At 44.5% G+C, this 45,885-nt stretch carries 37 protein-coding genes and 2 tRNA genes; 21 read left to right on the forward strand and 18 right to left on the reverse strand.

Going from position 1 to position 45,885, the window contains the following annotated elements; all coding sequences use genetic code 11:
- Positions 1–451: 451 nt before the first annotated feature.
- A complete protein-coding gene (locus tag PG901_RS07985; protein WP_271134135.1) occupies positions 452–1,321 on the forward strand; it encodes a methyltransferase in 870 nt (289 codons plus the stop codon).
- A 46-nt stretch (positions 1,322–1,367) separates the two neighbouring features.
- On the opposite strand, the gene PG901_RS07990 is transcribed toward PG901_RS07985, so the two are convergent.
- From PG901_RS07990 to PG901_RS08020, 7 genes are all read right to left on the reverse strand, one after another.
- Positions 1,368–2,837 (reverse strand): ABC transporter ATP-binding protein, encoded by a 1,470-nt coding sequence (locus tag PG901_RS07990; RefSeq protein WP_271134136.1) that lies wholly within the window; start codon positions 2,835–2,837, stop codon positions 1,368–1,370.
- A 111-nt stretch (positions 2,838–2,948) separates the two neighbouring features.
- On the reverse strand, positions 2,949–4,631 hold the full coding sequence (locus PG901_RS07995; RefSeq protein WP_271134137.1) for an ABC transporter permease: 1,683 nt from the start codon (positions 4,629–4,631) through the stop codon (positions 2,949–2,951).
- 97 nt (positions 4,632–4,728) lie between these two features.
- A complete protein-coding gene (locus PG901_RS08000; RefSeq protein WP_271134138.1) occupies positions 4,729–5,862 on the reverse strand; it encodes an extracellular solute-binding protein in 1,134 nt (377 codons plus the stop codon).
- Positions 5,863–6,122: 260 nt separating this feature from the next.
- On the reverse strand, positions 6,123–6,896 hold the full coding sequence (locus tag PG901_RS08005; protein WP_271134139.1) for a 16S rRNA (uracil(1498)-N(3))-methyltransferase: 774 nt from the start codon (positions 6,894–6,896) through the stop codon (positions 6,123–6,125).
- An 8-nt stretch (positions 6,897–6,904) separates the two neighbouring features.
- Positions 6,905–8,491: a 3-deoxy-D-manno-octulosonic acid transferase gene (locus PG901_RS08010; protein ID WP_271134140.1), complete on the reverse strand. Its 1,587-nt coding sequence runs from the start codon at positions 8,489–8,491 to the stop codon at positions 6,905–6,907.
- Between the two features lie 174 nt (positions 8,492–8,665).
- Complete coding sequence (locus PG901_RS08015) at positions 8,666–10,168, reverse strand: tetratricopeptide repeat protein (RefSeq protein WP_271134141.1); 1,503 nt, start codon at positions 10,166–10,168, stop codon at positions 8,666–8,668.
- Positions 10,169–10,263: 95 nt separating this feature from the next.
- Positions 10,264–11,916, reverse strand: coding sequence for a cardiolipin synthase (locus PG901_RS08020; RefSeq protein WP_271134142.1), 1,653 nt, complete (start codon positions 11,914–11,916; stop codon positions 10,264–10,266).
- Positions 11,917–12,365: 449 nt separating this feature from the next.
- On the opposite strand from PG901_RS08020, the gene PG901_RS08025 reads away from it, so the two are divergent.
- Both PG901_RS08025 and PG901_RS08030 read left to right on the forward strand, forming a co-directional pair.
- Positions 12,366–12,441 (forward strand) — tRNA-Val (locus PG901_RS08025).
- Between the two features lie 64 nt (positions 12,442–12,505).
- Positions 12,506–12,582, forward strand: a tRNA-Asp gene (locus PG901_RS08030).
- A 134-nt stretch (positions 12,583–12,716) separates the two neighbouring features.
- On the opposite strand, the gene PG901_RS08035 is transcribed toward PG901_RS08030, so the two are convergent.
- Positions 12,717–13,154, reverse strand: coding sequence for a CopD family protein (locus tag PG901_RS08035; protein ID WP_271134143.1), 438 nt, complete (start codon positions 13,152–13,154; stop codon positions 12,717–12,719).
- Between the two features lie 59 nt (positions 13,155–13,213).
- On the opposite strand from PG901_RS08035, the gene PG901_RS08040 reads away from it, so the two are divergent.
- Entirely contained in the window at positions 13,214–13,693 is a 480-nt protein-coding gene (locus tag PG901_RS08040; protein WP_271134144.1) for a hemerythrin domain-containing protein, read from the forward strand.
- Positions 13,694–13,878: 185 nt separating this feature from the next.
- Here the strand turns inward: PG901_RS08040 and orn are convergent, their stop codons facing one another.
- Positions 13,879–14,466 carry an oligoribonuclease gene (gene orn / locus PG901_RS08045; protein ID WP_183620749.1) on the reverse strand — a complete coding sequence of 196 codons (588 nt, stop codon included), beginning with the start codon at positions 14,464–14,466 and terminating at the stop codon, positions 13,879–13,881.
- 229 nt (positions 14,467–14,695) lie between these two features.
- Here orn and rsgA point away from each other — a divergent pair, with 229 nt between their 5' ends.
- The 4 genes from rsgA to secB all read left to right on the forward strand — a co-directional run bounded on the left by rsgA (position 14,696) and on the right by secB (position 17,688).
- Complete coding sequence (gene rsgA, locus PG901_RS08050; RefSeq protein WP_271134145.1) at positions 14,696–15,799, forward strand: ribosome small subunit-dependent GTPase A; 1,104 nt, start codon at positions 14,696–14,698, stop codon at positions 15,797–15,799.
- Between the two features lie 190 nt (positions 15,800–15,989).
- A complete protein-coding gene (locus PG901_RS08055; RefSeq protein WP_201565188.1) occupies positions 15,990–16,445 on the forward strand; it encodes a rhodanese-like domain-containing protein in 456 nt (151 codons plus the stop codon).
- 330 nt (positions 16,446–16,775) lie between these two features.
- Entirely contained in the window at positions 16,776–17,039 is a 264-nt protein-coding gene (gene grxC / locus PG901_RS08060) for a glutaredoxin 3 (RefSeq protein ID WP_271134146.1), read from the forward strand.
- 196 nt (positions 17,040–17,235) lie between these two features.
- Positions 17,236–17,688, forward strand: a complete 453-nt coding sequence (gene secB / locus PG901_RS08065) for a protein-export chaperone SecB (protein ID WP_149488954.1) — start codon at positions 17,236–17,238, stop codon at positions 17,686–17,688.
- A gap of 208 nt (positions 17,689–17,896) precedes the next feature.
- Here secB and adk read toward each other — a convergent pair whose 3' ends face one another.
- The 6 genes from adk to PG901_RS08095 all read right to left on the reverse strand — a co-directional run bounded on the left by adk (position 17,897) and on the right by PG901_RS08095 (position 24,942).
- Positions 17,897–18,553 (reverse strand): adenylate kinase, encoded by a 657-nt coding sequence (adk, locus tag PG901_RS08070; RefSeq protein WP_201565190.1) that lies wholly within the window; start codon positions 18,551–18,553, stop codon positions 17,897–17,899.
- A 219-nt stretch (positions 18,554–18,772) separates the two neighbouring features.
- A complete protein-coding gene (gene ccmI, locus PG901_RS08075) occupies positions 18,773–20,053 on the reverse strand; it encodes a c-type cytochrome biogenesis protein CcmI (RefSeq protein ID WP_201625096.1) in 1,281 nt (426 codons plus the stop codon).
- Positions 20,050–20,619, reverse strand: coding sequence for a cytochrome c-type biogenesis protein (locus tag PG901_RS08080; protein ID WP_442966870.1), 570 nt, complete (start codon positions 20,617–20,619; stop codon positions 20,050–20,052). The genes ccmI and PG901_RS08080 overlap by 4 nt, the downstream gene beginning before the upstream one ends.
- Positions 20,620–20,669: 50 nt before the next feature.
- A complete protein-coding gene (locus PG901_RS08085; RefSeq protein WP_271134147.1) occupies positions 20,670–21,356 on the reverse strand; it encodes a DsbE family thiol:disulfide interchange protein in 687 nt (228 codons plus the stop codon).
- A 1-nt stretch (position 21,357) separates the two neighbouring features.
- Positions 21,358–23,367, reverse strand: coding sequence for a heme lyase CcmF/NrfE family subunit (locus PG901_RS08090; protein WP_201565193.1), 2,010 nt, complete (start codon positions 23,365–23,367; stop codon positions 21,358–21,360).
- A gap of 240 nt (positions 23,368–23,607) precedes the next feature.
- Positions 23,608–24,942, reverse strand: coding sequence for a hypothetical protein (locus PG901_RS08095; RefSeq protein WP_271134148.1), 1,335 nt, complete (start codon positions 24,940–24,942; stop codon positions 23,608–23,610).
- A 669-nt stretch (positions 24,943–25,611) separates the two neighbouring features.
- On the opposite strand from PG901_RS08095, the gene mrdA reads away from it, so the two are divergent.
- The 8 genes from mrdA to scpB all read left to right on the forward strand — a co-directional run bounded on the left by mrdA (position 25,612) and on the right by scpB (position 33,674).
- Positions 25,612–27,603 (forward strand): penicillin-binding protein 2, encoded by a 1,992-nt coding sequence (mrdA, locus tag PG901_RS08100; RefSeq protein WP_271134149.1) that lies wholly within the window; start codon positions 25,612–25,614, stop codon positions 27,601–27,603.
- 64 nt (positions 27,604–27,667) lie between these two features.
- The gene (gene rsmD, locus PG901_RS08105; protein ID WP_271134150.1) at positions 27,668–28,360 is read left to right on the forward strand and encodes a 16S rRNA (guanine(966)-N(2))-methyltransferase RsmD; all 693 of its coding nucleotides are present in this window, start codon (positions 27,668–27,670) and stop codon (positions 28,358–28,360) included.
- Between the two features lie 211 nt (positions 28,361–28,571).
- Positions 28,572–29,000, forward strand: coding sequence for a 50S ribosomal protein L13 (gene rplM, locus PG901_RS08110; protein WP_183620736.1), 429 nt, complete (start codon positions 28,572–28,574; stop codon positions 28,998–29,000).
- Between the two features lie 10 nt (positions 29,001–29,010).
- Complete coding sequence (rpsI, locus tag PG901_RS08115) at positions 29,011–29,397, forward strand: 30S ribosomal protein S9 (RefSeq protein WP_183620735.1); 387 nt, start codon at positions 29,011–29,013, stop codon at positions 29,395–29,397.
- Positions 29,398–29,688: 291 nt separating this feature from the next.
- Entirely contained in the window at positions 29,689–30,798 is a 1,110-nt protein-coding gene (locus tag PG901_RS08120; RefSeq protein WP_271134151.1) for an LpxL/LpxP family acyltransferase, read from the forward strand.
- A gap of 232 nt (positions 30,799–31,030) precedes the next feature.
- Entirely contained in the window at positions 31,031–32,110 is a 1,080-nt protein-coding gene (locus PG901_RS08125) for a tryptophan--tRNA ligase (RefSeq protein WP_271134152.1), read from the forward strand.
- A gap of 180 nt (positions 32,111–32,290) precedes the next feature.
- Positions 32,291–33,100, forward strand: coding sequence for a segregation and condensation protein A (locus tag PG901_RS08130; protein ID WP_271134156.1), 810 nt, complete (start codon positions 32,291–32,293; stop codon positions 33,098–33,100).
- 28 nt (positions 33,101–33,128) lie between these two features.
- Complete coding sequence (scpB, locus tag PG901_RS08135) at positions 33,129–33,674, forward strand: SMC-Scp complex subunit ScpB (RefSeq protein ID WP_271134153.1); 546 nt, start codon at positions 33,129–33,131, stop codon at positions 33,672–33,674.
- 221 nt (positions 33,675–33,895) lie between these two features.
- Here scpB and lolA read toward each other — a convergent pair whose 3' ends face one another.
- From lolA to rplU, 3 genes are all read right to left on the reverse strand, one after another.
- Complete coding sequence (gene lolA / locus PG901_RS08140; RefSeq protein ID WP_201565200.1) at positions 33,896–34,582, reverse strand: outer membrane lipoprotein chaperone LolA; 687 nt, start codon at positions 34,580–34,582, stop codon at positions 33,896–33,898.
- Between the two features lie 446 nt (positions 34,583–35,028).
- Positions 35,029–35,286 carry a 50S ribosomal protein L27 gene (gene rpmA, locus PG901_RS08145; protein ID WP_055123782.1) on the reverse strand — a complete coding sequence of 86 codons (258 nt, stop codon included), beginning with the start codon at positions 35,284–35,286 and terminating at the stop codon, positions 35,029–35,031.
- A gap of 91 nt (positions 35,287–35,377) precedes the next feature.
- Positions 35,378–35,689, reverse strand: a complete 312-nt coding sequence (gene rplU / locus PG901_RS08150) for a 50S ribosomal protein L21 (RefSeq protein WP_144297745.1) — start codon at positions 35,687–35,689, stop codon at positions 35,378–35,380.
- Positions 35,690–36,482: 793 nt separating this feature from the next.
- Here rplU and PG901_RS08155 point away from each other — a divergent pair.
- The 5 genes from PG901_RS08155 to hemB all read left to right on the forward strand — a co-directional run bounded on the left by PG901_RS08155 (position 36,483) and on the right by hemB (position 45,867).
- A complete protein-coding gene (locus tag PG901_RS08155; protein ID WP_271134157.1) occupies positions 36,483–37,412 on the forward strand; it encodes a polyprenyl synthetase family protein in 930 nt (309 codons plus the stop codon).
- A 671-nt stretch (positions 37,413–38,083) separates the two neighbouring features.
- Positions 38,084–39,481, forward strand: a complete 1,398-nt coding sequence (locus tag PG901_RS08160; protein WP_201565201.1) for an efflux RND transporter periplasmic adaptor subunit — start codon at positions 38,084–38,086, stop codon at positions 39,479–39,481.
- A gap of 34 nt (positions 39,482–39,515) precedes the next feature.
- Positions 39,516–42,764 (forward strand): efflux RND transporter permease subunit, encoded by a 3,249-nt coding sequence (locus PG901_RS08165; RefSeq protein WP_271134154.1) that lies wholly within the window; start codon positions 39,516–39,518, stop codon positions 42,762–42,764.
- Positions 42,761–44,572, forward strand: coding sequence for an efflux transporter outer membrane subunit (locus tag PG901_RS08170; RefSeq protein WP_271134155.1), 1,812 nt, complete (start codon positions 42,761–42,763; stop codon positions 44,570–44,572). The genes PG901_RS08165 and PG901_RS08170 overlap by 4 nt, the downstream gene beginning before the upstream one ends.
- Before the next feature lie 287 nt (positions 44,573–44,859).
- Complete coding sequence (gene hemB / locus PG901_RS08175; protein ID WP_201625085.1) at positions 44,860–45,867, forward strand: porphobilinogen synthase; 1,008 nt, start codon at positions 44,860–44,862, stop codon at positions 45,865–45,867.
- Positions 45,868–45,885: the final 18 nt, after the last annotated feature.

Consider the following 45,885-nt stretch of genomic DNA (forward strand, 5'->3'; position numbering starts at 1 on the left):
GCTGGCAGAAGACGAAGGCGATTCAACGAAACGCTCATTATCATCGCCACAACCAACAAGTAATAAGCTACTGGCAATCGCTAGCGATAATAGACCGCGCGTCATGATGGGTTTGTTTATAATTGAACGGGGTAAGACCATGATTGCTATCCTTAGCAGTAGTAAAACAAAAAAATGCCTAAAATCCTTGGCAATAGATAAATAAAACCTAGCTGATATTTTTAATAAATACTTTTTAGAACTCGCTTTTTTAAATCAAACTTCTAAGTCAGATGGCTTAGACGACTGAGTGATAATCAATGTGAAAATCAATGAAAATCAATGAAAACCAATGAAAACCAATGAAAACCAATGCTTAGGCTTTACTATTTATACGCTAAAACCCTATTAAAATCCAATAAAAAAGTGATGCAAAAGCATTTCAAATACTTTAGATAAAACAGAGCCCGTTATGAATCACGAAAGCAGCCAATCAACTGACCAGCCCAGCAAGCAAGCCATCACACCGTCCATTGACCAACCCGATACGCGTACGGATCGCAGCTTTGATGCAATTGCCGACCACTTTGAAAAAAAGGTTTACGGCGGCTTAAAAGGCGACATTCGTCTGGCAGTATTGCGCCGTGATATTTTTGCCTATTGCACGCAGATGAGCCAGACACTTGGGCGACCGTTACTTATTTTGGATGTGGGCGCTGGGCTAGCGCAAATTGCGATTGAGCTTGCCACTCAAGGGCATACGCTGGTTATCAATGATATCTCAGCCAATATGTTGGAGAAAGCACAAGCAAACGCTGAAATAGTTAAAAAGGATTTGGATATTAGGTGGTACGTTTGCCCGTATCAAGAATTAGAAGAAAAGTTAGCAGGTAATACAGAGAAGTTTGATTTGATAATGTGTCATGCACTGCTCGAATGGTTGGCAGAGCCAGCCGCTGTGATGGATTTTTTTGATAAGCATTTAACTGAAAATGGCGCGCTATCGCTGTGCTTTTATAATCCAGCGAGTTTTGATTATCGCAATCTTATTATGGGTAATTTTAACTTATTGGATAACACTGAATATGAAGCGGACAATAAGAAAAGCCTCACACCCAATCATCCGGTCGCTAAAGAGGAAGTTGAATCTTGGTTAGAAGCTCATCATTATCAAACGATACTTGCCAGTGGCTTGCGGGTATTTCATGATTATTCGCCGCTAAAACGTGGCGGTCATAACGACCCTGAAGCGGTGATACGCATGGAGCTGCGCTACTCACAACTCGAGCCGTATAAATGGCTGGGACGTTATTTGCATATACTGGCAACGCGCCAAGCTTAAAGTTCTTGCTAAGCTTCAAGAGCAGCGCCAAGCTTAAAACTCATAACTACCTGACGTCTTCCACGCGCTCTGACCTATCATACTCTGACCATGTGGTGGCATTGATGTCTTTTTCATCAAACACCACTACGTGCTCTAGGATAGGCAAGATGCCAATTTGTGAACCAATCTCATGGTTATGATGACTGGCAACTAACGACAGTACGGTTTGACCGTCGGCTAGCTGTAAGCGATAAAGATAGTTTGCCCCGCGAAATACACGTCCGACTACTAAAGCCGTTTGCGTGCTTTCATCGTCATGCACGATATCATCAGGACGTACTAACACCTTAATCGGCGTACCATTCGGATAGTCGTACTCGCAATACTGCGGCTGCCCTGTTTCATCATAAACTTCCATACGGCGATAAATATCACCAAGCGCGGTTTCAACATGACCTTCTTTGATAATACCGTCTATCATTGCGCCTTCGCCGACAAACTCAGCGACAAATGGGCTGACTGGCTCATGATATAGCTCACTTGGCGTCGCCCATTGCACCAATTTACCTTTATCCATCACCCCGACTTTATCGGCTAACGCAAAGGCTTCGTTTTGATCGTGAGTGACCAATATCGCCGTAGTATTGGTACGTTTAAGGATATCACGGACGTTCATCGCCAGTGACTCACGTAGCACCACATCCAAGTTAGAAAACGGTTCATCAAGTAGCAAAAGCTTGGGCTTTGGTGCCAATGCGCGGGCTAATGCCACCCGTTGCTGCTGGCCACCAGATAACTCACTAGGACGTTTATCCGCATGTTCCGACAATTCCACAAGCGCTAACATCTCTTTAACGCGGGCTTTTTTGTCAGCAGCCGACCATTTATTTAGGCCAAAGGCGATGTTTTTTGCCACGCTTAAATGTCCAAATAACGCATAATCCTGAAATACCATGCCCATGCCGCGCTTGGCTGGCGCGACCGCAAAGGTAGTACGTGCGGTTTGTTCCGTTAAACGCTGATTGCTTAAGCGAATCTTGCCGCCACGGCTTTGCTCTAAGCCTGCAATCGCCCTTAGGGCGGTGGTTTTACCGCAGCCGCTATAACCCAAAAAGCAGCCGATTTCACCTTGTTGCAAATCTAGCGATAAGCCATTAACGATAATCGTATCGTCATAACCAACGATTAAATCTTGAACGCTAAAATAAGCATCATCAACGCTAGTGTTCTTTTTAGAGGAATTAAAAACAGGGTTATCTTGCAAGTGAATTTGTCCTGCTGTTTCTTTATTTAAGGCAGTCTGATCTGATACGCTTTGATTTGATATGCTTTGATTTAAAGCATCTTGTGTCGATGAGCTGTGAGGCAAGCTTTTATCCGCTTGCAGCTGTGCTACCTGAGCTTTGGTTAATAGGGTGGCGGGTGGTTTTTTCACATGCTCCGGTCTTGGCTTACCGCCTATCTTTAAGGATTCAGGCTTTAAAGATTTAGACGCTGCTGGATTGGTTGAATCGTTCATCAAGTCAGTATACATAGACGGTACCAGTAAGCTATTAGTGAATAAAACCCATCATTGACGCGGTTTTTAATGTTGCTCTTTTTAATATAGTTATTTCTTAATGTTGTTCTTTAGTGATAAACGCGCTTAACCTTGTTTATCACTTTGGCGCAGCAATACCCAAACAGGAATCAGACCAACCAGCACAATCAACAAACTGGGCAATGCGGCGCGTCCCCACATGCCTTCGCTGGTCATCTCAAACACCCTTACTGCCAGCGTATCCCAACCTTGTCGCCGTGTCATTAAGGTAATCGGCATCTCTTTCATGACTTCGACAAAGCCCATCAACAAACCCGTTAATACCCCCGGACTCAATACGGGCAACATCACTTGCCGCCAGCGCTGATACGGGCTATCGCTAAGTAATTTAGCTGCCGCTTCTTGATTGACCGTCAAGCGCTGTAGCTGACGGTCTACCGGCTGAAAGCTCACCGTCATAAAGCGCGTCGATAAGGCTAGCAGCATGACGATGACACTACCGGAAAAAAACTGCGTTGAAGTAATACCAAAAGCTATCAGCTGATTATCAAGCCACGCAATCGGAATAAATATCCCAACGGCCAACACCGTACCCGGTACCACATAACCCAAATTGGCTAAGGTGGTCATCAGCTTGGTGGATTTATCTGGATATTGACGCTTGACCCAAGCAATGATAATCGCCAAAAATGCGATAAATATCGTGGTCATACTCGCAATCATAAGGCTATTGGTGACAAAATCAATATAGCGCGCATCAAAATCTTGCTGGAAATTTTCTGCGGTCCAATAAAGCAGCTGTAAAAACGGAATCAAAAACGCCACTAAAAATACCAGCGTACAAAGTAGCGCCATGCCCCACTTCGCAGGTTTACTGGCCTCAAAGCGCTTACTGCTACCCTGAGTGATGGTATTGCCACGCTTTGCTTGCCAATACTGCTCAAACAAGACGACGATAAAAACCACGCCGATTAATAACGCTGCCAGCTGCGCAGCAGTGGTTAAACTAAAAAAGCCAAACCAAGCTTTATAAATCGCCGTCGTAAAAGTATCGACATTAAAGACTGATACTGCGCCAAAATCTGCGAGCGTCTCCATACTGGCAAGTAGCAAACCACCAATGACCCACGGTAGTGCTTGTGGTAACGCCAGCCGAAAAAACACCTTGCTACGACTTAACCCAAGCATCTGCCCCGCTTCAATCGCTCGCCTACCTTGCGATAAAAACGCCTGGCGCGCCAGCAAATAAACATAAGGATAAAATGCCAACGACAATACTAAACCTGCACCCCAAACATTACGCACCGATGGGATAGCGGTGGTAAAGCCTGACTCTCTTAAAGCCGTTTGCAGCGGTCCGCTAAAGTCAACGATACCGACAGTGACAAATGCTAAGACATAAGCGGGCATCGCTAATGGCAACATCAGCGCCCACGCAAAAAACCGCTGTCCAGGGAAGCGGTACATACTGGTCACCCACGCAAGTGCGGTCCCGATAACGCCAGAAATCACCGTCACCATCAGCAATAGAATGACGGTATTTTTTAACACTTGCGGCAACACATATTCGCGCATATGGGTCCAAATATCAGCGACCGGCTGCGTCCACGATAATAGTACGATTAAAATCGGTACTAGCATAAACAACGAAATCAGTCCTAAGACTGATTTTGAGAGGATACGTTTGCGGACGACATGGTCGTGACTAATAGATGGACTATTATTGTCATTACTGGCTTCATTGACAGTATTGTCTTGCTTAGCAGACGCTTCTGGCATTGTTATCATAGATTGTTACCGTGTCATACGCATAATGACGCTATTAGATGCTGAATTAATAAGCACCTAATAGCTAAAAACCAACCACTTAGCTACTGCCAGTCTATTATTTATAACCCGCTTTATCCATCATTTGAATGGCTTTGGTTTGTAGCTCACCGAATTTCTGGACACTGATATCGTCTTGTTTAAATGGACCCCATGATTTGAGCATCTCTGACTCATCGATACCCGCTTTGACTGGGAATTCTTTATCAGCGCTGGCATATAAACCTTGCGCCTCATCAGAAGACAACCATTCCATCAATTTAAGCGCGCCATCTGGATTGTCTGAACCGGTTACTACGCCAGCTCCAGAGATATTAACATGGGCACCAGTCGTACCTTGGTTCGCCCAGAATATTTTTACAGGGAAGTTTGGTTTTTCATCAAGCAGGCGACCATAGTAGTAGCTATTGGCAATACCCACTTCACACTGACCTGCGGCAATCGCCTCTAATAAGTTGGTATCATCGCTGAATACGTCGGTCGCTAAGTTATCTACCCAACCACGAATAACTTGCTCGGTTTTCTCTTCGCCCAAGTGCTCCATCATGCTGGCAACCAATGATTGGTTGTAAACTTTCTTAGAGGTACGTAGACACAATTTGCCTTTCCATTTTGGATCAGCCAAATCGGCATAAGTAGATAATTGGTCGGCGCTGACTTTACTTGGGTCATAAAAAATCGTACGGGCGCGTAATGACAGACCTGTCCACTGACCTTTTGGATCACGATATTTAGCAGGGACGTTGGCTTCTAAGATAGTAGAAGACACAGGTTGCAATAAGCCCTGCTCCGCTGCTTGCCATAAGTTACCCGCATCGACGGTTAATAGCATATCAGCAGGAGTATTTTTACCTTCCGCTTGCAGGCGCGCCATCAATGGCCCCGTTTTATCAGTGACCAGCTCAATTTTAACGCCTGTCTGCTCAGTATAACGGTCTAATAGTGGTTTGATTAACTGCTCATTACGTGATGAGTAGATGGTGACCGTTTGCCCACCAGCTGCCGTCGCATCATCATTTGTAGCCACTTCTTGCTCAGTGCTAGATTGTTCAGTACCAGCTTCAGCATCTACGCCTTCTGCTGGCGTCGATGAATTATTACAGCCAGTAAGCCCTAACATCAGACCAAATACAGCAACGGGTAAAATAAGCTTAGTAGAAGATAGATTTGCACTGATAGCAGTTAATGACATGGCTTTCCCCATAATGGTGCTACGGATAAGTGAGATAAAAGGACATTAAAATCATTAGAAAATGATTGAATAGCGAGACTAATAAGACATTAATGTCTGAGTGACAATATACTAATCGAAATGAGATTAATTATCAATACATTTATTTCGTGCAACCATGCAGCAAAATTATCACTTAATATTTACCTTTGGATAGCCATATTTAAGCAGAGTTTTAATGGCTTTTTATCGATTTACTTTGATGATAGAGCAGCCCTATCCTAACGCAGCCGCATCTTAGCATCTGAAAGAAGCCACTGTCCTAAAATGACATTAACCGCCGCTTCGGTGCGCAATATGCGCGGGCCTATATTGACCGCCGTGCAACCTTGCTTGGCAAGTAAGTCAATCTCATAATCAATCCAGCCGCCTTCTGCGCCGATAAAAACCATACTTGGCAGTGCTGAGTTATGAAGGGGTCCAGGATTTTTTAGTTGTTGCTGCATATATTGCGCAAATGACAGCGCGCTATAAGGATGAGCAACGATGGCACGATTGGTGATTAAGCTTGCAAGCTCATCTTCAACAAAGGGTTTAAAGCGTTTTTGCAGACTGATGCGCGGCGTAACCGTATCAACGCCTTGTTGCAGCCCTTCTAACACAAACTCGTCAAGGCGAGCCAACATCGGGCTTTGCCAATAACTCTTTTGCGTACGATAGCTGTTGATAAGGATAATATCGTTGACACCAAGCGCGGTCATATCCATGATTAGGCGGCGTAACACCTTTGGCCTTGGTAATGCCAGTACCACCGTAAGATTGAGCTTCGCTGGCGGATTGATGGTTAGCTGTATATCACCCAGTTCAATACTATCGGACGCAATATCTTTAATGATAGCGCTGCCAAGCTTGCCACCCAATTGGCCAATTTTTAACGTATCGCCCACTTTGGCAGTTAGTACTTTATTCACATGGGTAATTTGCATTAAATCATTGATATAGGCAGACGCATTATCATGTTGAAAGTTGGTTGCTGGCAATAATATACAGTTCATAGCGTCACTTATATCCGCTCTTGATTCAGTTCTGGATTCAGTTCTGGATTGAAAGATGCTTTTGCGTATTGCTGAATCACATCTTCAATCATCGATAACTGCCGATGCAAGACCGCTTGCTGCTGCTCAGTCATTTCTGCACCCGCTTGCCCTGCCTGCTTTGCCAATTCCAAATGGCTAAGCCAAAACTGTAGCTGCTGATAAAGCAAACTGTCGTCATCGCTAGATGGCGGATTGGTCGCAATTTTCTGCTGCTGAGATAGCTGCTCATCAGTACCAAGAGCGCTATAGAACTCGTTGTTTGGTTGATATAACGCCCCAACACTAGCGAGCTTATCAACCACGCTTTGGCAAGATTGGGTATAACTGCCCATCAATACCGGCGTCGCCACACTTGCCGGCTCAACGGGATTATGCCCGCCAATATCGACCAATGAGCCACCCACCAATGCCACATCTGCAAGCGCATACCATTTCATCAACTCACCCATACTATCAGCCAAATAAACTTGGGTATTTGTACTGATTGCATCCTCATCACTACGACGCGTCATCGTTAATCCTGACTTTTCAATCAGTTCTGCCACCTCATCGAAGCGCTCAGGATGCCTTGGAACGATAATTAACAACGTATCCGCTAATAGAGGATTAGAGATGATTTGCTGCTGCCATGATAATACTGTCTTTTCTTCACCGCTATGTGTACTTGCTGCCACCCAAATCGGGCGACCTGCTACGCCTAAATCTAAATCCAAGTCTGCGCCATCATTTGCTATTTCAGCTTCTTTGGCACCATTATCATTCAGCTTCGGGGTATTAATCACCCATTTCAGCGAGCCTGCCACGCGGATTTGCGCACTATGAGCGCCCAATTGCCGAAAGCGTTTTGCCGATTCATTATCCTGCGCAATAATCAAACTCAGGTTTTTCATCATACTGGCACTGACCGCGCCAATTTTTTGATAACTTTTAAAAGAAGCAGCCGACAGCCGACCATTGACCAAAATACTTGGGATATGATGCTCGGACAACTTGGTCAAGATATTCGCCCAAAGCTCCGTTTCTACAAACATTGCCGCAACGGGTTGTACATGCGCTAAAAATGTCTCAATCACCGCAGGGCTGTCGACTGGAACGTAGCTATGGCTTAAGCGACCTTGGGCAATATCATCGGCAAAGCGACTGGCACCGCGCGCAAACCCTGTCTGCGTGGTATTGGTCAACCATATCTGATAGCCTTTTGCTAATAGCGCATCAAGCAAGGGCGCGACGGTATTGGTCTCACCTAAAGATACCGCATGGCACCAAATGACTTTTTTGCCATTGCTATCTTTATAATTAGCATTTTCGTTGGCATTCACATTAGATTTAATATTTGTATCAGGCACGGGCGGCGCAGGATAGCGCTTACCAAAACGCTGCTCGACTTCTTGCTGATAATTATCACGCTTATGCGAGCGACGCCATACTTGCATACGATATAACGGTTTTAGCAAACCAATCGTCACCTGATAATAAACAGGTGGCTTATAAACGGCTCGGCTTGGCTGAGTCGACTTATCAAAAGAGGGTAAGGAATTATCAGAAGATGGCATGAAGAAGCCCAGATTAGTAATGGATCGGACGATAGGAGGTGACGTTATAAAATGACAATAAAAAATGCCAATAAAAAACGCGCCAATTCTACCTGAATTTAATGCTAAACAATAGTTTTAAAGCACTCGCTATTAGAAACGAAAATTTAAGAACCGGAATTTGGACATGAACGGTTAGACAATAATGAATATTAATATAGCGATAACAATGATTACCGCAAACAATAGCTGATAACGTTTGAGACTATGCTGCTCTTGCTTTTGTGTACTGATTAACGTTTGCGCTTGCTGCCATTGGCTCATCAAACTGGCCGCTTCTGCATGACCATTTTTGGCCGCTTGCTCAAGCCAGTATTTTCCATTAGTCATATCTTGCGGCACGCCAAATCCTTGATAATACAGCTTACTTAATAAACGCTGGGCACGGCTGTCATCTTTGCTCGCCGCTTGCTTCACCCATTCAACCCCTGCTTCCATACCAGCCACTTTATCCGTATTTACCCCTTCACCAAGTAGCTCATACATGGCTAAACGTAGCATCGCAGCGCTATTACCCGCATGAGCAGCATCTTGCAATTTTAACAGAGCTTGCTGCTTGGCTGCCAAATGCTGCTGTGAAAAGGTAACTTGCGCGCGCGGTTTCTCTTGCTTAGCAATATGCTGCTCAAATTGATCCAAGATTTTACAGGCTTGCTCGTATTCTGTCTTGCCAGCGATTTGTGGTACTTCTATTTCATCAAGCTCTATGAGCAATTGGCTAAAAAGCTCTGGGGTTGGCGCTTCTTTTATCAGTGGTTTTACTGCTGGTTTTATTATTGGTTTTATCGCTATTGTGTCTGACTCTGTTTGTGAAGATTTTACTGAAGCCGTTTGTGCTGAGGGTGCTTCTAATGGAGCTGTTAATGAAGCAGTTGATGAAGCAGTTTTTGCTAATAGAGTATCTGCTTGGACAACTTCAGGTGTTGTTTGAAGCTCATTATAAGAAGTATGATTAACAGCATCAGTATTTGTCTGAATACTTTGGCGGCTATGTCGAGGTACTATTGTTTCAGTTACTTCTTTAGTGGCACGCTCGGTAGCTATAGGTAATGCATGATGGCTATCAATGGCGTTTGGCAGTCTTGCACTCACTGCTTGGTATAGGCCGCTTGCCACTTGACCACCTTGCACCGCTTGAAACGGCCTATCAATATGACCAAACAGCCGCAGTCCTATCGGCTCTAAGGCAAAAAATAGTGAGTCAGTCGCATTAGGCTTATCAGTATCCTCAACATCATTATGATAAACCACTGCCATATGTTGATAAAAATCATCGGTCAGCAGCGGCAGAGCAGGATAACGCTTACGTAGCTCAAACTCACCGAACCAATGCGGCGTATACTGCCATTGCTGTGCCAATACGCGCCCTGCATAAAATGCCAAAAATACCATGAAATTACGATAGCGCTCATCTGCCAACAGCGTCGCCTCATCCCACGTGCCAGACTTTATCATGTCACGGCGTATCTGCGACAGCAAGGTATCTATACGCTGTAAACTTGCCAGCGATTCATCGAGTGTGCAGTGATGCAATTCAGCTTCATAAGCCATGCCGCCAGCGACGGGACGGCCAGCTAAGAAATCTTGCCAATAGCCTGCTGCAATATAATCAAGGGGCGTTAAGGGCGATGCAGACATAAGGCAAGCCTATCCTTTAAAAATTAAGCGTTTTAAAAAAACAAATAAGATGACAATAAAAATAAGTAGTTTACCTTAACTCAAAAGCGAAAGCGCTACAATAAAGGACTAAATAAGCGCACCACATTATCAAACAAGCGCTCTGCCCCGTGGCGCTCTTGCCACTCTTCTAAGCCTAAAAAATGACAGCTTTGTAAGTAGACTTCTTGACAGTCAGCAACCTGCGCGACCATTTCTGGCGTATAAATCGCTAAGCTAACTTCCATATTCAAATAAAAGCTGCGCATATCGATATTTACCGTGCCAAACAGACAATAATCATCGTCAATAACCACGGTTTTTGCATGCAGCAGTCCGCCTTTAAATAAAGCAATGGTCACCCCTGCTTCGAGCAGTTCTTGATAATACGCTTGGGAAGCGTGCTGCACCAAAAACGAATCCACTTTTTCTGGCACAATAATCGTCACCTCGACCCCACGTTTGGCAGCAGTAGTCAGCGCCCCTGATAAAGCTTCATCGGGTACAAAGTACGGCGTGGTAATACGAATACGTTTATTGGCGCGATGAATCACCGTCACCAACGTATTATAAATCACATGTGCCGTTACTTGCGGCGCCGAAGGTATCAGCTGCGCTAGCACATCCTCGACTACGGGCATGCGCGGTATCAAAATCGATGTCGAGCCAATCTCTGGCGGCTCATCAGAATCAACAAGCTCGTCTAAAACTTTGACGCGGCTGTTGATATCATTAATTGTCGGGTGCATGACATAAAGCTTACGGGTATAGGTATTCACGCGGTGATTGAGTGCGTCTAGGTTGTCTTTATTTTCTGCCCCGATATCGGTGACCACTACTTTGGCCATCGCTGTGGCAATATTCATCGGCTCTTGACTGAAACTACGTATCGCTACATCAATCCATTGACCAACATTTTTATTCTGTTTAAAAAACTTCGGGTCAACCAAGTTAAAGCTACCGATATAGCCTATATGTTCGTCAATGACGATAATCTTGCGATGATTACGCAAATCGGAGCGCTTAAACAAAGTTTTAAATAATCCCACCGGTAGCGACTGGTGTACAAAAACCCCAGCCTCTTCTAACATCCGATGCTGTTTGCTATTAAAAAAGCTAAAACTCCCTACACTGTCTGCCAAAATATGACATTCTACACCGCGCTGCGCCGCTGCCATTAGCGCTTCCATGACATCGAGTATCTGACCTTTTGGATAAATAATATAAAACTCCATCAGGATAATGCGCTGGGCGGCATTAATGTCTTCAATCAAGCGCCCAAAGATAGCACTCGGCGTGGTCAATAATTGCATTTGGTGGTCGGGAAATACCCCAAACCCTGTCCAACGCGTGCCTATTTTACTGACACCGCGGTAGTTATCAGGCAGCAGCTCTTGTCCTTCATCAAATACCAGCTGCTCACGCTTAGCCATATCATTCATCAGTAGCCGCGCCTGATTCATACGCGCGCGGTAACGCCGCCCAATCATTGGCTCACCTAGGAGTATATAAGCGATAAAGCCAACCAAAGGCAAAGTATAAAGCACGGCAACCCAAGCAATCGACACCCCGATATTGCGCTGCACCGAGACAATACGCAGCGTCATGACTATCATGAGAATCACGTGCAATATCAGACCCAATCCAGCAAAGTCGCCTACCGACCATGTGGTAAAGTAGTCTTCAATAGAAAGCGCTTCTATATTAAAATTATCTATGCTCGCCTCCATGACCCTATATCACTCAAACTATTTACCTATTTATTAACCAGCTGGCTTACTAAGTAGACGCCTTGTTAACGAGATGCCAAAAGCATTATCAGTATAGTAGCTTTTAGCAAGCACGCAATAGCTAACTGTATCGTCTGACACTCACTTTATTTATGCCTTAATTTGACCGTTAATAAAGGTTAACAACCACAATTTTAAAAATACTTGAAATAATATTTGACAGCCATGTGTAAATGTATATAATACACACCCACAGAGCGAGGCTTTAGTTAGTTCTCTTCTGTTGAAAGTTATTCAAAGGGTGACAACTTTGAATGTTAAAACTTTCAGGAAATCCTCTTTAAAGGATTCCAGTAATACCTAGTTTGGATGCGTAGTTTCCTAGAATTTACGACAATGTAAATTCTCTTGCGCTCGGACGAAGCAGTGCTTCGTTTTATCCTCGCTCAGGGTGATTAGCTCAGTTGGTAGAGCGTCTGCCTTACACGCAGAATGTCGGCGGTTCGAATCCGTCATCACCCACCACTATTTAGTATAGTGTTACTCTTAAGTAGTAAGCTAAGTGGCTAAATAAACTAAAACGACCTCAGCAGCGGTAGTTCAGTTGGTTAGAATACCGGCCTGTCACGCCGGGGGTCGCGGGTTCGAGTCCCGTCCGCTGCGCCATATTTAAAACTTAGTTTTAATACAAAAGTTTCAACCTCAAGTATTCGTTTACTTGAGGTTTTTTTGTGCTTGTTGATTGTTATCAGCTATTAACTACTACTTAGAACTTATCATTTTATCCAGAAAAATTTTCACTAAAACCCCATACGGAACAGCGTACCGACCACAACGAATGCCACTGAAAGTAGCGTCACCAAGATAATATTAACGGCAAATCCATTCAAATTGTTGGCTGATAACCTTGGTATTACCCTAAAACGTGCGTGCATAGCGACGACAGCCGTCAGCAATAATAATATCAGCTTGATACCAATCAATACGCTAATGTCATTATCAAAAGCAAACCATGCACTCACATCGGGTAGCATCCTATATGCCATCCACAATCCAGTAATAATCTGAATAGCCAAAGCTGGCATACCAATTTTTTCAAACTGCCCCTCAAATTGTAACAATGCCTCTAAATTACGTGAAGTTAGTACTTTAGGTAGCACCACTAATGCTAGTATTAAATGACCACCTGTCCATATTGCTGCGCCAAGTAGGTGCAGAATTAATAGATAGTTGAACATACCATATCACTCCAAATAATTAACCAATCATGATTTCTTGAAACATTAAGGTTTTAATTATGAAACGCGCCAATCAATTACAGCCATTATCCCGCCAACATCATCTTGGACTTAACCTGTCGCGCCATGCGAAAGAATGCGCTGATGAACCCGAAGAGATTGCCAAACACTGGCACAATCTCACCTCCTATATTAACGATATGCAATATCATTTCCAAATTGAAGATAACTTAATCGCTCATGCCTTAGAGCCATATCGTACCAATCATCCTGATGTTGCCTCGGTACTCGACACCCTTGACGGACAACATAAGCAATTATATAAAATAATAAATGAAGTTGAAGCGTCACAAAAATCTGGGAATAAAGACATCACAGTCGCGCAGGTTAAGGCGCTTGGCACTTTATTATACGACCATATCCGATTTGAAGAGCGAGCGTTATATCCTGCGGTAGAAAAATATCTGACAGAAGCAGAGTTAAATGCTGTATATAAAGCCAGTCCAGATAGCATTAAGCGCCCTGATGAGGATCGCTAATCCATTTATATGAGAGTTAATCCAAGACCAGTTAAATAAAATATTGATTAAACAAAAAGCCCGCAAAGAAACGAGCCATATTTTGGTATTCGTTTCATTTGCGAGCTTTTTTAGCGGCTTGATAGGTTGTACGGACTTATGGTTAAAGCAGTATTTTTAAGACACTAACCTTTAAGCACTAGACTCTAAGGCATTAATTTAAAAAAGTGCTGACGATAGTGTTTTAGCTCACGAATAGAGTCGCGAATATCGTCTAACGCTAAATGACTGCCGCCTTTTTCAAAATTTCTTAAAATATCAGGACGCCAGCGGAAGCAAAGCTCTTTAATTGATGACACATCAAGGTTGCGATAATGGAAAAAGCGCTCAAGCTCGGGCATTTGGCGCGCCATAAAGCGGCGATCTTGGCAGATTGAGTTGCCGCACATAGGCGATTTACCACTATCAACCCATTTGTTTAAAAACTTAATGGTTTCCGCTTCGGCTTCTGCCAATGTCACCGTACTACGACGCACACGGTCGACCAAGCCTGACTGACCGTGCTGCTTAGTATTCCAGTCATCCATTTTATTTAATACTTGATCTGATACTTTAATGGCAAACACCGGCCCTTCAGCAAGGACGTTTAAATCCTCATCTGTCACCACGGTCGCAATCTCGATGATTTCATCGTTTACGGTATCAAGCCCGGTCATTTCTAGGTCAATCCATACCAGCCCTTTTTTACCTTGGTTTTTGATTTTAATTTTATTGGGATGGTCGTCGGTACTCATAAAATATCCTATGGTCAATAAATTTTGGAACAACTTGCGAGCAATGTTAACCAAATAAATCATCTATAAATGGTCATGCTCAAATAATATATGTTTGCGCTTGCTCAATGATAATGTCTAAAAAAACTAAAACATTACAAAACCACTATCGGCTAGCGGCGCTTTAGGCTGTATGTTAGCAAATTTTCACGCTACACTTAGCAATATTTTTTTAATAGGTTCAAAACCCATGGCATTAATTCGGCAACGCAAACTGACTAAACAGCAGATTCGTCGCATCGACAAACAGCAGCTGGACAGTCAAGATAGCATCGATGACAGTTTGATGGATGGCGTGGTCATGGCGCATTATGGTAAGCAGTTAGAAGTACAGGTGACCAGCTTACCAGCAGTAATTCCCGTGCAGCCGGAGATTGCGCCCGATGATCCTGAGCCGTTTTGGCAGGAGCTGGCGTTAGGCGATATCTGGCGCTGTCATGTACGTACCAACTTACCGATGCTAGCCGCTGGCGACCAAGTGCGCTGGAGTGCTGATCCTAATACTGGCTTTGGACGTATCGAGTCGGTCAAACCACGTACTTCTCTGGTCTCACGTCCTGATCGCTACCATAAGCTCAAGCCAGTCGCCGCCAATGTCGATATTTTGGCGATTGTGTTTGCGCCGTTGCCCGCTGCTGCGCCGACTCTCATTGACCGCTATTTGGTCGTTTGTCATCATGCTGGTGTCAAGCCGCTCTTGGTGCTCAATAAAGCCGACCTGCTGGCGCAAGAAAACGGCGTCGATACCAATGAGCTACTGGCACAGTATGCGGCACTTGGTTATGAAAGCGTCCTTACTTCGGTCGCTTGTCCTGAAAATATTGCTGATAGCGATGAGCAAGAAGGGCTAGATGAGTTAAAGCGCTATATCGATAAAAAGCTGGTTATTTTTGCCGGTCAGTCTGGTGTCGGTAAAAGCAGTTTAATTAATGCCCTACTACCTGAATCGGCACAGAGCGTAAATATTATCTCTGAGAACTCGAAACTCGGTCAGCATACCACCACGACCAGTCGCTTATTGCCATTTAACCCAGACGACTTAACCCAAGGTGGCATTGTCGATACCCCCGGTATTCGCGAGTACGGCATTTGGCATTTAACCCCTGATGATATCATTTCAGGTTTCGTTGAGCTTGCACCGCTGGCAGGTGATTGCCAATTCCGCGATTGTCGCCATACTCATAACAGCAAAGGCTGCGCGTTATGGCAAGCGGTTGCTGATGGCGTGATATTGCAGCGCCGTGTTGAAAACCTTGTCACCTTAAGAGAAGAGGCAGATACTAAACCTTATTAATCAGAGCCTTATTAACGCATGCTTTATTAATCAGTGCTTTATTAGCCCTTATCTTATTAATCACTGCCATAGTAAACGTTGCTCATCACACGTTTACTATGGCTAGTCTAATCGGTATAATAGCGCCTTGTTCATATCTTTAGGCTGTCTTCTCAGCTTAACCGAACACTTATTTTTTTGGAGGTATGGTTTGGATCGTGCGCTGGAATTTGTGGGCAACCACCCGTTTTTATTTGGTATATTAGCCGTACTTGCCGTGCTATTTTTTGCTATTGAAAACAAACGTAGTGGCAGAAAAATATCGCCCAATACATTGGGTATGATGGTTAACTCGCAAAATGCGCAGCTGATCGATATTCGCGCCAAAAAGAAATTTGAAACCGGCTATATCCAAGGCAGCCGCAACATACCATTCACTGAGCTTAAAGACCGCATTGAGGAAATTCGTGCGATTGAGCAACCAGTGATTATCATTTGTGATATGGGCGTGCAAGCAGGCGCGGCGATTCAGATGATTGGTAAAGACAGTGTCTATCGCCTAGAAGGTGGTATCGGCGGCTGGCAAGGCGCTGGCATGCCGTTGGTTGGTGTAAAAGATGCTAAGCCAAAGAATAAAGGCAAAGCCAAGCCAAGTTTGCATAAGTAAGACAGTAGATTCAGCGTTGGTTTATGCAGGGCTAAGTAAGTATAAGCACAATGTAGCTTTGGAAATATACAGCGCTAATCTAAAAGACACCTTTTAAAGAGGTGTCTTTTTTTATGTGGCAGTTATGCTACCGTCAGCGCTTTTCAGCCAATAATGCTTGAATTTAGCAGTGCCATCCCCACTTTATACTGAGCAGCATCGAATAGATTTGCAATTTACATATTGGTAACGGATTATGCTAATTTCTACGCTATGATTTTTTATATCACTATTTATCATATTACTTATAATAAAACTGTTGCCGCATAAATTTATAAACAAGGATTAACCATGACTGTATCTGTGAAAGTTTACACCACCCCTATCTGCCCATACTGCTCAAACGCCAAGCAATTGCTAAAAACCAAAGGCGTTGATTATGAAGAGATTGGCATGCATGATATAAGCCGTGAAGAGCGCCAAGCATTGATGCAAAAAACCAATAACTATCGCACGGTGCCACAGATCTTTATTGGCGATACCTTTGTCGGTGGTTTTGATGAGCTTAACCAAATGAACCAACAAGGCAAACTTGACGAGCTATTGGCGAGTTAATTTGCTATCTTGTTTTGCGGTCTGTTTTTATCGAGGTAAAAATAGACGGTAGCAAGGGTAAAGCAACTTGTTAAAAACCATGTTGCTGAAAAACATCGAGATAAAATCTCAAAACTCTATCTCGATTTATATTACAATGATATTTTATGACAATGACCATTTGCCCATTATTTGATTAACTTTTAGAGGAATTACCATGGCTGAAGAACAAGCACAACCACAATTGGCACTAGAACGCATTTATGTAAAAGACATGTCACTTGAAGTCCCAGGCGCGGGCGTATTCACCAAAGAGTGGAACCCTGAGCTTGATATCAATCTATCTAGCAATGCGGAAAAATTGGATGACGACCATTACCAAGTGGTATTGACGGTCAGTGTAAACGCTAAAAACGCTGAAGAAGCGGCATTTATCGCCGAAGTTCATCAAGCGGGTATCTTTTTATTAAAAGATATTCCAGAAGACCAAATCGGTCAAATCCTAGGCGCTTACTGCCCGAACGTGTTGTTCCCGTACGCTCGTGAAGTCATCAGCGACATCGTCACACGCGGTAGCTTCCCGCAGTTATTGCTTGCGCCAGTGAACTTTGACCAAGCGTACGCGCAAAGCCAACAGCAAGCACAAGTTGATGCGCAAGGTAATGCGTAACACTTAGCATAATAAAGCGTTAGCTAAGCTACATTAAACTAATAGTAGCGAAAAGCCGTTTACCTCTCTAAGTAAGCGGCTTTTTTTATGGACATTTTTTAGCGTTTATTTTAACCATTAAAAAAACCCTGCTGCTTGTGATTACAAGTAGCAGGGTTTTGAATATGACTGTTAATCAACAAGTCCTATCAACAATTCTAAAAAAGCATTAGCCTTTTAGCGCAGATAAAATTTGCTGTTTAACATCATCAATGCCTTGAGTGCCATCAAATTTGTCATATTTAGGAGCGTCGCCGCCTTCTTTGGCTTTATCTTGATAGAAACCAACCAAGGTTGACGTCTGCTCATGATAAGTCGCTAGACGGTCACGAATGGTCGATTCTTTGTCGTCTTCACGCTGAATCAACGGCTCGCCCGTCACATCGTCAATACCATCGACCTTAGGTGGATTGTGGTCGATATGATAAACGCGACCAGAACCTGCATGCTGACGACGACCTGATAAACGCTTAACGATTTCATCATCAGGCACGCTGATTTCAATCACATGGTCAATCGTTACGTTGGCATCTGCAAGCGCTTGGGCTTGTGGAATGGTACGCGGGAAACCATCTAAAATGCAGCCGTTGACACAGTCAGGCTTAGCGATGCGTTCTTGCACGAGGTTAATGATAAGATCATCAGAAACCAAACCACCAGCGTTCATTACGTCTTTGGCTTGTTTGCCAAGCTCGCTGCCTTCTTTGATTGCGGCACGTAGCATATCGCCCGTTGAGATTTGCGGGATATCATATTCTTTAGAAATGAACTGGGCTTGGGTGCCTTTACCGGCGCCTGGTGGACCTAGCAAAATAATACGCATCATTATACGACTCTCCTTAAAAGATAGGATTTTGGGACTAATAAAACTTAGGGATTGGTGGGTTGCAGAGCTTACCTTACCTTGTGGCCTTCAAAAGCTCAAGTATTTTTAGTCTTGATGCGGCAAGTTACGATGACTTATCTGTTCATAGGATAAGATTGCGCGCCATCAGAAGCCCGATAGCGCGCAATTATTAACCACTTATATCTTGATATTTAGTCATTAAGGAATCTGCTGATTAATAGCCACATTGACCTGATTTTGGTCGGCGCTAATCACCACAGGATTACCAGACAAGTCGCCTGACTCGGCAGTGGCAGTGCCGCTATGGCTGATACGAGCAATGACGGCAAGCTGAACTTTATCGCTGCGAGCAGAAGCCAGCGTACGCTCTGGCATCATCGCATCTAAGTCGCTTAGGCTAATATTTGCCTCACCCTGCTTAATCACGCTAATCGGTAAACGCTTGGCGGCAAATGGCGGCCCACCTTTAACATCACGGATAGCAACAAACAGCACATCATCCGCTTTGACCAATGGCAACAGACTGTCACTAATAGAGACAGTCACGTCAATGCCTTCAGAAGCTTGCTGTTGCTGCGTGCTTACATTCGCACTCAACTCATCAAGACTTGCCAGCGCTTGGCTATGGTCGCCCGGTTTGGCGGCAATACTGGCGCGTAAACGCTTAATCCAGCCTTGTGCTTGCTCAAAGTTATTACCGCGTGCCTCACCCATTGCCATTAGCATTTGAGCGCCTTCATGCTGCGGGTTTTTCGCCAGTACGTCTTGTAAGACGCGGCGACTATTGGCATCGAGCTGGCCTTTATTGGCAAAAAAGCTGATTTGCGCATAAGTCGTGGCAATTTCTTCGTTGTCTGGTGACAAACGATAAGCGCGCGACAAGGCTTCAAGTGCTGAATCGGTGGCTTCTAATGATAAGAATAGTTCAGACAGACGCATCCAGCGATCAGGGTCATCAGCATGACGATAAACGTTGGTCTGCATGGCACTAATCAGTTGCGTACCATCTTCAATCGCCCAAGCGGGCGGCTGATCAATTTTACCGGTCAATAAGTCATCTGCTACTTGCGCGACTTTATCTTCCGCTGCCCACAATTCAAACACCGGCGTGCGGTCGCTGATTAAAAAGTACGCTAGTCCCGCTAATGCTGGCACCCATACCATGATAATCAAACGGCTTTTGATACCGGGCGCCACCATCGGCGTCACAGTACGCTGCGCATCCAATAACTGACGCTCAAGCTCCAGCTTTTGATTTTGGTAATGCACCTCATCGATGGTTCCGCCGTCTTTATCCGTTTGCAGCTCTGCTAGGCGCTCACGGAATACCGCAATATTGATATCTAGCAGCTGATTGTCAACCGGCTTGTCTCGTAAGCGTGATGCTCGTAACCATGGCATGATAACGATGACCGCCAGTAATAGCGCAATCAGTAAGCTTAGGGCAATAAATAAGCCAAAAGTAGAAAATAGGGTCATTTTTTGTCCTCTGTACTGGTGATGTCATGCTCGTTATTGTCATTGCTATGTTTATTGCTACGCGATAACAGACGATCAAGTTCCGCTTTTTCTGCCGCTGATAACGCCGCAACGCTATCTACGGTGACGCCGCTTTGACCACGGGCAACGCGCTGGCTGCGTTTGCTTTGCCAAAACCAGCCAATCACCAACACAATCAATAGTAATGGCGGAAAAAACCATAGTATCCATGTCGACGGACGCACGGGCGGCTTATAAGTAATAAAATCGCCATAACGCTCTTGCATATAAGCACGTATCTCGGTATCACTACGACCTTCTTTAATCAAATCATAGGTTTTTTGCTTTAAATCTTGCGCAATCGGCGCATCAGAACCCGCTAGATTTTGGTTTTGACATTTTGGACAACGCAGCTCTTCGATAAGACCGCGATACTGCGCTTCTTGTTGTACGGAGTCGAAGTCATAAACCTCAATCGCTGCATGCGCACTAAAACTAATGCCAAAACTGAGCAGACAAGCAAGCAGTAAGCCTGCTAGCTTTATCGTGAGGTTTTTCATTTGCATAACTGTTAGGTGCATTGCTTGTACATGTCTAGCTTTTAAGTAGAGAGCCGTCATTTGCACATCTCCTTAACCTGAGTAGCGTCTGGGCTAACATTGTTCTTATCAGCTTCGTTGAGCAGCATCAAGCAAGGCGTGATACGACTTTGCCAATTGCTCTCATTAATCTCACCAACGATATGCTGACGAATAATACCTTCACCATCAACCACAAAGGTTTCAGGCGCGCCAGTCAGGCCCAAATCTAGCGCAAACTGACCGGATAAATCCTGAATAGACATCGAAAAAGGATCGCCGCCGCGGTTTAGATATCCTAGGGCATTGCCGATATCATCTTTATAGTTCACCCCAACCAGATTGACACCGCGTTCTTCTAATTGCATCAAAAAAGGATGCTCAATAATACAAGTTGGGCACCAAGAGCCCCAAATGTTCATTAAAAACGGCTGATCCGGCAGATTGTCGTTGGTCATGATACGACTGGTATCTGACAATAATGGCAGCTCGAACGTCGGCACCGGACGCTCAAGCGCAGTGTTGGTGACGATATCCGTTGGCTGACCCAAGCGCATATATAGCATCACCACAAAGCCAGCAAAGACAATCAGCGGAATCAAAAACCATATTTTCATTTGGCTTTTTTTCATGGTTTTAGTAGGTTTATTATTAGCAGCCGCTTTGTTGTTAGCAGCACCTTTATTGTCAGGCGTTTTTTGGGAAGAATTATCTGATGGACTCATCTTATTTCTCCCCTATTTCAGCTTCAGTGATAAAGCCGGCTTTATTTGCCGCAATTTGAGCGGATGTTTTAGTTTTTTTAATACGATAGCGGCTATCGAGCATACTTAATAAACCACCCAATGCCATGATAATCGCGCCAAGCCATATCCAGCGAATGAGTGGCTTAACATAAATACGTACCGCCCACTTATTGCTGTCTTCAGCGATAGGCTCGCCGAGTGCCACATAGACATCACGCATGAGGCTGGCATCAATCGCCGCCTCGGTCATTGGCATCATACTAATCACATAGGTACGTTTTTCAGGATATAAGGTCGTCACTTTTTGACCGTCTTTAGTCACCTCGACCTGCGCTTGCATACCATCAAAGTTGCTGCCTCTGACCTCATGGAAGTCTTTGACTTCAAAATCATAGCCTTGCACATGCACGGTATCATTTTCGCCCAGTGCCACATCACGCTCGATACTCAAGGTACTGGTAAAGGCAACACCGATGACGGCTATGATTACCCCAATATGCGCGGTCTGTTGACCCCAATAGCTCAAACGTAATTGACCTAGACCCTTAAAGAAACTCGGGGCATTTTTGGTTTTGTCTTTAAAATCGACGACCATCCAAAATAAGACCCAAAAGCTCACCGCTAGCGTCACGCCAATATTAAGCATATCGGACGGGCTGACAAAATAAGCAATAATCGCCGCCAATACCAGACTGCTGACCGCAATGACCATGCCTGCGCCCAATAGCGGACGACTGTCTTTCTTCCAGCGAATATTAGAACCCATGCCCATCGCTATTAGCAGCAACCAAGTTAATGGCACAAATAGCGCATTAAAATATGGAGGGCCTACAGAAACCTGACCTAAATTAAAAGAGTCAGCGATAATAGGATAAAGCGTCCCAAGTAATACCACTAAGGTTGCAATGAGGATAATAACGTTATTAATCACTAAAAATGATTCACGCGATACCAGCTGATACTGACTTTCAACCGTCAAACGCCAACCGCGAATGGCAAACATCAGCAGTCCACCACCAACGATAATGCCCAAAATCACTAAAATGACTAGGCCACGCGTTGGGTCAGCAGCAAACGAATGCACCGAGGTAATGACCCCAGAGCGTACAAGGAAAGTACCCAAGAGACTTAAGGCAAAAGCAAAGATGGCCAGCATAATGGTCCACGCTTTAAACACACCGCGCTTCTCAGTCACGGCCAACGAATGCAGCAAGGCTAAACCGGCAAGCCAAGGCATCAGTGAAGCGTTTTCTACCGGATCCCAGAACCACCAACCGCCCCAGCCAAGCTCGTAATAGGCCCACCAAGAGCCAAGTGCGATACCAATTGTCAAAAAGCCCCAAGCAGCCAGCGCCCATGGACGCGACCAACGGGTCCAGACCGCATCCAAGCGCCCTTCCCATAATGCCGCCATACAAAAGGCAAACGGCACAACCATACCCACATAGCCCATATACAGCATCGGTGGATGGATAATCAAACCGAAATCTTGGAGCACAGGATTTAAATCCGCGCCATCGACCGGTAAGTTTGGCAAGGTGCGATCAAACGGTGATGAGGTGAAGATTAGCATCGCCAGCATCATCATCTGTACGCCCGCCAATATCACCAGTACGCGTGCGCGCATTGACAATGGCAAACCACGGCTAAAGTACGACACCAAGGCACACCAAGTGGCCATGATGGTCATCCAAAGCAATAGCGAGCCTTCATGCCCGCCCCACGTCGCGGACAATTTATAATACCAAGGCAACAAGGTATTAGAATGCTGAGTGACGTAGACCAAGCTAAAGTCATTAAAATAAAAGCCTGCCATCAATGCACCAAACGAGACAATCATGGCCGCAAACTGCGCCCATGCTAAGCTTGGTGCAAGACGCTGCCAAGCAACATGGTTATTCATGACGCCAATAGTTGGTAGTACCACCTGCAAAATCGCCAAGACGAAAGCGGCCAGCAAGGCAAAATAACCCAATTCTGTGATTAACATACGGTCTAACCTTGTTTACCTTAATACGGTCATTGTTTATTTTAGGGATTAGTGTTGCGGGATATTCGAAAGTATCCCGTATTCGTTACTGTAGGTGTTTTCGGTTGCTATTATTATACGCTTATCGCCATCAGCCGTTGCAGCTTCAGGCGCTTACAGCATGGTACATTAGCGTCAACTTGTCACGTTTCTGTATCCACTCTGTATGCGATGTGTGTAAAGAACATAAAAAACCATCTATCACTGCATGGCAGGGAAAAACACCAAGACCAGATGCAGCCAACCTGCCAAGAAGCCTGTCAAGCCGCCCAATACAATCAGCGTCATCTCATCTTCACGAAAAGCAGGACGCAATAGGTTTTGAAACTCATCGGGTGATAACGCGCGAATACGGTCGCGAAACAGGCCAAAAATTTTACTGGCTCGGCTTTCATTGAGCTCAGGGTCACGCAGTGGCACCATGGTAGCGACGATTGATTTGTCGATAATGGTATTTTTTAATTGTCCAAACTCACGGCGACCCAGTCCTACTCTTAATGTGGTACTGATAACTGGCGATTCTAACACCTTATACAGGTGAGATTTCATCAGCTCACGCGTTTCTATGGCGCGGTCACCATACATCATCTCATTCATGATGTTCTCAAGTGTCACCAAATCTTTGACCACAATCTCAGCAAAAACCTCAGAGACTTCCTCTTGGCGCTTCATAAAGCCACCTTGAAAGCGGTATTGAGCGATATGCGGTAACTGCGGCTTAAGAAATGGAAAGCGACTTTGCAGGGCAAAAAACTTCACATAAGGTATAAAATGCGGCTCAACAGGGTTAAAGACCATCCAAATCGCAATCCAGTTGGTCAGAAACCCCCAAATAGCGGCAAAAAACGGTACGGTCCAATGCTGCGGCACCACCAAAAATATAAACATTTGGATAATACCGAATATCAAGCCAATTAAGGCACTGATATGCCAAATAAAATCGATCTCTTTTTGCCCGACTTTGAGGAACATATTGACCATCAAGCGACGGTCGCTTTCCATTTTATTGACAATCATCTTACGCATATCGACCAAATCTTCGACATGATAGGTCAAATCTGTCACCAAGGATTGCATAATATTTGGCAATTCTTGGTGCGCTTGGGCATAGACGCGGCGCTTTAATGCATAAGGAAGATTGCCCCACAGCGCTGGCGAATGATCAAGCATAATCTCATCAATCAAGACTTCAAGGTTTTCATCGACCGCATTGGTGATAAATACCGCCATCTGCGCAGGCTCCATCGCCTGAAAAAACTCATCGAGCGAACCGAGCTTTGAGAGCGTCTGATCAACGATAACACCCGATATCTTGCCAGCCTTTCGCGGTACAATACCTTGCCAACCTAAGCCCGGTAAGCCAAAAAACGGGAAGTTTGGAATCCGAATACCCCAAAACTTAACCGGATAAAATAGCATCTTGAGTGCCATCCACACATGTATCCAAGTGACAAAAGCTGTCACCGGTGGAATGGTCAGCATAGCAAAAAACTCGGGATGTTCCGCTATCGTCTGCCACAATGAATTTGCATCCATGACTCTAATTATCCTTGAGGTAATGATTGTCGTTGTTAACCAAATATCCTGAGCAGATTAAGAACGCTTAACAAAAAGCCGCTCTATCCCCAATAACCACATAGCTAAGAAATAACGCGCTAACTGGCTGAAATAAATCGCCTGATTTTAGCATACTTGCTATTCATTAGCACATATCGACCCTCGGCAAGTTGTGACTAGCGATGACACGTTTTGCCCGCTACTCTCAACTCTAAAACCTTTACTATCATCTAGCAGCATGAACCATCAGCATATCAACCGTTGTAGTGTCTAATTCGATGAAAAGAGAACCCAGATAGCCACACTAAAAACGGCGACAACAGCCATGCTAACAACAAAGATAATTATTATAATGACGACCCTATAAAATAAATAACGGCGTACTGCGCCAATGCATTTGTTCTGTTATAATTTATGGTTGCCTTGCGTGAATGGTTAGCCGCTATACTCAAGCAAATCAATCGAGATTTATTGATAAAATATGATGCTATGTTATTGAAAGAGTGTGGCTTATCCTTTATGCTCACCTCGCTTTAAATGCATCAATCTAGCGCCCTCTATTTCTCACTAACTGTTATTGATTTATTCATTATCAACTTATCAATTCATAAACGACCGATTCACTGACCGTCCGGGTACTGACTTTATATGAACAAACCGCTCACTCCCGATACCGAACAGGTTAATCGCATATTTACCAGCCGCGTTATTATCCTTGGGCTGTGCATGTTTTTGGGTTTGACGGCTTTGATTGCGCGCTATGGTTATCTGCAAGTCTATGCCCACGATAAGTACACCACCCAAGCCGATAACAATCGCATTAAGCTGATTTCTGCGCCGCCCAGTCGCGGTTATATTTACGATCGAAACGGCGTTATCCTTGCGGACAATCAGCCAGTATTTACTGCTATGCTGAGCCCTGATGAAGTCGAAGACCCAGAACGCACGCTAAATTTGCTCGCGCCTATCTTTGATTTAACAGATGAAAATATCACCGATATCTTGGCTCGCTTAAGCAAAACCAAAAATGACCCTGTGACCATCAAGATTGATTTAACTGAAGCACAATTGGCACAGTTTAGTGAGCGAAAACCCTTTTTTCGTGGCGTCAGTATTCAAAGCAAGCTCACGCGCTCTTACCCTTATGACGAGCTGTTTGCCCATGTGATTGGTTACGTCGGACGGATTAACGATAAAGAGTCCAAGCAAATCAATAAAGATCGCTATGCCGGCACCGACCTTATCGGCAAGATTGGTATTGAAGATTTTTATGAAGATATTTTACTTGGACAGCCGGGTTATCAGTCCGTAGAAACCGATGCGCACGGCAATGTCATACGCCAGCTCGATACCAAGGCGCCAATCGCTGGTAATGATATCACTCTAAGTTTAGATTATGGCTTACAGACCATTGCTCAGCAGCAGCTTGATGGTCGCCGCGGCGCCATCGTCGCCATCGACCCAAAAAACGGCGATGTGTTGGCGTTCGTCAGTAATCCAAGCTATGACCCCAATCCCTTTATCTCCGGTATCTCTTTTAGAGATTATGGTGACCTGCGAGAAGACCTTGATCAGCCGCTCTATAATCGCGCGCTACAAGGCACCTATCCGCCCGGCTCAACGATTAAGCCCTTTGAAGGTTTAGGCGGTATTCATTACGGCTTACGTGATTGGGAAACCACCATTTATGACCCCGGCTATTTTAGTCTGCCCGGTGATTCACACCGTTTTCGTGACTGGAAAAAAGGCGGACACGGTACGGTGAATTTAAAGAAATCTATCGTGATGTCGGTTTTTTTTTTCAAGCAGAAGACGGCATACGAGATGGGCATTCAGCGCTTGCACGACTGGATGGTACGCTTTGGTTTTGGCGAACAAACGGGTATTGACCTACCCAATGAAAAATCAGGAATTATGCCCTCGCCAAAATGGAAAAAAGATACTTATGACAAGGGCTGGCTACCGGGTGAAACCATCTCTGTTAGCATCGGACAAGGGTATTTCTTAGCCACGCCGCTACAGATTGCCAATGCTACTGCCATGACCGCCAATAAGGGCTATCATATCACCCCGCATTTATTAAAAAGCAGCGATGGGGCGGCGGCGGTCGACGTGATTACCAAGCCTGATGGCAAAATCGAATATAACGGTAAACCTTCCGACTGGTTACGTATGCACGATGCGATGGAAGACACCATCAAAGCAGGTACAGGGCGTGGTATTTATACGCCGCGCTATCGCATTGCTGGTAAAACCGGAACGGCACAGGTGAAATCGATTGCCCAAGGTAAAAGCTATAATAAAGCCGCCCTTGATAAACGCCATTGGGATCACGCTTGGTTTAATGGCTTTGCCCCTGTTGAAGCACCAGAAATCGCCCTTGCGGTATTGGTCGAAAACGGCGGCGGCGGTAGTGCTGTTGCTGCTCCTATCGGTCGTGCCTTATTTGATTACTGGATGTTACAGCGTAAAACCGACCCTATTTTGCCGCCTACTGCCGATCAATTAAAAGTCATTAAACGGCAAAAAGCGTTTGAAAAAGCCATGCGTGATGCGGTACGTGATAAAGAACAGGCGCTCGCAGAGCAAGCAGAAGCGCAAGGTGCGGAAACAACTACGACCGCTGCTACCTCTGAGTGATGATAGCGTGAGTCAATAAAACGGTTGATAAGATAGTTAATAACAGGGTTAATAAGAAAGCGCTATGAAAAAAACATCCAGTACGCGACAGCCTAAAAAAACACATAAAGCAAAAACAAAAAACAGTGCTGCTGGTGATGTGCGGATTATCGGTGGTCAGTTTAAGCGCCGTAGCGTGAGCTTTATCGATGCCGAAGGCTTGCGTCCGACCCCAGACCGCCTGCGTGAGACCTTATTTAATTGGTTGATTGCCGATATTCATGACGCCCAAGTGCTTGATAGCTGCGCTGGCAGCGGTGTTTTAGGCTTCGAAGCATTATCACGTGGCGCGGCGCATACCACCTTTATCGAAATAAATCCGGCACAAAGCAACATGCTGTGCCAAAGCGCCGAACAATTACGCCTCGATACCACTAACTATCAAATTATCCAAGGCACAGCTGAGCAAGTACTGACCCAAAACCAAACCCTTCCTCATCATTTTGATATCGTCTTTATCGACCCGCCTTATGCCCAAGACTTATGGCAGCCAATTTTAACGGCATTGATAAAACAGTCCTTAATCACCACAGAAACGCTGATTTACTTAGAAGCGGATAAAGATTTAACGCTGCAATTGAATCAATTGATAGCCAGTGTTAACGAGAACTCTGCGCCTCAAGCAGAGACAACGCAAGGTATCATAGGTTTTGAGTGCCTAAAACAAACTAAAGTCGGACAAGTTGTCGCTGGACTTTATCGTCTATTGCCGTCATAATTGTCCGGTTAATAAAAACGATTAACAAATTTTACAAATGTTTAAAACCGCTAAAAAACTGGCCAACGCTGCAGTTTAATGTATATAAGGCGAAAATAAACCCCAATGCAGCTTGCAAGCGTAGGCGCTACTGCTTATAATGTGCAGTCTGTTTTTTGAGAGCCCCGTTCCCAGCTAAACTCTCAACGAATTCTAATTTTAAGGTTTTATCATGAAAACACTTAGTGCAAAACCAGCTGAAGTGACCCATGACTGGTATGTCGTAGATGCTGACGGCAAAACCCTTGGTCGCCTAGCTACTCAAATCGCTACACGCTTACGTGGCAAACATAAAACTTGTTATACGCCTCACGTAGATACTGGTGATTTTATCGTTGTTATCAACGCAGAGAAAATCGCGGTAACGGGTAAAAAAGCACAAGATAAAAAGTACTATCGTCACAGTGGTTACCCAGGCGGTATTAAAGAAACCAACTTCACCAAGCTGATTGCACATAAGCCTGAAGATGTTCTACACAAAGCGGTTAAGGGTATGCTTCCAAAAGGTCCTCTTGGCTACGCGATGATCAAAAAGCTGAAACTATATGCGGGTACCGAACATCCACATGAAGCTCAGCAACCTAAAGAACTAGACATCTAAGGATATACTTATGGAACGCAATTACGGAACTGGTCGTCGCAAAACTTCTACCGCTCGTGTCTTTTTAGCTAAAGGTACTGGTGCTATCGTTGTTAACGGCAAACCACTTGATGAGTATTTCAGCCGCGAAACGTCGCGTATGGTTGTTCGTCAGCCTTTAGAATTACTTGACACCCCTACTGCTTATGACCTTTACATCACTGTAAAAGGTGGCGGTATTAGTGGTCAAGCTGGCGCAATCCGTCACGGCATCACGCGTGCATTGATTGAGCTTGATGAGTCTAACAAACCTGCTCTAAAAGCAGCTGGTTTTGTTACTCGTGACTCACGTCAAGTTGAACGTAAGAAATTGGGTCTACGTAAAGCACGTAAACGTCCACAATTCTCGAAACGTTAATCAAAGCTATCTCTTTTCTTTTTACTGCTGCCGTCTTTATCTCAGAGTCGCCATAGCAGTATTAAGCAAAAGAATAGATTTGCAAAACCTTATAAGCTGGTCACAGCTTATAAGGTTTTTTTATGGCTGGTTTTTAGCGATTATTTTTAACCATGCTTTTTTAACGACAGTTTTTAGCGAGGATTTTTGAATGATGGTTTTTACCTGTGCCAGTTTTTGTGCATAAATCACCTTGCAAAGCCGCGCTCACTGCCTCATCATAATCATAACTTTTATTACCTTGTCCTCATTATGAAAGCCCCTGAACAATACGACCCTAGTAAGCCCGCAAAAACCGATATGCCAACACCGACGGCCGGTGAGCATAACAATAAACATAGCAAAATGGCTAAGTCACCTGCTATCCCTATCGGCACGCCAACGATTACGCAAACGCATAAGCAAACGGCGCAAGTGGATAAGAAACCCTTTCAATGGCAGTTTTTATTGCCCAAATATTGGGGTATTTGGCTAGTCTTGGCGATCTTTCTACCGATGATATATCTGCCATTACGTTGGCAGTTTTGGCTAGGTCGTAAGCTGGGTATTTTAATCTACAAAGTAGCAAGCTCACGCAGACGTGATACCTTGATTAACTTAAAATTGGCTTTTCCAGAAAAGCCCGAAGCTGAGCGCGAGCTGATGGCAAAGCAAGTTTTTGTCAATCAAGGTATTGGGGTGTTTGAAACACTATGCGCTTGGTTTCGTCCCAACATTTTCACCCGTACGGTTTCTATCTCAGGCTTACAGCATTTAGTTAATGCCCAAAACCAAGGTCGTCCTGTGATTTTGCTTGGGGCACATTATACGATGCTCGATCTTGGCGGTATGCTATGTACGCAGTTTTTCCCTTTGGATGGCATGTATCGTCCGCAGAATAACGCTTTGCTCGATTGGTTTATCTATAATGGCCGCACCAATATATTAAGTAAGCAAATAGCCAGTAGGGATATGCGTAGCTTTGTTGAGTCGATTAAAGCAGGCCACGTGATTTGGTACTCACCTGATCAAGATTATGGGTTAAAACAAGGCGTTATGGCACCATTTTTTGGTGTGCCAGCAGCGACTATTACCGCCTCACGGCGTATGGCCAAACTAGGCGACAAACAGCATCCGCCTGCACTTATGGCACTGCATACCTATCGGCAAACGCCAGATAGCCTACCAAAAGGCAAGCGTCCGCATTATCATTTAACCATTACGCCAGAGCTTGATAATTATCCAAGTGATGACGAGATTGCCGATGCAACGCGCGTTAATGAAGTGCTAGAAGGATTGATTCGTATCGATCCGACCCAGTGGATGTGGTTCCATCGCCGCTTTAAAAACGGCCCTGATGGTCGTACTGATATCTATCGGTAGCCTTTTTTGGCAATAACATCGCGACGAAATTTGCTATACTTTGTAGCTGATATTTTTATTCTGCATATCATTTATATTATTAACTTAGTTATATTATTAACTTAGTTATATTATTAACTTAGTTATATTATTAACTTAGTTATATTATTAACTTAGTTATATTAATAACTCATTTACATCAATAACTCACTGATATCAATAATAACGTGAGAAACAAAACAATGGATTTTTCATGAGCACTCAAACTGACGCAGTTACAGACGCAGCTAAAATAGAAAGTAAACGTATCCTAACCGGCATCAAACCGACTGGTACTTTACATTTAGGCAATTACGTTGGCGCGATTCGTCCAGCGATTCAGTCGATCCAAAACAGTGATGATGAAGCTTTTTTCTTTTTAGCAGATTACCATGGCATTATCGGCTGTTATGACCCTACTATTATTCATGAATCGACCAAGGCCATTGCAGCGACTTGGATTGCCTGTGGTCTTGACCCTGAACGTGTGACCTTTTACCGTCAATCAGATGTGCCCGAAATACCAGAGCTTGCCTGGATTTTAAACTGCTCATGCGCCAAAGGTTTGATGAATCGTGCGCATGCTTATAAAGCGGCAGTCGACATCAATATGCAAAAAGAAGATGTCGATCCTGACCAAGGTATCAATATGGGTCTATTTGGCTACCCTGTACTGATGGCAGCCGATATCCTGATGTTCAACGCCACGCATGTGCCTGTTGGTCGAGACCAGATTCAGCATGTCGAGATGGCACGTGATATTGCAGGCACCTTTAACCATCGCTATAAAGCTTTATTTACGCTCCCATCTGCGGTTGTAGATGACGATATCCCACTACTGACGGGTCTTGATGGACGCAAAATGAGCAAGAGCTATGGCAATACCATCCCATTATTTGGTGATTCTAATCCGCAAGTCAGCGCCGAAAAACAGATGCATAAAGCCATCATGAAAATTGTGACCAACTCGCAGTTACCGGCTGAGCCAAAAGACCCTGATGATTCAGCTATTTTCGAGATTTACAAAGCTTTTGCGACTCCTACCGAGATTGCAGATATGCGGGCGCAGTATGCCGCAGGTATTGGCTGGGGTGATGCCAAGCAAGCCCTGTTTGACAAAATCAATAGCGAGATTGCTCCATTCCGCGCACGTTATGAAGAGCTTATGGCCAATCCAAAAGAGCTGGAAGAAATCTTACAAATGGGCGCAGAAAAAGCGCGACGCCATAGTCGTAAGCAACTAGATAAGACTCGTCGTGCCATTGGTATCCGTCCACTTGCTAAGCTTAAGTAAGTCTTTGACTGCTTTAACTTATCGTAATCAAAGCGGATGCTAAGCGTGCAGACTGAGCTAACAAATCAACCAGCGGCTTTAAAAAAAGCCGCTTCTCTTGTAGGCGCGTATCAAAACTCTGAGCTTATAGATAGCAATGGCGAGCATGATGGCCAACACGACCATTTAGTTGTTAATGATATGGCGCTGCGTATTTATCAGACGCCAGTGCAGCATCTACCAGAAGATTTATATGTGCCGCCGCAAGCGTTTGCCATTTGGTTAGAGCAGTTTGCTGGGCCATTGGATTTTTTATTATATCTGGTCAAAAAAAACAACGTTGATCTGACCCAAATGCCGATATTGCCAATTACGGAGCAGTATTTGGCTTATATCAGTGAGCTGGATACCGAACATTTTGAATTGGCCGGTGACTATCTGCTGATGGCATCAACCTTGATTGCGATTAAAACCGAGCTGCTACTACCAAAGCCCGAAACGCCGAGCGATGAGCGTGATCCAAAAGCTGAGCTGATTGAGCGCCTTGAAGAATATGCGCAAATTAAAGTAGCCAGTCAGCGTTTGGACAATCTGGTGCGTCTTGAGCGCGATGTGTTTTTAGCGATGGTCAGTATGCCCAGTCAAGACGTTATGAATTCGGAATTACCCAGTTACTCGCCGAACCTTTTGATTGATAGCTTATTTAAAATGCAGCTACAGCCCGACTATCAGATGCATACCATCAAAGTTGATGCCGTACCCCTTTCCGACCGTATTGCCAGTATTAGTAGGCAGCTAAGCACGGATGGTGCGCATTCTTTTTATGAGTTACTAGATAAAACTCAAGGTAAGATAGGTGTGGTGGTTAGCTTTGTCGCAGTCTTAGAGCTCATGAAACGGCAGTTGGTTGGTGTTATAAACGCTGATTTAAAAGGTCACGATACTGCTGCTGACGATGAGTTTGCAGAAAACAGCCATATCGGGCAATTAACGTTACAGTGGCTGGCTTAATGGTCTTCTTTAATAGAGAATATATGCAATGACAGATACGCAGCAGCGACACTTAGAAGAGATGAGCAAGCATATCGAGGTGCTCCTGCACGCCTCTGAAGCGCCCCTTACTGCCAATGTGCTAAAAAAGCAGTTATCGTTAAATACTAACGAGCTTGCGCGAGCGTTGGAGATATTACAACAGCGTCTAGATTCTGGTGTACTGACCTTACATGAGACGGCCAGCGGTTATCGGCTACAAATCGCAGATAGCTATAGTCCGTTAATTCAGCGTGTATTCCCGCAGCGACAAGAACGCCTCAGCCAAGCCCTGCTTGAAACGTTGAGTGTTATTGCCTATAAGCAGCCAGTGACACGCGGTGACATCGAGCACGTGCGCGGTGTGACGCTATCGAGTAATATACTGCGCCAATTATTTGATAAAGGTTGGATTGAAGAGAAAGGTTACAAAGAAACCTTGGGCCGCCCTGCACTGCTACATACCACGCCGCAATTTTTAGATGCGTTTGGATTGACCAATTTAGATGAGCTGCCCGCATTGCCAGATATGGAAGCCATCAAAGCGCTGTCTTAGCATCAAAGCATTCTCCTATTCAGCATCAAAACTCTTAGTTAGCATCAAAGCATTCTCTTAGATAGCTTAAAATAAGACCTGCATATTATTCTTGCCATAATAAAAAAGGACAAACCGAAGAGGCTTGTCCTTTTTTTGAAACCAGTTTTTAAAGCAAATTTTTAAACCAGTTTTTTTAAATAAGTACGGTTAGATTAACAGTTCTTATTATTGATTAATAATTATTGATTAATAATATCAACGCCCTTTGGTGGCGTAAATTTAAACTGACTGCTACCGATACTTGGGTTCATTTTGATACCACTAAACTTAATCGTCGTGGTTTGTCCTAAACTATCATTCAATACCATCATCACAGGCTTACCACCGCTAAAGCTCATCGATAAGCTCTTAAAACTGGCACTCTCTGACTTTGGATATAATACATAGTAGTTTTTATTGGCGTATGGCTGAGTGATTTTAAAGTTCTTATCAATTTTGCTTGGATCACCTGATAACAATAACGCTGGGGTATTACCCACTTGGCTATCGACATTTTGCTTGGTCGCTTGCTCCAAATCCTTATCATAAACCCACATCGAGCTGCCATTTGCCACAATCAGCTGCTCTGACGGCGACTTGGTTTCCCAGCGGAAGTTATTTGGACGCTGCACACTCATCGTACCCGTAAAGGTACCACTATTTGCGCCTTTGGTGGTTTGGCTAAAGTTAGCCGTCATGCTTTTGGTATTACTTAGTAGCTTGTTTAAGCGTTTGGCAGCGGTCAGATTATCAGCCGGAGCTGCCGTTGCCGATTGCGTTAAAGCCATCATCGGTGCAGCAACGCCAAGTGAGGTCATCAATACACCCGCTAAAGCACCGCTCATTACTTTTTGTTTTAAGGTTGTTTTGTTTGTTAATAAAGTCATTATAAATCCTCTTTTAAATGCAAAATAGCATAAAGATAAAACGTTTTAATTAAAATTTTTGTTTTCAATAAGTGCTTATCTCACGATAGTCAGTTCAGAATCAATAAACTTAAACTGACGTGATTAAACAATGCAGACAGTGTGCCAGTTTTTTTATTACGCGCCTAGTCATGATTTGCAATCATTACTACCGCTGCCATACACGCTTGTAACCAGTAGCGTTACATAGCATTCACTGTTATTTGTTGTCTGTTTTATATATAAATTAGGGTTATTTAAAAGCAGTTTGCGAGCTATTGCTAATGTTAATACCCCGCTATTTATAATAATCTGCTTTTACTAAAGAACCAGCACCATAAAAAAGCCCTTACTACCAAACGGTAATAAGGGCTTTTTTTAGTCATCAAGCTATTTTAATCTTCGATTAAAATAACCCAGATGGGCAATTATGCGCTTTCAACCATAACATAACGACGGTTGAATTTACCTTTGGTCGCAAACTTTACCACACCGTCATTTAGTGCAAATAAAGTATGGTCACGACCCATGCCAACGCCTTCGCCTGCGTGGAATTCTGTACCACGTTGACGAACGATGATGTTACCAGCTGTGATAGCTTGGCCACCAAAGATTTTAACGCCTAGCATTTTTGGGTTTGAATCACGACCGTTACGGCTCGAACCGGCAGCTTTTTTATGTGCCATGAGAAAATCTCCTTGTTAATGTGACTTATCGCTAATGCGACAACTCTTAAGCATTTAGTGCGCTATTTAGCAGTAATTGCTAAGTGAATAATTAGGCATTAATAGCTTTGATTTTTAACAAGGTATACCATTGGCGGTGACCTTGCTCTTTGTGATAATGCTTACGACGGTTGTGTTTGATGATACGGATTTTTTCGCCGCGACCATGTTCAACCACTTCAACTTCTACGCTAGCGCCTTCAACGACAGGCTGACCGATTTTGACAGTTTCACCGTCAACAACCATCAACACGTCTTCAAATTTGATTGTTTCGCCTTTTTCTGCTTTTAGTAGTTCAACTTTAAGCAACTCATCGACGACTACACGGTGCTGTTTACCACCAGTTTTGATTACTGCGTACATTGTATGACTCCGTTTAACCCGTGTGCCGTGGCTGATATCATACCAACGCTTTTACGACGAACACGACAGGGAAAAATTAAAGGCAAGATTTTACGGCTTTTTGCTCATAAAAGCAAGCCGCATCTCTTGTTTTACTCAGGTGGTAATACCAATAATACTGGCTCAAATTTTTGTCTATACTTATATATAAAAATGATGTGATTGATTAACAAGGGTATAAACCACCGCTGTTAAGACCACTATCTTTATTCAAGTATAAGACATCAAACCATCATTGGTTAAAATCCAACAGCGGCTATTATAACTTATATAATCAGTTACTTACAGTTTTTTGTAAATATTGGCTTATTATTACCCAATGCGGGTGAATAAATTCCAATCGATACGCTAAATGGCTTAATAAACATCCACTCATTATCTTTTAATTAGACGACCAATATATCAAAATATAGGCCTAAACAGACGGCTAAATATAAAGACAGCCCTGCATTCTGCTATACTTAAATCAACAATTGACCCAGATAGCTATGCTATTATGCGTCAAACGATAGCTTCACTATCAATACTTGCAATAAGCACTTACTATAAATAGATAGATCGCTATTCAAACCCTCTTTTATTTTCATTGGTATGACGACTCATTATGACCAGTAACTCTTTATCTAACGCCGCTGCAGCATCAACCACACCCTTAACTAACTTAGCAAGCACGCCAAGCAATGCTGAACCAAACCATGCTGACACCCTAAGCTATGCCGATATTCAAAGCATCGTTGCTGATGATTTTGACATTATGGACAAGCAAGTTTTTGGCAGTTTGAATTCCAAAGTTCAACTGGTCATGAGCGTCTCGCAGCATGTGATTAATGCTGGCGGCAAACGTATGCGCCCGCTCATTACCTTATTATGCGCGCGGATGTTTAATGATGAGCCGTCGCAGCAAGCGATGCATTTGGCGGCGATTACTGAGATGCTGCATACCGCAACCTTAGTCCATGACGATGTGATTGATGAATCAGGTCAGCGCCGTGGTAAGCCAACCGCTAATGCCACTTGGGATAATGCCACGGCAGTGCTGGTCGGTGACTATCTGATTGCTCGCGCCTTTAACTTACTGGTTGGGTTTCAGAGCTTACCACTATTGCAAGTGTTCTCAGATGGTACCTGTGATATCGCCGAGGGCGAAGTATTACAGCTACAGCATCAGCACAATCCTGAAGCCACTGAAGCCGATTATCTAAATATCATCGATGGAAAGACATCACGCTTATTTATGATGGCGACCCAAGGCGCGGCTATTTTGCAAAATAAAACTGAGCACCTGCAAGCATTGGCTGATTTTGGTCAGCATTTCGGTAATGCTTTCCAAATCGTCGATGACGTGCTCGATTATAGTGGCGATAGCGAGCTGATGGGCAAAAATCTCGGTGACGATTTGGCGGAAGGTAAACCAACGCTGCCAACCATTAAGGCGCTTGAGCTATTAAAAGACAGCGATACCGCAGGCTATGAGCAGTTACGTATCGCCGTGCAAACCGGTAAGACACCAAACGCTGAGCAGCTTATCGAGCGGGTACGTCAGTCAGGCTCGCTTGAATACTGTAAGCAGCGCGCGTTAGAAGAGACCAAACTTGCCCAGCAAGCGCTTAGCAGCTTACCTGATAACCGCTACCGCCAAGGGTTATATCAATTGACGGAACTTGCCAGCGCGCGTTTAGTATAAAGGCTATTTATTTATCTGATATATCTAAATCTTTATATACTTTCTATATACAGCTTTTAATATATCAGATAAAGACCACTTTATTTATTAAAGGTTAAGTTAAGCCTGACTTTATAATAATAAGACATAAAAGATGAGGAGAGTTTGGCTATGATACTAGCAGCCTCATCATTACTCATACCAAACGCTGACTTAAGCGCATACGTTTTGCCTCCATATTTTAGCGTTCACACTTAAGTATTGCTAATACAGAATTTTTCTGTCTCCTTTGTTTTCTACTGTATTTTTATACAGCTTTCTTGCTACTATCTCTGAATCGTATTTAAAAAAACAAAAATTAACAATATTCTACTTCAACATTCATTACGAATTTTACAAGGTATTTTTAACGCTATGCTTGTATTATCAATGGCTGTTAGGTATTTATTGAGCTAGAAGACAATTGTGAGACGCAAAAACGGTTTTTTACACCTTGACTGTAGGGTATACCCTATAGTTTATAATCATTTATTAAATTAAATCTGCTTATCCGATTGTTACGCGTTTAGCGACTGATATATTGGCAACGGTAAATGCATATTACTTTTCATATCTACCACGTTAAGATTTACCCCTAAACTTTTAATACTGTAATTATTTATTATATGATATTTATATTGCCGAGGACATTGATGAAGCACTCTACTCTTGCGCTTGTAATAGCATCTGTACTATCTGGAGCTGTACTGGTTGGCTGTGACAAAAACGAGGACGCAGCTGGTGACGCAGCCGCACAGCAGCAAATGCCACCTGCTGTCGTCAACGTTCAGACTGTCACTCTAGATACCGTACCCCAAGTACAGACCTTTGCTGGACGTACCGCGGCTTATCAAACCGCAGACGTTCGCCCACAGGTTAATGGCATTATTGACGAGGTGTTGTTCCGTGAGGGCAGCAACGTCAAAAAAGACCAACCTTTATATCGTATCAATACTGATAACTACGCGACGTCTATTACCAGTGGTCAGGCGGCTATTCAGCAGGCTCAGGCCAACTATCAGACAGCGGTGGCAAACAATGCCAATGCTAAAGCTGAATTGGTCAGTCGCCAAGCATCATTATCACAAGCGCAAAATGATTTACAACGCTTGCAAGGTTTGATCGAAATTGATGCTATCTCAAAGCAGCAATATGACCAAGCTGTCACCCAAGTTCGTACCGCCCAAGCGGCAGTCGAAAGTGCGCGTGCGGCTATCGGACAAACGGAAGCAGGTATTGAGAGTGCGAAAGCGGGCATCCAAACTGCCAAGGCAGGTTTACAAGCCAGCACGTTGGATTTAAACCGTACTATCGTACGAGCGCCGCTGTCAGGTCGTACTGATCGCTCTAGCGTAACTGCCGGTACGTTGGTTAGCGCCGGTCAACCTGATCCTTTAGTGACTATCTCACGCCTAGATCCTATCTATGTCGATATCAGCCAGTCTTCATCTGAATTGCTTAAGTTACGCCAGCAAATCTCTGCCGGTAAAGCACAAGCAGGCATGAACTCGGTTGAATTGGTGTTAGAAGATGGCTCAACTTATCCTGTACGCGGTGAGCTTGCTTTATCTGAAGCAAAAGTTGATGAGTCAACCGGTGCGGTGACCTTACGCGCGGTCTTCTCTAATAAAAACAATATCTTATTGCCTGGTATGTATGTCAGCGCCCGCTTAACCCAAAGCGTCATTACCAATGCCGCCTTGGTACCGCAAAGTGCCGTGATGCGTACCCCGAAAAGTGAAACCCAAGTTTATATCGTTGATGAGAACAATAAAATTCAAGTACGTCCTGTCACTATTAATGGTACCTATCAAGGGCAATGGGTGATCACAGACGGCCTACAAGCAGGGGATAAAGTGGTGGTTATTGGTGGTGCAAAAGTGAAGCCTGAGCAAGAGGTGGTCGCCAAACCATTACCAGATGCCAATGCAGCCCCTGCTAAGCCAGGTGCACCTACTGCCCAAACGCCGCAGCAAGCTGCAAAAGCGATGGATAAGCCAGCTAGTAAAGATGCCGCTGCTAAAAAACCTGCAGAATCTACCGCTAACTAATTCCATTCAAAGATAGGAAGACTAGGGATATACTATGTCACGTTTTTTTATTAATCGCCCTATTTTTGCATGGGTGATGGCTATTTTGGTCATGCTCATCGGGGTGATATCGGTCATTAATTTGCCGATTGAGCAGTATCCACGTATTGCACCACCAACGATTTCGGTTAGCGCAAGCTATCCTGGTGCCAACGCTCAAACCGTTGAAAATTCCGTTGTACAGATTATTGAACAACGTATGAAGGGTCTTGATGGTCTGATGTATATGTCATCGTCAAGCTCGTCAAACGGTGGCGCGTCAGTAACCTTGACCTTTGAAAATGGTACTGATTCTGATACCGCGCAGGTACAGGTACAGAATAAACTTCAAGCCGCCATGAGCTCATTACCTGAGTCGGTGCAGCGTCAAGGCGTCAACGTCAATAAATCCTCTAGCAGTTTTTTAATGGTGCAAGGTTTTATTTCTGAAGACGGCAGCATGGATCGCGCGGATATCGCCGATTATGTTAACTCAAACGTCGTTGACCAGTTAAGCCGTGTTGAAGGCGTAGGTGAAGTACAGGTGTTTGGTTCGGCTTATGCGATGCGCATTTGGCTCGACCCTGCCCGCTTACGTAGCTATAACATGGTGCCATCTGATGTGGTCAATGCTGTGCGCTCGCAAAACGCGCAAGTGTCTGCCGGTCAGCTAGGACAAGCGCCTGCTGATACCGACCAACAGGTTATCAACGCTACCGTTACGGTGCAAAGCTATCTACAAACCCCTGAAGAATTTGAAAACATTCTCTTAAAAACCGATACCTCTGGCGCAAAAGTTCGCTTAGGCGATGTTGCAAAAGTTGAAATCGGTAGTGAAAACTATAGTGTTATTTCACTATATAACGGTAATGAAGCTGCTGGTCTGGGTATCTCATTGGCCGGTGGTGCAAACGCACTGGAAACTCGCGAAGCAGTTGGCGCACGTATGGCCGAGCTGGAAGCAAACTTCCCAGCGGGTCTGGTATCAGTCGTCCCTTATGACACCACGCCGTTTGTACGTTTGTCTATCGAGCAAGTGGTCAAGACGCTGATTGAAGCAATTGTCTTGGTATTTATCGTCATGTTCATTTTCTTACAGAACTGGCGTGCGACCATTATTCCGACCCTTGCCGTTCCTGTGGTTCTATTAGGTACCTTTGCGGTACTCTATATTGCAGGCTTTAGTATCAACGTCCTAACCATGTTTGCCATGGTACTGTCCATCGGTCTACTGGTCGATGACGCCATTGTTGTGGTAGAAAACGTCGAGCGTATTTTGGAGGAAGACCCTCATATCTCCATCAAAGACGCTACCCTACAATCGATGCGCGAGATTAGTAAAATCGTTATCGGTATTGCCTTGATTCTATCGGCAGTATTCGTACCGATGGCCTTCTTTGGCGGTTCAACCGGTGTGATTTATCGTCAGTTCTCAATTACCTTGATTACTGCCATGGTCTTATCGGCACTGGTCGCGCTTATCTTTACCCCTGCTCTGTGTGTGACCTTGCTCAAACGTAGCAAAAGCCATGACAAAGCCTCGACAGAAGAGAAAAAAGGCTTCTTTGGTTGGTTTAACCGCTCTTTTTATAAAGTCAGCCGTAGCTATGAAAATTCGGTTGGTAAAAGCTTCCGCTTTAAATGGTTATACTTAATCGGCTATGCTGCCATCATCGGTATTATGGCAGTGGTATTCTTACGTATCCCCGGCTCGTTCTTGCCAGAAGAAGACCAAGGTATTATGTTTACCTTAGTTCAGCTTCCTGCTGGTGCGACGCTAAATGAAACGCAAGATGTACTCGATAAAGTCAGTAATTATTATGATACCCAAGAAGGCGATAATATTGCCTCTGTCTTTACCATTGCAGGTTTCAGTTTTGCTGGACAAGGGCAAAATATGGGACTGGCGTTCGTACGTTTATCTGACTGGGCTGATCGTCCCGGTGCAGAAAACACCGCAAAAGCGGTGGCCGATCGTGCCATGGGTTACTTCTTTACCCAGTTAAATGAAGCCCAAGTATTTGCGATTGTACCGCCCGCGATTACCGAACTTGGTAACGCCAGTGGTTTTGATTTAATGATTCAGGACACCGGCAACCTTGGGCATGATGGGCTACTTGAAGCTCGTAACATGCTCCTCGGTATGGCGGCGCAAAATGACAAAGTCGCAGGCGTTCGTCCGAACGGTCAAGAAGATGCACCGCAGTTAAAAATTAATATCAACCAAGAACAAGCTGCTGCTTATGGTTTGTCATTGGGTAATATTAATAGCGTCATCTCTACCGCTTGGGGTTCAAGCTATATCAATGACTTCGTCGACCGCGGTCGTATTAAGCGTGTGTTTGTCCAAGGTGAGCCAAGCAGCCGAACCAACCCTGATGATATCGGTAAGTGGTTTGTCCGTAACGATACCGGTGATATGATTTCATTCGATGCTTTCTCTAGTAGCGAATGGCAATCAGGCTCTCCGCGTCTGACCCGTTATAACAGCTTACCGTCGATGAATATTCAAGGTAGTGCCGCGCCCGGTTTGAGTACGGGTGAAGCAATGAGCTCCATGGAAGCCATAATGGAGAAAATGCCTGAAGGTGTTGGCTATGAGTGGACAGGTATGTCACTTGAAGAGCAAAAGTCAGGTGCCCAAGCGCCGATGCTTTATGCACTGTCAATCTTAGTGGTATTCTTATGTCTAGCCGCCTTGTATGAAAGCTGGTCTATCCCCTTCTCTGTCCTATTGGTTATCCCACTTGGGGTGCTAGGTGCGGTGATATTTACGTGGCTACGCGGCTTTAATAACGATATTTACTTGCAAGTTGGTCTACTGACGGTGGTTGGTCTATCGGCCAAAAACGCCATCTTGATTATTGAGTTTGCAAAGGAACACCAAGAAGAAGGCTATAGTCTAAAAGAGGCGGTCATGACAGCGGCGCGTCAACGTCTGCGTCCGATTATTATGACCTCACTTGCCTTTGGACTCGGTGTTGTGCCATTATTCATCGCCACAGGTCCGGGCTCGGGCAGTCAAAACGCCATCGGTACTAGTGTGGTTGGTGGTGTTGTCACCGCAACTATCTTAGGTATCTTCTTTATTCCGATGTTCTATATTTGGGTACGTAGTATGTTCCCGCATAAATATGAGAACAACAAACCAAACGATAGAGATGGTGGCAATGACGGCACACCTGGCCCGCAAAACCCAACGCCTTCTGACCCAATGCCTTCTGAGAGTTATCAGCCTGTAAGCCTTGGAGATAATACACAATGAGTGCTCAAAAAAATATTACCTTAAGCTCAGCAGCGGTAGCAAACATTGCTACCACTGCGCAACCGGCGCTTGCAGTACTGCGCAAAAATGGCGGTCGTCTAATCGGCTTGACTGCTTTAGCGTTAAGCATGGCGGCTTGTAATACCATTCCAAAAGCGGATATGCGCCCTGTCCTTGCTGAGCCGAATATACCTATCGAACAAACTTATGGCGCGTTTGATAAAGAAACCGTGAGTAGCGCTGATCAGCCAAGTATCGCCGGTCAACGCTGGCAGAATTTCTATAGCGACGAGCGCCTAAAAGGTCTGATTGCGTTAGGTTTAGAGAACAACAAAGACTTTGAAAGCGCCCGCTTAGCAATTGAAAAAGCACGCGCCCAATATCAAATCACCGATCTTAATGATCTACCTAGAATTGATGGTAGCGGTGGTTACACGCGCCAAGCACAAAATAGAACTGATAAAAACCCTAACAGTTCATATAGCGTCAATCTTGGTCTTGCCAATTATGAGTTAGACTTTTGGGGTAAAATTGCCAGCTTAAAAGACCAAGCGTTACAGAATTTCTTGGCCACTACCGCGGCAAAAGATTCAACCCAAATCAGTCTAATCAGTAATATTGCTCAAAGCTATGCCAACTTAAGCTACAGCTTAGCGCAATTAAAACTGGCAGAAGCCACGGTTGAAAGTCGTGAGAAATCACTATTTATTGCCGATAAACGCTTTGAAGCAGGTATTGATCCTAAATTGCCATCTTTGCAAGCCAGTGCGTCATTAGAAAATGCCAAACTTGCTGTCTTACGGGCGCAAAGCAGTATTTTAAAAGCGCGTAATGCCTTGCAGTTTTTGGTAGGTGGACCGATTCCAACCAACCTTATTCCAACGCCTGCGGTCAGCAACATCACAAATCAGCAGATATTTAACGCCGGCTTACCAAGTGAGTTGCTACGCTATCGTCCTGATGTGTTGCAAGCAGAATACAATCTAAAAGCTGCTGGTGCCAATATCGAAGTAGCGCGCGCATCTTACTTCCCGTCTATCAGCCTAGCCAGTAGCGTAGGTTTGAGTAGCGGCAGTTTAGATAACCTGTTTAAGAGTGGTTCGGTCGGTTGGTCATTTGGCCCAAGCATTAGCGTGCCTATCTTTGATGCTGGTCGCTTAGATGCCAATTACGATGTGGCGAAAATTGAGCGTGAACAGACACTAGCAGGTTACGAGAAATCTATCCAAACCGCGTTCCGCGAAGTATCAGATGTGTTGGCTACACGCGCGACATTGGGTGATCAGCTCGCCGCGCAATACCGTCTGCAAGATAACTTTGAGCAGACCTATCAGATTGCCGATGCACGCTTTAAAGCAGGTATTGCAAACTATCTAGACGTGCTTGATGCGCAGCGCTCGTTGTTCTCAACGCAGCAAGGCATCTTGGACTTAGAGCTACAAAAAATCATTAGCCAAGTCGAGCTTTATCAAGTCTTAGGCGGCGGCGCTAACCTTGACGTGCCAACGGTGATTCCTGTACCGCATAAAAACTTAGTGCAATTGGTCAATCTACCTGCCAATAGCAATAAAGCAAAAGCAGTCGATGCCATCGATGCGGCTAGCTCAGCTCGTGTGGCTTCTGCACAAGAAGCCCAAGCGATTAAGCAGGCGCAACCAACAGAAAAGGCAACCTTTAAACCGACCGCTGTGGTTGATGTCAATAATGATGGCAAAACAGACGCGGCGGTAGGTGTGGTCACTGAAAAGACGACCTTTAACGACACCAGTGTTGAGCAAGTACCTGTTACCCAGATTGTTGAGCCTTAAATTGTTGAGCCTTAAACAGTCATAGAAGATAGTGTGAGCGCACTACCCTCGCATTGACAGTCGATACGTACAATCAGCCCTACCGACTTGGTAGGGCTTTTTGCTTTCGATAGCGACTATTGGTTATAGTGGCTATTGGTTATAGTAGTGCTGGGTATAATAGAACATTATATTAACGACGCTTTTATCACTTTAGCGGTGCCAATTTTATAAAAAACATGCATTAAAACAGCTTATTTAATCAAGCTGATAAGCAACACATGCTTAAAATCAAATAAGGAAACCTCATGACTTATACTTTTAACCGTCAATTCCCTGAAACTCGCCTACGTCGCTTGCGTTATAACGATAACGTGCGTGCGATGATTCGTGAAGTTGAGCTGCATCCCAAGCACTTTATCGCCCCTGTCTTTGTTTTAGAAGGCAATAATAAGCGCGAAGCAATCGCTAGTATGCCCGGTGTTGAGCGCTTATCGATTGATCTGCTGATTAATTATGCCAAAGAATTATTAGCGGAGGGTGTCACCACGATTGACATCTTCCCCGTGATTGATAATTCATTAAAAACGCCTGATGGCAAATCGGCTTATGATGAAAACGGTCTTAGCGCACGTGCAGTCAAAGCGGTGAAAGATGCCGTGCCAGAAATGGTGGTGATGACCGATGTGGCGCTAGACCCTTATACCTCACATGGTCAAGATGGGTTGCTTGATGACAGCGGCTATGTGGTCAATGACGAAACGGTGGAAGTATTGGTCAAGCAAGCGCTTGTCCACGCCCGTGCTGGCGCTGATATCATCTCGCCAAGTGATATGATGGATGGCCGCATCAAAGCCATGCGTGACGCCTTTGAAGCCGAAGGCTTTGTCAATACCGCTATCATGTCCTACTCTGCCAAATATGCTTCTGCTTACTACGGTCCGTTCCGTGATGCCGTCGGCAGTGCCGGCAACTTAAAAGGCGGTCATAAAAAGCAATATCAAATGGACTTTGGTAATCGCGCCGAAGCGCTGCACGAAGTCGCCATGGATATAGCCGAGGGCGCTGATATGGTGATGATTAAACCGGGTCAGCCGTATTTAGACCTTATCCGCGAAGTCAAAAATACTTTTGGCGTACCGACCTTTGCGTATCAAGTGTCGGGCGAATATGCGATGCACATGGCTGCGATTCAAAATGGCTGGCTAACCGATGCGGTGATTTTAGAATCCTTGATAGGTTTCCGCCGTGCGGGCGCTGATGGAATTTTGACTTATTTTGCCCTAGAAGCGGCTCGTCAATTGAATAATGCTTAATATGCATTAAATTGCTTT

This window comes from Psychrobacter sp. ANT_H3 (assembly GCF_027919975.1).
Taxonomy (GTDB): Bacteria; Pseudomonadota; Gammaproteobacteria; order Pseudomonadales; family Moraxellaceae; genus Psychrobacter; species Psychrobacter maritimus.

Coding starts and splice junctions, on each gene's coding strand:
- PG901_RS07985 (WP_271134135.1), top strand. CDS start 452: ATGAATCACGAAAGCAGCCAATCAACTGACCAGCCCAGCAAGCAAGCC.
- PG901_RS07990 (WP_271134136.1), bottom strand. CDS start 2,837: ATGTATACTGACTTGATGAACGATTCAACCAATCCAGCAGCGTCTAAA.
- PG901_RS07995 (WP_271134137.1), bottom strand. CDS start 4,631: ATGATAACAATGCCAGAAGCGTCTGCTAAGCAAGACAATACTGTCAAT.
- PG901_RS08000 (WP_271134138.1), bottom strand. CDS start 5,862: ATGTCATTAACTGCTATCAGTGCAAATCTATCTTCTACTAAGCTTATT.
- PG901_RS08005 (WP_271134139.1), bottom strand. CDS start 6,896: ATGAACTGTATATTATTGCCAGCAACCAACTTTCAACATGATAATGCG.
- PG901_RS08010 (WP_271134140.1), bottom strand. CDS start 8,491: ATGCCATCTTCTGATAATTCCTTACCCTCTTTTGATAAGTCGACTCAG.
- PG901_RS08015 (WP_271134141.1), bottom strand. CDS start 10,168: ATGTCTGCATCGCCCTTAACGCCCCTTGATTATATTGCAGCAGGCTAT.
- PG901_RS08020 (WP_271134142.1), bottom strand. CDS start 11,916: ATGGAGGCGAGCATAGATAATTTTAATATAGAAGCGCTTTCTATTGAA.
- PG901_RS08035 (WP_271134143.1), bottom strand. CDS start 13,154: ATGTTCAACTATCTATTAATTCTGCACCTACTTGGCGCAGCAATATGG.
- PG901_RS08040 (WP_271134144.1), top strand. CDS start 13,214: ATGAAACGCGCCAATCAATTACAGCCATTATCCCGCCAACATCATCTT.
- orn (WP_183620749.1), bottom strand. CDS start 14,466: ATGAGTACCGACGACCATCCCAATAAAATTAAAATCAAAAACCAAGGT.
- rsgA (WP_271134145.1), top strand. CDS start 14,696: ATGGCATTAATTCGGCAACGCAAACTGACTAAACAGCAGATTCGTCGC.
- grxC (WP_271134146.1), top strand. CDS start 16,776: ATGACTGTATCTGTGAAAGTTTACACCACCCCTATCTGCCCATACTGC.
- secB (WP_149488954.1), top strand. CDS start 17,236: ATGGCTGAAGAACAAGCACAACCACAATTGGCACTAGAACGCATTTAT.
- adk (WP_201565190.1), bottom strand. CDS start 18,553: ATGATGCGTATTATTTTGCTAGGTCCACCAGGCGCCGGTAAAGGCACC.
- ccmI (WP_201625096.1), bottom strand. CDS start 20,053: ATGACCCTATTTTCTACTTTTGGCTTATTTATTGCCCTAAGCTTACTG.
- PG901_RS08080 (WP_442966870.1), bottom strand. CDS start 20,619: ATGCAAATGAAAAACCTCACGATAAAGCTAGCAGGCTTACTGCTTGCT.
- PG901_RS08085 (WP_271134147.1), bottom strand. CDS start 21,356: ATGAGTCCATCAGATAATTCTTCCCAAAAAACGCCTGACAATAAAGGT.
- PG901_RS08090 (WP_201565193.1), bottom strand. CDS start 23,367: ATGTTAATCACAGAATTGGGTTATTTTGCCTTGCTGGCCGCTTTCGTC.
- PG901_RS08095 (WP_271134148.1), bottom strand. CDS start 24,942: ATGGATGCAAATTCATTGTGGCAGACGATAGCGGAACATCCCGAGTTT.
- mrdA (WP_271134149.1), top strand. CDS start 25,612: ATGAACAAACCGCTCACTCCCGATACCGAACAGGTTAATCGCATATTT.
- rsmD (WP_271134150.1), top strand. CDS start 27,668: ATGAAAAAAACATCCAGTACGCGACAGCCTAAAAAAACACATAAAGCA.
- rplM (WP_183620736.1), top strand. CDS start 28,572: ATGAAAACACTTAGTGCAAAACCAGCTGAAGTGACCCATGACTGGTAT.
- rpsI (WP_183620735.1), top strand. CDS start 29,011: ATGGAACGCAATTACGGAACTGGTCGTCGCAAAACTTCTACCGCTCGT.
- PG901_RS08120 (WP_271134151.1), top strand. CDS start 29,689: ATGAAAGCCCCTGAACAATACGACCCTAGTAAGCCCGCAAAAACCGAT.
- PG901_RS08125 (WP_271134152.1), top strand. CDS start 31,031: ATGAGCACTCAAACTGACGCAGTTACAGACGCAGCTAAAATAGAAAGT.
- PG901_RS08130 (WP_271134156.1), top strand. CDS start 32,291: ATGGCGCTGCGTATTTATCAGACGCCAGTGCAGCATCTACCAGAAGAT.
- scpB (WP_271134153.1), top strand. CDS start 33,129: ATGACAGATACGCAGCAGCGACACTTAGAAGAGATGAGCAAGCATATC.
- lolA (WP_201565200.1), bottom strand. CDS start 34,582: ATGACTTTATTAACAAACAAAACAACCTTAAAACAAAAAGTAATGAGC.
- rpmA (WP_055123782.1), bottom strand. CDS start 35,286: ATGGCACATAAAAAAGCTGCCGGTTCGAGCCGTAACGGTCGTGATTCA.
- rplU (WP_144297745.1), bottom strand. CDS start 35,689: ATGTACGCAGTAATCAAAACTGGTGGTAAACAGCACCGTGTAGTCGTC.
- PG901_RS08155 (WP_271134157.1), top strand. CDS start 36,483: ATGGACAAGCAAGTTTTTGGCAGTTTGAATTCCAAAGTTCAACTGGTC.
- PG901_RS08160 (WP_201565201.1), top strand. CDS start 38,084: ATGAAGCACTCTACTCTTGCGCTTGTAATAGCATCTGTACTATCTGGA.
- PG901_RS08165 (WP_271134154.1), top strand. CDS start 39,516: ATGTCACGTTTTTTTATTAATCGCCCTATTTTTGCATGGGTGATGGCT.
- PG901_RS08170 (WP_271134155.1), top strand. CDS start 42,761: ATGAGTGCTCAAAAAAATATTACCTTAAGCTCAGCAGCGGTAGCAAAC.
- hemB (WP_201625085.1), top strand. CDS start 44,860: ATGACTTATACTTTTAACCGTCAATTCCCTGAAACTCGCCTACGTCGC.